Below are 56833 nucleotides of genomic sequence, written 5' to 3' on the forward strand. Positions count from 1 at the left end.
CAAAGCCACCCTACGGGCGGAAGTTTCTCAAAGAAGAAGTGTTCGACAAGCGTGGTCCCCTTTTGAAAGTTCCAACTGGGAACGCGTTGTCAAGGTCTACGAGCCCTGTGCTTTTTCTTCTTACCAGCTTTGTTGGTTTATCGATACCATCTAAACCTTTGGCAAAAAAACACTATCTAGGCATTTTCAAGGGGGGCAGCAGAAAGTTTTCCTGAAACCATGCAAGAAGCAGACGCTGAGGTGCCTTGTTCACACAAAAAAAGTAAGCCCCCAGCTTCACTAACTGACGAGGCTTACCTATACTAGCTTCCCTTATACAAACGGTGGGTCCCACGCTTTTTTTCGCCAACCCAACCGATGATCAACGACGTTCAAATCACGATCCAAGACAACATCTACGCCAAATGGTAGCTTGCGGTTGTACCAAAAGCGCACATCGCTCCACGTGACTTCATAACCATCGGCAATCTCTTTCCATGTGACGTGGATTCGTTGAGCAAATCCGAGAAAAGCACGAACGCCATCCACACCGACAGTAGCCTGAATGATCGCATCACGCTGTTGCTTCGGATATACATCCTCCAGTATCACACGCGCATACTCGATTCTCCCTGTGTAAAACAGTTCCTCCGTCTCAACAACGAATCGCCAGTGAAAAGGATGTATGCTCGGGAACACATGGGATATGCCCCTTGTTTTCAATGCCCTTACTACCCGTTTGACGTTACGGTGATGCTGCCAAGCCCGCACGCCAATATACACGAGCGTCATGGCATATGCAACCGGAAATAACACGCTAGGATCTCCTCTAAAAGCGAGCCACCAGATCGCCGTTGCCAGATGAACCGCGAACACCAGTGGCTCAAAAATCGCGAGCACATCCAAATGCACCCAACGCTTGCTAATAGGACGAATACATTGGACTCCATAGGCGTTTAGCATATCGAGAAAAACATGCAGCATAACAGCCAACAGCGTCCAACCGTACAAAATACCGAACTGCCCCATGAGCCCAAACCCCCAGGCAAGAGAAAGACTAATGATGAGGGGCCACAGAAATAAGGCGGGAATGGAATGCGTAATTCCTCGATGAAAGCGAATGTAAAAAGAAATACCGCGAAGTCTGGCCACAGTGTCGAAATCCGGGGCATGAGAACCCACTACCGTTGCGATCATCAGCGCCTGTGCAAGCGCTGGATCATTCGCCACTGCCGGCGTGATATGAGCTAACCCCGCCAGAGTGACACCCAACAAAAGATGACTGCCAGTGTCCATTACGATGCCTCCCTTTACAAGTACTCCCTTCCCTTTTACTGTACGAGAAAATAGCGAGGATTCTATAAACCGCAGGTAAATGTTATCCGAAGATTTCTTCTGCAATGTTAACAATCTCTCAACGAAAAAAGCAGCCTGCCAGAAAAGTGACAGACTGCTTGGAACTAATTTATTCGTACATTTATGCTTCTTCTGTCAGGCACAGGAATTCGTCGATGTCTGCCACAGCCAGGTCAACAGCTTTTTGCCAGAACTCAACTGTTGTCATATCCTCGCCGAGATGCTTCTTCGCCAAGTCTTCCACCATCAGGCGGCCTGTATCTTGGAGCAGTGCATCGTATTTCGGCGCGAAGCTCTCCCCTTCTTCAAGCGCACGCGCATAGACACTCATGCTGAACAAGTACCCGAATGTGTACGGGAAGTTGTAGAACGGGTACGACGTGATATAGAAATGCAGCTTGGATGCCCAGAAATGCGGCTCGTAATCTGCCAAAGCGCCGTTGTACGCTTGCTTTTGCGCGTCTTCCATGAGTCGGTCGAGATCAGCCGCACTCACGAGACCTTCTTTGCGCTTCTCATAGAAATTTTTCTCGAAAATAAAGCGAGCGTGGATGTTCATGAAAAACGCGACGATGGATTGCAGCTTATCTTCCAAGAGCACCAGTTTTTCATCGTCATTGGCTGCATTTTTCACAGCAGCGTCAGCGAGGATCATCTCTGCGAAGGTCGATGCTGTTTCCGCTACGTTCATCGCGTAGTTTTGGTTAAGGGCTGGCAAATCCCACATGACTTGCTGATGATACGCATGCCCTAGCTCATGTGCCAGTGTGGATACATTACTTGCGCTTCCCGCATACGTCATGAACACGCGAGATTGTTTACTGACTGGGAAGCTCGTGCAGAATCCGCCTGGGCGCTTGCCAGAACGATCCTCTGCCTCGATCCAGCCCTCATCGAATGCCTTTTGGGCAAACTCAGCCATGCTTGGATTGAAGCGATTGAATTGCTCAACGATCAGGGCAGCTGCTTCATCGTAGGACACTTCTTTATGTACCTTACCGACTGGAGCTCCTACATCGTACCAGCTGAGCTTGTCTACACCGAGCAGCTTTGCCTTGCGCTCCAGGTAGGCAACCAGACGATCCTTGCGATTGTCGATGGCCTGCCACATCGCGTCGAGTGTTTTTTCCTGCATCCGTCCAATATCCAGTGGTTCACGCAGAACGGAATCCCAGCCACGATGACGGTACAGAGAGAGACGGAAACCACCCAAGTGATTCAGCGCTTGTGCGCACAGCTCCGTTTCCTTGCCCCAAGCTTCCTTCCACTTTTCAAAAACATGAGAACGCACAGCACGGTCAGGACTGCTCATCAGGTTAGAAGCTTGCCCCACGGACAGCTGCTTCGTCTCTCCATTGACCTCAACCTCAATGCTCATACGTCCCACGACCGCATTGTACAAGTCTTGCCAAGCGTGATAGCCGTCCACAGCTAAATCGTTTGCCAGCACTTCTTGTTCAGGCGACAGCTTTTCCTGTGCACGGCGGCGGCGCTCATCCAGCACAAAAGCAAGCGATTGCAATTCTTCGTCTGCCAATAAATTCTCCCATGCAGCCTCGTCGATAGCCAGCAGCTGTTCTTCCCATCTCGTCAATACTGCACCAAACGCAGCTGAGATGCTCTTTACACGACCACCCATCAGTTTGGCAGGCTCATCCTTTACATTTTGAGCAGTCAGGCAGGAAATGAATGCACCTGCTTGTCTCACTCGCACGGCAATGCTTTGAACTTGAGCGACAACCTCTTTGAAAGCGGCTGTTTCATGCAAACCAGCGCCAGATTGCTCGAAACGCGCTTTCAGGTTCGCAATATCCCCTTCCACTGTCACTAAAAACGCCCGAAAATCCTCTGATTCACTGCCACCAGGAAAAATCACATCCATATCCCAGCGTTGCGGCAATGCTTTTGTCATATGTACCCCTCCTCAAAAAACTCCTTCGATAAAAATATTTCTATAATAAGGTAGCTATTCCCTCCCCATTTATTCATATCGTTAAAAAAGCGACTGCCATGTAAGCAGTCGCTACTTTTCACACCTATTGAACAGGGATCGAAAACGTCTCCCCTTGTTTTTCAACAACGATCCTATCCCTCTCGTCCCCCGCTGCTACCAACAGACGCTCGAACGGCTCATCAACTGGCTCACGCGAGAGCACAAACGTATTCCAATGAATAGGCACCAGCCACTTGGCTTTGGTCTCCTTGAACATTTGCCATGCTTGCTCTGGCGTACAATGCGCTGCCTGATACGAGTCTGGCTTGTAGGCGCCAATCGGCATGAATACCAGATCGATCGGCCCGAATTGCTTCGGCAAATTTTCCATAGAGATATATGCGGTATCGCCGGGATAGAGGATGCGCACACCATTTTTCTCAATCATATAGCCATTGTAGCCATACTCATGATTCCATGGAAAACGGTTGCCCCAATGTCGGACAGGAATCGCCGTAATCGTCAGTCCTTCTTTGGTTGTAACGGCTTCACCTGGCTGCATTTCCTCATACGAACCAAATGGCATATGCTTGAACAGTTTGCTCGTCTGGTGCGCTGTAATGACATGTGTGGATCGATTCGCTATTTTCTGCAAGGTTGGCAGATCGATATGATCCAAATGGGCATGCGATAGCAAAATGATATCTACCTCGCCAAGTTCAGAAAAGTCGAGGGCAGGAGGTGTAAAGCGCTTGGGACCAAAATGGACACCTACTAGCTTAATCCCCAGCTTCTCGCCCAAAACCGGATCCGTCAGTATTTTCGTACCAAACATATTCAACAGAATCGTCGAGTGGCCGATCCATGTAAACGTAACCTCATCGTGACTCCAGTCGGCAGGCTTTGGCTTTTTCGTGTCCAGATGACGAAACTCCGGCTTCGGTAGCTGTCCCATATGGTACCAGTAGCGGTAAGCCACATAGCCAATCAATCCGAGTGTGAGTACCCCCACTATGGAGCCTACCCATGTAAAAAAGTTGAGCATCAGACAACTCCCTTATCTAACTGTGATTTCCTCATTATAGCAAAAGGCATCATTGCTGTAGCAAGCCTAAAAAAGCGGTAAACTGCTTTTTACGCTTGCTTACTTCCTCCTGCCTGACTTGCTATAATTGCTAGAGAAAAACGTAGAGAATCGAGGAGAAACCCATGATCCTGCACAAGGGAGAAGTCCTGTTTCGACAAGGAGAAACTGGACCGCTCTATCATCTGAAGAGCGGTCTGTTAAAAATCGTTCGGGTACATGCAGACGGAGCATTGACGCTGGTCAACATCATCGTGCCAGATGAGATCATTCCGCATCATTCGTTGATGAGCCCGAATCCCTATTACGGGACAGCAATCGCTCTCGTGACCTGTGAGATCGAAGTACTGTCTGCCCCGGATTGGTATCGCCATCTGGATGACCATCCTGAAAAGTGTCGTGATATCGCGCTACAGCTGCAAGGGAAGCTGAGGATGATGCAGCAGCGTATCGACCAATTGACCGAAGTCTCTCCTGCTGAAAAGCTTCGCAAGCTCCAGCTTTGGTTTCAGACATTCATTCCTGTCGCCTCGCTTTCGGAGTTGCTGACTCAGGATGAAATCGGTCAACTCATCGGACTTCGCCGCGAAACGGTAAATCGACTGCTGCGCGCTCAAGCTGCGAATCGCGAGTAAGCATACGCTTTTTTCGTGGTTGCCTTTATGCCAAGTTCGCTGCCGGTCCAAAAAACTCAAAATGAATATCTTCTGCTGGCACTCCCCATTCCAACAGAGCACCGTTGATCGTCTTCATGAATGGAATTGGACCACAGAAATAGTAGCTCGCCTCTTTTGTATCAATGACCTTTTGCAGCCATTGCAAGTCGATATATCCTTCTTTCTGGAAAGCACCGTTCAATCGATCCTGTTCGGTCGGCTGTGTATAGCACCAGTGAACAGAAAGCTGCGGATGTTTTGCGGCCAACTCCTCTACTGCCTGCTTCATGGCATGCACATTTCCGTTTTTGGCTGCGTGAATGAAGGTGATCGGACGGTCTGTTCCCGATTTAATCAGTGTGTTCAGCATGCTGATCATTGGGGTCAATCCAACACCACCACTGAGAAGCACAACCGGACGGCTGTCCTCTTGCTGCAAGGTAAAATCTCCAGCCGGAGCAGACAACTGCAGACTATCTCCTTCCTTCACTTCCTCTGACAAATAAACGGATACTTTTCCTGCTGGCTTATCCTGCATCGCGTCCTCGCGTTTGACAGAAATGCGGTAGTACGCATTCCCTGGCGCATCAGAGAGACTGTACTGGCGAATGTGCGTAAATTGCTCGCCCGGTAATTCTACCTTGATGCTGACATACTGTCCTGGCTCATAGCTGGAGATCGGTTGACCATCCGCCGGAACCAGATAGAAGGAAGTAATTACGTCGCTTTCCTTCACCTTGCGTTGGACGATAAACTCTCTGAAATCAACCCATCCTCCAGGCTGTCCGCTCGCCTCTTTATACATTTCGTGCTCTACACCGATGAAGGCATCCGCAATGACCCCATACGCTTCCGCCCACGCCTGTAAAATCTCGTCCGTAGCCGCATCCCCAAGTACGTCTTTGATTGCAGCTAGGAGATTTTCCCCGACGATCGGGTAGTGTTCGGCCTTCACTCCCAAGCTGCGGTGCTTGTGTCCAATTTGCTTCACAACAGGCAAAATCGTTTCCAGCTTATCAATATATAAAGCCGCAGCATACACCGCATTTGCTAGAGCTGCTTGCTGTCTTCCTTGCTTTTGATTGGCGTGGTTGAAAATATGGAGAAGCTCAGGGTGCTTAGCAAACATCATTTGATAAAAACGTTTTGTAATGGCAGTTCCGTGCACCTCTAGTACAGGAACGGTTGATTTTATGATTTCAATGGTTTTTTGACTTAACATCGTAGAACCTCCTTGAAGTGCTTCGTTCTTTCTATATTTCAAGTGTACGGGAGGTTCACAGATACACATGTGATTCTAGTCACAGGAAATCGAAACCATTTGTGACAATTTCAAAACACCCTAAAAAAGTTATCCTCCAACCGTCTTGTTGCAAAAAAAATGATGGCCATGATAGCATAGCAACCAATGGATTGTTATTAAATTCCACGAAAAACAGTGAAGGTGAATGAATGCTAACCGTAAACCGAGATGACGAACGTCCAATCTGGCAGCAACTGCTGGACCAAGCGATCCATAATATTACCTCAGGAAAATGGCAGCCGGGTGAATTGCTACTACCCTCCCGCGAACTCGCTTCTTTAATTGGCGTTTCCCGTTCAACCATACAAATTGTTTATGAGGAGTTATTCAGCCGCGGCTACACTGTCACCTCTCGCCGCGGTGGAACGCGAGTTAGCGAATGGATTTATGCAACTCGTCCTTCCGAGGATGCTGCGCCCGAAGGACCTGTCCCTCCCGAATTGCCTTTGTTACACGCTACAATCGGTCATTTGCACGGTTGGTTCGGGGACAGAGATCGTCAAAAGGTTGAGGTCGATTTCAGTCCCCATGAGCCATATTTGGACGAGCATTTTCAAAAGATTTGGAGACGTTCGTTTTTACAGGCTTCCACAGAAACGGATCTGGACAGTTGGGCTTATGGCAATGCCTATGGATACCAACCGCTACGAGAACAGATTCAACGTTATTTGTCACTTGAACGGGGCGTTCATGTAAATATCGATCAAATCATGTTAACCTCAGGTGCACAGCATAGCATCGATTTGATCGCCCAAGCTCTTTTACAGGAAGGGAATACCGTTTCTGTAGAAGATCCTGGCTTCCCTGCTGCCTGGATGGCAATGAAGTATCGGCGTATGCAAGTTGTCTCCGTTCCAGTCGACGAGTACGGGTTATGCGTAGACCATATTCATCCGGGGTCCAAGCTTGTCTATGTCACGCCATCACACCAGTGTGCGGTTGGAGTCATTATGTCGGAACCTCGCAGGCAACAATTGTTACACATGGCTGCCGAGCAGCAGTTTTGGATTGTTGAGGATGATTACGACAGCGAATTTCGCTATCGCGGCGACCCACTTCCAACCTTGTTCAGTCAGCGACCTCAGAACACATTGTATATGATGAGTTTTTCCAAAATGATTGCGCCTGGTATACGGATATCGGCAATCGTTGGCCCCAAAGAGGCCATTCGCCAGCTCGCCCAAGTCCATGAATTAACCTATCGGCATCTTCCGATTATGGAGCAATTAACGCTTACTCATTTTATTGAGCATGGTCATTTCATGCGCCATATGAGGCGGGTTCGGAATGTATATCGGCGCAGACATGAAGCCATGACGAAGGCCATCATCACGACAGGACTCGGCGAACACTTCACACTAAGCGGCGTAGAAACGGGATTGCATATCCTTCTTGAAGCTGATCAATCTTTTGATGAAGAAGCCGCGACGATCCTAGCACTCGAAAAAGGAATCCGTGTTTATCCACTTAGCAAGTATTGTTTGAAAAGCGATCGAAAAGGATGGGTGCTGGGTTTTGCTAAAGTAGATGAATCCACCATTGAAGAAGGCATTTTTCGTCTTGCAGAGATTACACGGTTTTACCAGGATTGAACATTTTTTCTTCTTCTATTGGATTTTCTTTCGCAGTGATATGCTGTGGATCTATTCGGTACACCTGAACCGGACCACCGAATACTGCTGAACGGTATTTTTCTACATGCTGCTTGGGCAAAGGGCGATTATAGTAGCCTGGCACATACTTATTCATCATTTCTTGTAACATGTGTGTAGCCTCATCCAGATCAACGATAGGCTCAGCCTTGCCAAAAATCATTACACTCATATACGCTGTGTCCGTCTTAGCTGGCACCGGATCAGTAATCGTTCCATATTCTTCACAAACCGTAAAACAGACCTCTGGATTAGCATCCACAACCTGATTTCTTCTCCCGCCGGTGGCACCATGGAAATAAAGCTTCCCATTTGTCCAAACAAAATTGAGCGGAACAACATACGGCAAATGACCATCGACCATTCCCAGATGTCCGATTCTAGCTTGCTGCAAAAATGTCTCAATCTTGCTCTTATCTAATACTTCTCTCATTTTGTAACGCACTCCATCCATTGTTATCACTCCTATTTTTTTGAAATATGCTGCAAGTTTATCAGCCATTGGAGTGAATATATACGTCCAAAACTACCTGATTGAAGCAATCCATAAGCCATCGTCTAATGCATGAGAAAACGAAAAAGCTGCCGGAACATCCCGGCAGCAGGCATTTTCTTATTACACCGTATGATTGATGAAATGGGCAATTTCTTTCACTCTCTCCATTGTAATTCCTTCTCTTTGCTCAACTGCAAGTGGATGATTCGTTTGTTCTAATTCTATTAAGGGGACCGCACCAACTTTTTGTGTATGTACCCATGTCTTTAAGGATAGGGTGGTCTCTGGATAGATGGAAAGTTCAGTCGATAGCCAGCCAAAATAAGGTTCTTCATTTTCTCTTCCTTCTACGTGTAGCAATTCATTCGATCTCAAAAAGTTTTCTTCACTAAGAGAAACCCAAACACTCCATATAAATTTCTCAGTACTATCTATTATTGGTATTTCAATATGTCCTCTCATAAAGAAATGCTGTTCATCAATGACACAAAAGTCTTTTATTAATTCTGTTCGTTTCTCTTCTGGTACCATATAAAAATAATGTGGCGCTTCTATTCCGTAACAGAAAGGAATTTCATTTAATTCGTTGTGACAGTGAGGGCAGTTCATGTTTTTTGCTCCTTATCATTTCTCGCCGATTTTTTATTTACATTACCATATATTTCATGACATGGATCATCTCCCATGCTACAAAAAAAGATCATCCCCTATCAAGATGGAATGATCTCAATGCTTCTAATCAGTTTTGACAATGCCAAACGGAAACCCGTTCCCTTACAAAATTGGCTATGTTGTCTATGTCATTAATATCAAAAAAGGGTAACCCCGGCTGACGCTTGTCCGTCCAACCTACGATCCCTACTAGATGAGTAACGATCGAGAAAAGTTCCTCATCTTCTGATCTGCGAAGCAGGACGAGCTTGGGATAGCCTTCACGCTTGAAGCCTTCTACCAAAACGAGCTGGGCCCCGGCATCTGCCAAGCGCTGGATCAGGACGGATAACTCCTGCGGCTTTTGCTCCACGATGGCCGTTTTTGTTTTGGATGTGATCGCAACCACCGAGGCTCCGGCTTCACGATAACGCCAAGTGTCCTTCCCTGGCTGATCCCACTCAAAATCGTGTCCGCCATCATGTTTGATGACCCCAACTCTTATCCCTGCTTTTTCGAGAATGGGAATGAGCTTGGTGAGCAGCGTCGTCTTGCCACTGTTCGAATAACCGACAATCTGCAAAACACAAGGTGGCTTGACCATCTGCTATCCCTCTCTTCTCCAGGTTGGGGCGGCATGCGTGAGTACATCAACCAGCTCTCCTGCTTTTTTCCCGCTTCCTCCGGCTGGTATGATCATAAAGCATTCGCTGTCCTTCAACGTCCCCAGATTCCCTGCCTTTTCATTGAAATCAGGGATTGCGTGCAAAACCCCGTCTTTTTCAAGGAGCTTCCCTCGCAGATAACGCGGGTATGGACAAGGCTTCGTATAATCGACGCCGAGTCTCGCCTTAATCACCTGTTGCACGACATGGGCTTCTCCCGAGATGCGACGAATGGCTGCTCGCGCAAATAACTCAAACCCGAGGAAGCAAGCACCCGGATTCCCTGATAGGGCAATCAAAGGCTTGCCCTCCATGAGCATGGCTGTCGTCGGACTTCCCGGACGTATCGCGATCCGGTTGAACAAAAGCTCCACCTCAGGCTCATCTACTAAAGCCGCGATCACATCAAAATCCCCAACGGACACACCACCGCTTGAAATGACCAGATCCACGCCCCGAAAGCATTCACTGATTTTCTCCTTCGCCACCGACAGATCATCCGGCAATCTCGAAAACGAAACAGGGATGCCCCCTGCTTCGGCAATCAAGGCAGTTAGCATCACCGTATTACTGTTGCGAATTTTGCCTGGAGCAAGCGGCTGATCAATCTCCAACAGCTCGCTTCCAGTCGAAATCAGACCGACACGCGGCTTGCAGAACACCTCGACCTGCGAATAGCCAAACGTAGCCAAGCTGGCGAGAGTACCTGCGTTAATCCGTTCACCCGTTTTGGCAATGACCGTTCCTTTGGCCATCTCTTCACCACGACGCGATACATTTTCCCCAGGCTTCATCTCTCGCTTGATCCGTACAGTATCCGCTTCTTCGGCTGGGTTGTGCGTTTGCTCAAACATGATGACCGCATCTGCATCCGCAGGCATCATCGCACCTGTCATGATCCGCGTCGCGTAGCCCTTTTTCAGTTCTCTAGTAGGTACTTGCCCGGCCGCAACTGTCTCTAGCACTGTTAGTGTAATCGGGCGGTCAACGGAGGCCCCAATCGTATCCGCAGCTCTCACGGCAAACCCATCCAGCGGCGAGCGGTCAAAGTGCGGCAAATCGTATGTTGCACGTAGATCAGAGGCCAGTATCCGCCCGTATGCCTCCCCGATCTGCACTTGTTCCGTTCTCCCTGTCACTACTTTTGCCAAAAGCTTGCTCATCGCTTCCTCAACCGAGATTGTTTGTCGCGAAAAACGCATGGCTTGTTCCCCCTAATCTTGACCACCCATTGCTGCAGCTCGTCAGCCGACGTTTACTTCCAAATCTTCCACTTCTCTCTCCACGTATTTCAAATCTTTATTGGCGTGGAAAGTGTCCGCTTTTTCAACCTTCACGGCTGTATTGTATTCGGGAATACCTGCGTATGTCTCGTATACACCCTTCGGAATGAGTACGTTCCCTTCCGGCCAGTGTACTTGAATATTTCCGCGTCTTGTGTCCTCGAATTTGGCACGTCCTTGGAACGTCCCATATTTATTGTAAACGACGATATTTTCGCCTTCTGCAATGCGCAGTTCTTTTGCATCCTCTGCATTGATCAGGATATCATAACGGTCCGCATTGTTGAACGGGTCTTTCTTGCTATAAATCATCGAGTTGAACTGCTTACCGCGACGAGTCGTTACATAGAAGTGTCCCTCTGGCTTGTTCAAATCCGGAATCTCAATCGGAATCAGATTCGCTCGGCCATCCGGTGTCGGGCATACGCCGCCTTCACACAACCATGCACCGCCCCATTGGAAAACATCCCCGCGGTTTTTCAGATGCTGGATACCATCATAGTTCGGATTCGCCAAGGCAATCTCTGCACGAATATCAGCTGCGCTTGAGAAATGCATCAGATGCTTTTTCTCTGGATTGACCCGTGCCGCCAAATCTACGTAAATCTCCCATTCCGAACGAGCTTCTTCAATTCGTGGCCCTTCCACTTCAGCACTAAAGTAAACCATACGCTCTGTACTTGTCGAAGTACCGCCACCCGGCTGCTCGTAGCGAGTCATTGCTGGCAGTACGATGACCTCTTCCTTCGCATCCACCAGCGTAGATGTGTTGAAAATGATGTCCTGATGTACACGAACTTCTATGCTCTCCAAGCATTTTTGCATGAAGTCCGGATCTGGCATCGTCTCCAGGAAGTTGCCGCCACTCGTATAGAACAATCTGGTCTTGCGCTCATGTCCATCTGGCAACACTGCATTTTCCAAAGAAATACCGACGATATCTCCTTGCCATTTCGGGATCGGGAAGTTCCAGAGCTCTTCAATACGGTTCCATGATTTCTCTTCAAAATCTCCACCTGGCAAGCTGAACGGATCGGCACCCATTTCACCAGAGCCTTGTACGCCGGAGTGTCCGCGAATCGGCATGAGACCAGTGTGCTTGCGACCCAAGAATCCACGAAGGACGGCCAGATTGGCTACTTGAGAAATATTGTCCGTACCGAATTTGTGCTGGGTCAGACCCATGCTCCATACGAATACACCGTTTTTAGAGTTAGCGAGCAACTCTGCGAATTCCTTGATACGCTCGCGGCTAAGACCGGAGGATTCTACGATCTTGTCCCACGATTCATTCATCACATGCTTGCGCAGCTCCTCAATTCCGTTCGCATGCTCCTTGATGAATTCATGATTGATCGCAGAACCTGGTTTGGCTTCCTCCATCTCGAACCAAATCTTCATCACGCCGTTCATGAATGCGATGTCGCCGCCAATATTCACTTGATAGAAATCGTCCGCAATCTTCGTTCCGAACAAAGCACTATCTGGTACAGATGGAATCCAGTACTTCTCCATCGCTGGCTCTCTGTACGGGTTGATCAGGATGATTTTCGTTCCTGCTTTTTTCGCAGCATACATGTATTTCGTCGATACAGGCTGGTTGTTACCTGGTACAGAGCCCCAGAATACGAGCACATCGGTACCGATCCAATCCTGATAGTTACAGCTCGACGCACCAATCCCAACCGAACGCTTCAGTGCTGTCTTACTCGGCGAGTGGCAAATACGTGATGCGTTGTCGATGTTGTTGGTTCCGAGGAAACGAGCCATTTTAGCTGCCGTGTAGTATACCTCGTTCGTAATCCCACGAGCGGTCAAGAAAAAGGCCAGTTGTTTCGGGCTGATATTTTTGATTTTTCTCGCGATGCGGTTTAACGCTTCATCCCAACTAATGCGAGTGAACTTGTTTTCGCCTGGCTTTCTTGAAAGCGGATACGGAATTCTTCCCAGCTTGCGTAATTCTTCGCTGGACAGCTTACGTAGTGCATTTACATCTTCAAACCATTTGGCATCCATGGCAGGCATGGTATTGAGACGCAGTACGTTTAGTCTCGTGGTGCACAAATGCGGACCAGTCAACGTCTGATCGTAGAGACCGGATACGCCGAGAGCGCAGCCATCACATACCCCTTGGGTCAAAATGCGATAGGCATAACCCAAATTATCGCGATTGTCATACGCCACCTTCATCGTATCGCGAATGTGATGCGGCTTGATTTTTCCGAGCCCCATCGGCATCAGTGAAGCCCATAAGGAAGGCTTCCACGAAGTATCCAGCTTAATTGGTCCGCCATGCTTGGTCTTGCCCATTTCTTTTATCTCCCCTCTAATAAACTCCATTGAGACGAAAAAACCACCATGAAACCGTCCCTTGTCCTATAGGAAAAGAGCGTGTTCACGGTGGTTGTCTACGGCAGGTTCGCTACCTAGTCTCAACTTCGTGTTTGCTTTCGCGAATTCCGTTACGTCTAAGCCGGTGAACAGGAACGCTGCTTCGTTTAGACTTACGGTTCGTTTTTCATTCTTTTTTCGATGTCTTGATCAAAAACAAAGATCGACATTCCAAAATCCCGTTCAATGTCAATATCGACGAATAGATCAACGAGTTTTGCTCCAAGAAACGCTTCCATGTCAACTGGCTGGTGTTTCCGATAGATCTCTTTGACCATTTCGGTTCGGGCAGCTCGTAATGTCTGCTTTCCGTCTTCCGAAGTGGCGATGAACTTTTCCACCGGAGAAAGGTTGCCTTCCATCTCGCAGATCGCCCAGTTCTTGCAGAACGTGGTGCTGATCTTGCTAGGTCCCTTTCCCATATGGCGCTTTCGGAAAGCCCTGACCAAATTACTGAATTCTGCTTCGAACTTATTCATCGACGAAAATCACCTTTACTTCAAATCATTCTCTTCTTAAACTTTACCATTGATTAACTAGCCAATTCAACAGACTTTTCTCTTTGTTTGGCTTCTTCCTTCAGTTTTTTGATATCCAGACGGACTAATAGCGAGATCACCAGAGCGACAACGAACATTCCTGCGAAAACACTCATTGTTCCTGTATAGCTTTCTGTCGTCTTGCGAACCCATGCTGCAAAGATCGGTCCTGCCAAGCCGGCAGCAGCCCATGCTGTCAAAATATAGCCGTGAATCGCGCCCAATTGCTTCGTTCCAAACAAGTCACCGATGTACGCCGGAATGGATGCAAAGCCACCGCCGTAACAGGTCATAATGATGAACATCGCAACCATGAACAGGATAGGATTGGACATATTCGGCAACAGGAAGAACAGTACCATTTGGATAGCAAAGAAAGCTGTGTACGTATTTGGTCGTCCAATGAAATCAGACAAAGACGCCCATCCGATACGTCCACCACCGTTGAACAAACCGTTTAGCCCTACCATCAGAGCTGCTGTTCCGACAGACATCCCCACCATTTCTTGCGCCATCGGCGATGCTACCGAAATAACGGCGATTCCACAAGTCACATTGATAAACAGCATCAGCCATAGCAAGTAAAAACGGCGTGTCTTGATCGCTTCGTTAGCAGTCAATTGGCACAAATCTTTTTTGATTTGCTTGCTGCCAACTGTTCCCTCAGCGGAAAATCCAGCCGGTACCCAGCCTTTTGGAGGTGGAGCCAAATATTGAGCCGAAGCCAACATCACAACAAAATAAATAATGCCCAAAATATAAAAGGTGTTCGCGATTCCTACATTGGCAATCAAAGCGTTCATAATCGGACTGGCAATCATGGAAGCAAAGCCGAAGCCCATAATGGCAAGACCTGTCGCTAAACCACGGCGATCCGGAAACCATTTGACCAAGGTCGATACTGGCGTAATATAGCCTACACCAAGACCGATACCACCCAGCACTCCATAACATAAGTACAGCAGAGGCAAGCTGCTCAATTGAATCGCCAAGCCAGCCCCGACAGTTCCTATTCCGAAAAAGATAGATGCAAGAATACCAGCTTTACGCGGGCCGTGCTTTTCGACATAATGACCGAGAAAGGCAGCAGACAGTCCCAAGAACAAGATCGCAATGCTGAACGTAAATTGAACGTCTGGCAAGTCCCAGCCAAACTGCTCGGTAATTGGCTTGGTGAATACACTCCAGGCGTATACCGACCCAATCGAGATGTGGATGCCTACCGCAGCCAACGCGATGAGCCAGCGGTTTTTCACTTTTTGTTCCAAATCATTCATCTCCTTTGTAGTGGTCTTTAGCATACTGTGGATCCATCAGCAGCCTTCTCGAAAAAAAGAAAAACTGCTGATTTCACCGACTCACCCAAGTCTCCTATAAATGGAAACAAGGGCTACGATGAAACACAGCAGTTAATCATCAGCAGGAACGCTACATCAGCATCAACAAGCATTGTGTTCACTATGTAATTCGCTGCAAGGCTACAAAATAATCGGTGGCAGGGTCGCTGCTCCGTGTCAATCTGTCCTTACGCTATGAATACATGGAAAGACGAAAATTTTATGACACTTTTCATCTCACATAGTATACTACCATGTAAGCGTTCACTCGACAATATTTTCCTCACAAAATAGCCATGAAAACTTCATAATTTCGACAAAAAGGAGGCCCGTATGTCTGAGCTAACCATCACTACCCGATTGCCCGTGTTGAAAATTTCGACTGACCAACATGGCTGGGAAGACGACGTAATCGTTACAGAGTACCCCCTCACGATTTTCCTCAATGATGAGGAATTCGCTACAATCGTATGCACCCCGGCCGACCTGGAAGAAATGGTCATCGGTTTTCTCGCAGCCGAAGGCGTCATCAAGGGCTACTCGGAAATCAAACAGCTTACGATTAATGAGGCCCAAGGGTTTGCTTACGTTGATTTGCATAAAGAAACGATTTTGTCGCAGAGCTTTTACTCTAAACGCAGAATTACTTCCTGCTGCGGAAAAAGCAGACAATCCTTTTACTTTTTTAGCGATGCGCGCACAGCAAAGCCAGTTGAAAGCACAACAACTGTCACCCCTGCTCAATGCATGCGCCTGATGAAGGAATTGCAAGCGTCGTCTGAGATCCACCGCCAAACAGGTGGCGTTCACAATGCAGCCCTCTGTACACCAGATGAAGTTTTGCTTCAGTTCTCCGATATCGGGCGTCACAATGCTCTCGACAAAATCTATGGGAAATGCTTGCGAGATAACATTTCCACCACGGACAAAATTCTTGTCTTTAGTGGACGCATCTCGTCTGAGGTGCTGCTCAAGGCTGCCAAGATTGGTGCTGGCATCATTTTGTCCAAGTCCGCTCCAACTGACCTCGCCCTGCAATTGGCTGATGAGCTGAAACTCACCGCAGTCGGTTTTATCCGCAATGACAAAATGAACGTGTATACACAAGCAGAGAGAATCCTCCTACCTTAAAGGAGGATTCAAACAAAAGCGGGACAAGCTTAGTGCCTTCCCGCTTTCCTATGTTTTTCTCATCTGTTTGATCCAAAGCCCGAGTTGGCCTCTCGGGCTTTTGTTTTTTGTACGTAGAATTTTTATTTGCAGCAGCAATGTTTCTTTTTGTGATACCTGCAGTGGTCGTCGTCATCATCTTCGTCCTCGTCATCTTCTTCATCTTTGTCTTTGTCTTTGTCGTCGTCCTCTTCTTCGTCATCATCTATGTCATGCTTCTTGCAACAGTGGTGGTCAAGTTTTTCAAAGCATTTGCAATCATGGCGTTTGAAGCAACAGCAGTGATCGTGGCAATGTTCATGCTTTTTGCAACAGCAATGCGCCTCATCGTAATGATTGTGTTTTTTGCAGCAGCATTGAGGCTCGTAGTAATCATCGTGTTTCTTGCAGCAGCAGTGGTCGTCGTAATATTTGTTGTGCTTTTTGCAACAGTGACGCTCGTCATACTTGTCGTGTTTTTTGCCGCAACAGTGGTGGGCGTGTTTGTCGGGTTTTTTGCAACAACAGTGGTGACCGTGGTGTTTGCCTTGTTTTTTGCATTTTCTTGTCATTGCGCTCTCCCTCCTTTCCTCAGCCATCACTACTATTCATACGGTTTGTCCAGAGAAACGCTTGTATGATAGCCCTCTATGAAAAGCCCCTTTTTTCCAAACAAAAAACAGGACACGTCTCAAGCATGTCCTGTCTTTCTGCGTTTTTCTTCACTTTTTGCCTGTTCGTATTCTTCAGGTGTGTTGACATTAAATACAGCCCAAGGGTCCAACCATTCATCAGGCAAGGGCAACACACGCAGTTCATCTAAAGTCCGCATCACTCTTCGCTGTCCATTCAATAGCGCCTGCTCCCAATCACTCTGTGTTCTCCGATGGTACACTGCACATAATGGATGGATTCGTCCCTCTGATTGGGCGACAATCACATCCCAATCGTTACTCTCCCTGGCAAATTCGATAAGTTTGGCTATTTGTACACGATCCATAAAAGGCAGGTCGCAGGACAACACCAGCAAAGCATCCTCTGAACTTACGCGAAAAGCAGTAACCAGCCCACTTACAGGACCGCAGGATGGTACCAGATCAGGTGTGATTGTGACGGGCTGTTCATCAATTTGTTCCTTTTGTGTCACTTGAGTGCCCGAAAAATCGTTCGTTACAATGAAGCAAGACAAGCCAACCGCCTGTACTTCCTTTATCAGTTCTGTTAAAAAGGTTCCGTCCCTCCACTGCAATTTTTGCTTTGGCGAGCCCATTCTGCTGCTTTTTCCGCCCGCTAAAATAACCGCACCAATACGCAGCTGCTGCATAAATTTCCTCCCGGGTGTTGACAATAACCCTTATTAGTTTATAATAAGTTTAAACAAATAATAATTATAAATAAGGAGAGATTCTCATGGAAAACACACTCTACAGCGTTCTAAATAAACAAGTAGCGAACTGGACAGTGCTCTATACGAAACTACACAATTTTCACTGGAATGTAAAAGGACCGCACTTCTTTACGCTCCACGCAAAATTTGAGGAATTGTACAACGAAGCAGCAGCGAATCTTGATACCCTCGCTGAACGAGTCCTCTCCATCGGTGGAAAGCCTGTAGCGACTTTGGCTGCATGTCTGAACACAGCAAGCATCACTGAAGCAGAAGGAAACGAAACAGCTGAGCAAATGGTAGAAACGATCGCGAGAGACTTCTCCATTCTCGTAGATGAACTGAAGCTAGCTATGGAAACGGCAGACCAAGCCGACGATGAAGGGACAGCCGATATGCTGTTGGGAATCCGCAGCAGCCTGGAAAAACACATTTGGATGCTCAAGTCCTTCTTACAATAAGCATGTAAATCAATAGACACCAAAAGGCGATTGTGCATAGGCACATCGCCTCTTTTTGGGTCTTGCCTCCCGTGAAACTGCCTTTTGCCCCCTAGTTACCTAGAGCTAGAGTGAAAAAATCAGTTTCCGCCCGTCCTTTTCTACTTTTACTTGGGGCAAATACTTTAATGACTTCTGTACACCAATGTAGGGACTAGCAAACTCTACCTGGTGCCGTGCTTTCAACACGGAGCAGAGATCAGCCAATGACATTGGAGACATTGCTTCCCGTAACAGGTTTTCGATGTGCTTCGCAACTTCCACATAATCATGACGAATGTGCGCCTTTCTCACTTTCATTCGCTTCATCAAGTCATCTGAAAATTCCTCTGTTGATATAGCTACATCGTCTGGGTTTTCTTCGTCTCCGATCCCGACTTCGTTATCCAGCTCGCGAATGCGGCTCAAAAGCTGCTTGATGTCAGCTCCCAACTGCTTGTCCTGATCGACATACTGTCGACGCAGTGCCATACGCTGCTCTAGCATGGCCTGCAATGTCATTTGTAACGCTTTCCGTTCGTTAAACATTGCGTTATGTATTCCCCTTTTCGCAAAAAGTAGAATGATGGAATTATATCCAATGATAATATAATTCTCACTAATTGGAAACGGGGGAATTTAAGTGGCAAAATCCTCAACGTAAAGACGGGACTATTTTCCCATTCATCTTTCCAGCCGATTTTAAGCTGCCTTTTCCTCGCTCAATCGATCCGTAATCACCGCAATCGCACCGTCACCCGTTACGTTACAAGCGGTACCAAAGCTATCCTGCGCGATGTACAGAGCAATCATCAACGAAGTCAACGTGGTAGTAAATCCAAGCATGGTCTCCATCAATCCGAGTGCTGCCATCACAGCCCCGCCCGGCACACCTGGTGCGGCGATCATTGTTACGCCCAGCATCAAGATGAATGGAAACATCACACTAAAGGATGTCGTCATGTCATTTAGCATCATGACTGCCATGGAACAGCTGACAAGCGTAATCGTGCTTCCGGAAAGATGGATCGTTGCACAGAGTGGAACGACGAAGTCCGCGATTTTTTCGCTCACACCGTTTTTCTTGGTCTGATTGAGTGTCACAGGAATGGTGGCCGCAGATGATTGTGTTCCAATCGCTGTGAAGTAAGCGGGAAGCATATTTTTTATCAGCGTGAATGGTTTTTTGCGTCCCATCTGGCCTGCTATCATGTACTGCACGAACAAATAGAATAGATGCAAGACGATAATCATGACGAAAACTTTCACGAATACGGACAAAATCATGGTGACTTGTCCACCATAGGTCAGATTGGAAAATACAGACAGAATATGTAAGGGAAGCAACGGGATAATGACGGAAGCGATCAGCTTCTCGACGATATCTCTCAAGTCTACCATTACATTTTGCAAGGCATTCCCTTTGATGACAGTCGCTCCAAGACCAAGGGTAAAGGCGAGCAACAATGCTGTCATCACACCTACAATCGGCGCATGTCCACAGTAAAGAATGGCTTCACTAGTGCTTCCTCCGGGTTGGCATACTGATTCACCAGTCCACCTACCTCAAGAATGTGTGGAAAAATACTCGCACTGACCCAATAAGCAAGCGTTCCTGCAAGGATCGTAGACAGGTAAGCAACCCCTGTGGTTACCCCAAGCAACCGCCCTGCCCCTTTGCCCAGCTCACCGATGCCTGGCGCGATAAATCCAATGATAATCAACGGAATCGCAAATCCGAGGAAATTTCCAAACAGGCCACTAAATGTAGCCAATCCTTTCACGACCCAAATCGGCGAAATAGAGCCAATCCCGACCCCAAGGACAATGGCGACCAGAATTTTGGGTAGTAAACCTAGATTTTTCACTAATATTGAACCTCCGTTAAGTATTAATAAATTATGTCCGCACGGAATGGACTCTGTCTCTTTTACGCGGACTAATGAATAACAAGGTAACACATTCGGGATGAGATTGTCATGAATCATAAAAAAGTAATAATATTCAAATGAAAGAAAAACCCCCAATGAGCGTTGCTTACTCACTTGGGGGAACGATTTTATTTGGCGCAAAGCACCTGACGAAATTCTTCTTCGATGTCTGCCAATACGCGCATGGCATTTGCTAGCTCTTGCTCATTCTTTTCCACGATCAGTGTGTGACAACGTCCAAATTGCTTCGCCTGCCTCTCTTTCATTGCCGCCAGTTCTGGCGCATGCTTCGAGAAAAACATAGCGAAATCCATGGCTCGCCTCGCCCCTAATTGGAAAGCAAAATAGGAGAGATGACCAGTTTCTGCTGGGGTGAGCCCGCCCTCCTCTTCGATCCGTCTCACTACCCGCAAGATCGCTTCCTTTCCGTATAAGACCGAAGCGTTTGGTTTAGCCGATGCACTTTCCTGATAAATCCCTTGGAATAAACGAAGGGCATTCGCAGCTTGTTCCTCCTCTGACGGACTGCCTACACGCTTCGGTGCTGTCCAGTAGTGATAAGAAAAAAGGCGATCGAAGATTTTTTCGGCTTTCCATGCCAAAACAAACTGGGACAATGGCAAGCTCACAAAAGGGAATCCTGCCGGATCATGCAAGTAGATTTCTTGCTCATCCATCCTGTACGCGAGAATAAAATGGTCAGCTCCTCCCAAATAAGCAGCATTGGGATTATACGTCAAATAGCCCATATCAAGTGGTCCGAGCAAAACGGGCCCATGCTCCACATCACGCCGTAATTCTTCCAATGGTGGCTCTCCCTCAGCATCCGCTGACTTTTCCGTCCAGCGAAATCCTAGTAGCTCCAACGCATGACTTACACCACGATCTGGAATCTCTTGTCCGAAATAAATGACTTTCTGCTCCTCATGCCACATCGCCCCGATACCTACGCCAGAGAGTACTTCAAGTACAGCAGGCGATACCTTCTCCCCAATTGTCTCCAAAAGCATAGCTGAAGAATTTGCGTAGCAGTACGCGCCACTTCCGATGTACGGTAACATGCTTTTCCCCTCTTTCTCGTCAATGTATGACTTACCTATCATTGACTTCGGGACACATGCTTTTCTGACAACGCTTTGCAAAACGCTTCTAGTTGTGACCTTTTCTCGACTCCGTATGCCGACCGACAATACCGGACCACCTGCTGTTCAATGCGCATGTTTGGAAAAACTCTCTCTTACGCGAAATATTTTTTGAAAAACTCCATCTTCTCACTCACGAAAGCATCATCCGAATCGATGCTCCCCATGATATGAGGATCATGCATGCACAGCCCCATTAGCCACAATTGGCGAATTCCTGTCATGAGCGACGCCGCTGCCTGATCGTTTTCAGATAAGGGATGAACCTCGGTATATCCTTTCAGAAAAGCATTCCATAGCGACTCCACCAGTTCATCATCTTCTTCGATCAATATTCGGCTCAGCTTGAAAGCAGCCAGATCATACGCCCGCCAGCCATATCCGCACAGGTCGAAATCAAAGTGGGTATAGGTGTTGTCCTCACAAAAGTTCGTATTAAAATTCCCTTGGAGGTCTCCGTGGCAAATCCCCCAGTCGAGTCCGGCACGGATGTGCTCGTTTAGCTTGACTTCCAGCTCCATCGCCAGCCTTTGGAGAAATTGAAAATCTTCCTTCCGATGCTGTAGACGTGGCTCAATGATGGCTAACGGACGATGAATCAGCGTCTTGGCGTCCTCTTGGCGTCCCACACCTCGCGAGCTTGCTGTGTGGAAAAGCCTTCTGCTTTGACATGCAGCTCCGCAACGGCTCTGCCGAATCGTTCGCTCAGTTCCTCGGTATCCATTTCTTGCTCCTTGCCCGCAGCAAAAGTGAATAACGCACCAAAGCGATTGCCCTCTGCTGCTTGCAGTCTCAACACATGCTTTCCTGAGCCGTCTGCAATTGGCACAGATACAGGTACTCCTTGTCTATTCAAATGGAGCAACAGCTCCATCTCGAACGCGACTGCTGCTTCCTCTGTTCGCCAATCACTGCGATACAGTCTGAATATTCGTTTTTGATCGCTCGTCTTCACGAGGTACGTATCGTTCATGCCTCGAAGCATGTAGTGAACGGATTGTATTTGTTCGGTTGGATATGCTTCCTGAAGTACTTTCTGTAATGCTTTTTCACAGATGGTTGAGTAGACGACGGGTACATGCATAGTCATACTGCTCCTTTTTTACCAAGTATTGGTGAGTTATTATGGAAGACGTGTGAATCGGGAAAAGGACACAACAAAAAAGGACCTTGAAGGGCTAATGGCCGATCAAGGTCTGGTACAGGCTGCAACGATTTGTCCCTCTTGCTGAATAAGCTCTTCCAGGAATCGGGCAACATAAGTAATGGATTTGTATTCGTCACGCTCATCAGAAGGTTTGATGTCAAAAAGAGTTATTTCCTCACTTTTCCCTTGATCTCTCGCAATTCTTCGAGGATCAGATCGTACTTGTCGCTGTATTTGTCCAGCAAATCCTGTAGTCGCCCCTCGCGCTCGCGATTTGCCTTCATAATATAAAACAACAACCAGACAAACAAAGCAGCAAATGGCCCTTGCTGAAGTAATACGGTTGTTACTTGATCTTCCATGTTTGATCTCCCCTTTTGTCACAGTACAGAACGAGTGTCCCCGCATCGTTCTTATCTGTATTTTGTACAAAGGGCTTGTACATAATTCGTTGGGAGCAAAATTTTTATCCATACTTTTCTTTTTCCCTCTCATTTAGTACAATAAGTTTGTACATCCTCACAGGAAGGACTGGCACGCTCATGCTATCTCAGCGCTTACGCACAGCTCGTAAGACAAAAGGTCTGACCCAGGAAGAGTTGGCAGAGCATGTCTGCACGACCAAGGGGACGATCAGTAACTACGAGAATAACCACAGCACACCACCGAATGACATGCTGCGGCAATTGGCTGATGTGCTGGACGTCACGACCGATTGGTTGTTGGGCCGCACAGATGAAGTCACAGCTTATATTCTCCCAGCAACAGGAGAAACAAATCATCGTTCGTTGGACGAGCTCTTGCAGGAAAAGATCGATGACCCCGACGACTACTATTTCCTAGACGGGTATCTGGACGCCTCAGAAGAGGAGAAAAAAGAAATTCGCCGCTACTGGTACGACTTGAAGAAACAGTGGAAAGTCCGTAAAGTACGCGAGGAACGCCCTCCTTCTTTGTTTGACATCACAGAAGACATCAAAAAAAAATAACCCCAGTACGGGGTTTTCTTTTCAACCCAAAACAGAACGTACGTTCTTTACCATTCATCTAGGAGGTCCTTGATGCTTCACTCCCTTTTGCAAGAAATCTGCGAACCGCAAACATGGCTCGAGAGTCGCGTGTACTTGTTGCTTCAACATCACGGCATCGATTCGCCCGAACAAATCGATCTGCATCTGCTATGCGAGACGTACGGCATCGAGATCCATCACATTTGCGGCAGGAGTCGTACACACGCGCACCCCTTTTCGCCGGGACGTTATGTCATTGCGGTGGACGAGCGACTCGACCTGGCAACCCAGCGGGTAAAAATCGCGCATGAACTGGGACATTTGCTTCTTCATGAAGGCATTCAGCCCCAGAGCAGCGAATGGATGATTGACTGGCAAGAATCGCAGGCAAATCATTTTGCCGAGCATTTGCTGCTTCCCATTTACATGATGAGCACCCTTTTGGCCGATTGCTCGCGATACAACGCACCGGCTGTGTTGGCTCAGCGCTTTCAGGTGCCGATGCCTCTTGCCCGTGCCCGTTTTGAGCGCATACTGAGCCGTATGTATGCCAAAGGTTTTCCTGTCTATGGGTAAATGACGACATTATTTTTATGCAGGAGGCGATACCTGATGAAACGAGTCTTTATTGCTGGTGATGCATACACGACTCATTTTTTTGATCTCGCCTTGGAACAAGACGAGGAGCTGTCGCTGTTACCCTCTTTGCAGGTAGCCAGCTATCACGTGGCCCGCTTTGCTCTCATCATGCGAGATGACGGCCTTAGTGGTCTCGGTATTTTTCCTGGAGACGCCCTCTTGATCTCAGACTTTTCGATGGAGCCTGTAAAAGACAGACCTGTGTTGATCCGACAGGAGGGGCAGTTCCTTGTGCGCATTGCAGCAGACGTCAATCCATTGGAATGTCTGTTTACAACCACACGCGAGCAAGACACGCCCATGCTACTCCCCTCGGAAAATATTCGTATTACAGGTGTTGTATCCGGGATTATTCCACGTTCATCATCGTGACCTCATTAAGCAGCCAATCCTTGATTGCTGCCACCGTTTGCTGCCACTGCTCCTGCGGAGTAATGGCAGCGGGCTTGTCACCCTCCTGCGATCCATAGCTTCCGAACTGGGAGTGGTTTCCCCCTTCTATAGTCATGTACACCGTACGCTCCGGCAAATATTGCTTGCTCTCATCAAACCTTTCCATATTAATCACACCGTCGCGAGACCCGAGCAAAGACAGCACAGGCAAATTCACCTTCTTTAGGTTCCCCTGACTGTTCGGATACGCTCCCAGTAAAAACACGCCGTTGATTCGGTCCGGGTGGTTTGCTGCGAATTGAGCTGCCATAGTACCACCGAGCGAATGTCCTCCGATGACAAACGTTTTATTCGGGTACGCCTTTAATACTTGTGTAGCTCTCGTCATATCACTTACAGCCAAATTCAGCGGCATTCGTGCGAGAAAAACATGGTAGCCGGAGCCTGCCAAGGAACGGGCAATCGGTGCATAGCTCTCCGGTTTGACGAGTGCTCCCGGATATAAGATGAGTCCCGGTTCGCGTGACTCCCCGCCTTGGAAGATAATCCAGTCATTCGTATCCATGACTGTTATCCCTTCACCGCCTTGCATGGCCGTTAGTGCTGCCTGATCGGGCTGATATGGCTGCAAATACCATATAGCCAGACAAATCGCTGCAAGTGTCACCAATACGAGTGCCTGGAACCATTTTTTACGCGCTTGACTCATCCTGCCCACCTCCTTTCCGCCCCTATGTATGATGCTACTTATTATGTCTCAAACACGCTGCACATGTGCATAAATTGTGAATCTCGACATTTCCGTAGTGTTGACGAGCTGATTTTTACGTAGTAGTATTCAAACATACTACCTGATTTTCACCAAAAAGAGAAGGGATGGGAATTGTTATGAACCTACAGGATGTGCAATTTTGCGAGGAACTGGTAAGAAGTGTTGGAATGGAGCTGCTAGTGGAATTTGAAAAAGGCGCGCCCTGCCACAGCAAGGAAGCAATGGCTAAACGCTTCGATGAGGTGAATCCCGTGGTTGAAGCTCGATTAATGCGCTCATTATCCGAGCGGTTCCCCACCTATCAATTCTCTGACGCCGAATTCGATCTGGCTGCACAGGAAAAGCCTGAATTCACAAGTCCTTATTGGGTGATGGATGCAATCGATGGAGCCGTTCACTTTCTACAAAAAATGCCGATGTGGGCTACTTCCCTCTGCCTGATTGACGGTGGACGCACGGTTGTTTCTTTTGTCTATGATCCATGCCGTGATGAACTGTTTACAGCAATTGGCGGGCGTGGAGCTTTTTTAAACGGACAAAAAATCAGTACCTCATCCAAATCGCTGCTGAGTGAGTGCATTCTAGGGACGATCTTTGCTTCCTCCGAGCCGATGAACCTCTTGGTCGGAAAGTATACAGCGAATTCCTTGACGCGAGTGATGCCAGAAGCTTTTGCCATCCGCATGCAAGGCGCGGTATCACTCCATCTGGCCTATGTGGCGTGCGGACGACTCGACGGTTACTGGGAATACGGTGAAGGGGTGTATGATTGGCTGGCTGGTGCTCTTTTGGTCCAGGAAGCCGGAGGCAAAATTACGGATACACAGGGGAATGATTTTTGCTGGAAAAGCACAGGCATCGTAGCAGCTGGCTCGACCATCTACCCTCAGCTGATCCAATTGACCCCAGCTTCATAATGAACAGAAAAAAGGGTGAGCCTATGCGCATCACCCTTTCTCCTTTTTCCGCTCACGAAAACGGCGTACCTTCATCAGGTTTCCGCACATTTTGTCATCGCACCAGCGGCGCACCCGGTTGCGGCTTTCATCATAAAACACCCAGCGGCAATCCTCGTTGTCACATATTTTGATTCGCTCCAGATGCTGCGGGGCAAGCAGCTCCGCGAAAGAAGCCGCAATTTGTGCCATGACGAGGGGCCAGCCCTCTGCTTGACTGGATTGCTTTTGCCTGTAGCCGCCCTCCTCATCTACATACAACACCTGTGTATGAAAAGGGGCGAGAGCCAACACTTTGTTCAATTCCGCAAGGTCCTCCTCTTGAAATCGGTCTCCACGGACAACGGCTTCCAGCATACGTCTCAAACGCTCCCGCAATTGCAAAAGAGACGCGGCATACGCCTCATTCATCGGCAGCGGAGCGGTTAGGTTGTATGTTTGCAAAAAGGATGACAGCCATTCCTGGTTCTCCAGGCGATTTTCCCAACGACCAGAACCGCGCCAATCCCGCCAATCACTATTTAAAAAATCGATACAAAGCCAGTCCATGTCATCCACTCTCCTGACGAAACCCTTCATTTTCTCTCTTGTATGACCATACAGGATATGGTAATCTTTATCCGTAACTACCGTAACCTAATTGACTAGTTACACCCTCATTTCTTATTGCTATTATAGCGTTTCATCAATCTGTTTCACAGACGAGGAGGAAGCGTATGAATCGGAAGGAATTGCTTTTGCACGGATGGGAATGTGCGTATGACAAGGAAGACTGGTATCCACCCCTAAAAGAAGTGCTTTCCGGGATATCAGCTGCGGAGGCTAGCTGGCGCCCTGTGGGAGAAGCTGCCAACACCATCTGGGAAAACGTCAGCCACCTTCTTTATTACAAAGAACGCCTGTTGCATCGTCTTTTGGGCACCGAATTCCCTGGCTCCGCGGAGACGAACGATGATACCTTCACCCCATCCGGTGGTCCCGCTGACGAAGACGCTTGGCAAGCTACCCTCTTGAAAATGGAAAGCGTCCACCGCCACATTCATGAACAGCTTTCCTTGCTGACGGATGAAGAGTTAAACCAGCTGGCTACCTATACACCCATTTACCAAAACGTAATGAGTCTTGTCTTGCATGATGCGTTTCATACGGGACAAATCGTCCAAGTTCGCAAGCTGCAAGGCTCCTGGCCTGCCAAACGCTCATTTGAATAACAAAATTTCACATTGATTAATCCCGAACAATCCTTTATAGTTGTTAAATCACATAATTTCATACATGTTATCCTCATCTTTCACGGTGGGGATAGAGGTCGCGGCTTTTATATCATCCTGTACGAGATTCAGAGAAAATCAATGACTCCAGGTAAGGAAAATCCGCCGAAGCTCATATCGCGTCTCTGTGCGATTGGGTTGGGGCTGTACTCGAAAGGGGCAGAACTGTCACGTTTGCATGCCAAGCAAACGTGGTGAGCTATCTTCAGTGAAGGCTTGGTGGGGATTGGATGATACCGCCCTATGCCATTTTTTTGGCTATGGCGGTTTTTTAATTTCCGACCTTCCTTCTCAAAAATCAAGAAAGGTCGTGCAAGCAGCTTATGTCACAAAATCAATTGCAACGTGGTTTGAAAGCCCGACACCTGACGATGATCGCCATCGGCGGCTCGATTGGGACGGGATTGTTTCTCGCGAGTGGAGGCTCGATTCATTCCGCCGGACCAGGTGGAGCTTTAGTCGCCTATCTCGCTATTAGTATCATGGTTTACTTTTTAATGACCAGCTTGGGGGAAATGGCAGCCTTTATGCCTGTTTCCGGTTCGTTTTCGACGTATGCCACACGGTTCGTCGATCCATCACTCGGCTTTGCTCTCGGTTGGAACTACTGGTACAACTGGGCGATAACCATTGCCGTCGAGCTGTCAGCTTCTGCACTCATTATGAAATATTGGTTCCCGGATACCCCAGCGATAGTGTGGAGCGCTTTGTTCCTCGGATTGCTGTTTGCCTTGAATCTCCTGTCTGTGAAAGCCTATGGAGAATCTGAATATTGGTTCGCCTTGATTAAAGTAGTAACGGTTATCATCTTTATTATTGTCGGTGTGTTGATGATTTTTGGCATTATGGGTGGTCAAGCAGTTGGCTTCCAAAACTTCACCAAAGGCGACGCGCCATTCAATGGCGGCTTCATGGCCCTGCTCGGTGTCTTTATGATTGCCGGATTCTCTTTCCAAGGAACAGAGCTGGTTGGTGTAGCAGCTGGGGAAAGCGAAGACCCTGCCCGCAATATTCCGAAGGCCATCCGTCAAATTTTTTGGCGCATCCTGCTCTTCTACATCCTCGCTATTTTGATCATCGGGTTGCTGGTTCCATACGATAATCCAAATCTGATCAGTGGCGACCTTACGGATATTGCGATCAGTCCGTTTACGATAGTATTTGAAAATGCCGGTTTTGCTTTTGCAGCATCCGTCATGAACGCGGTTATTCTCACGTCTGTATTGTCTGCTGGTAACTCTGGCATGTACGCCTCTACACGCATGCTGTGGAACTTGGCGAAGGAAGGAAAAGCACCAAAATGGTTCGCAAAAGTAACAAGTAACGGTGTACCAATCAATGCCTTGATCTTGACTGCGCTCATCGGCGCCCTTGCTTTTCTGTCCTCGCTGTTTGGGGATGGCGAAGTGTACGTATGGCTTTTGAATGCGTCCGGTATGTCAGGCTTCATCGCTTGGCTGGGAATTGCCATTAGTCACTACCGTTTCCGCAAAGCGTTTATCGCTCAGGGCCGAGACTTAAGCGAATTGCCTTATCGGGCAAAGTGGTTCCCGTTTGGACCGATTTTTGCCTTCATCATTTGCTGTATCGTTATTTTGGGGCAAAACTACTCTTCATTCATCGGGGGAACGGTCGACTGGTATGGCGTCCTGGTCTCTTACATTGGCCTGCCACTCTTCTTACTCATTTGGCTCGCTTATAAAATCAGCCAGAAGACCAAGGTCGTCCCTCTTGAACAAGTAGACTTCAGCATGGATGAGCACACGAAATAATCGAAGAAAAATACGGACTTCCGTTATCTGAACGGGAGTCCTTTTTCATGTTTGCCACCCTATTAAAAACTGCCCGAAAATAGCCGATAGTATAGAAAAGAAGCAATTGAGATCCGTTTCCTTCTGTTCTCACAACTCATACTAGTCATCTGATAAAGGGTAACCATGATCTCCCTGCCTTCACGACTGAACATGAATCCATGTGAGGAGAGTAGAACATGCAAATCCAATCGTATTCCCGCTACCTAACCCCCCAGCTCCAAACTAGCCAAACTGCACCTAAAATGGTGACGGGAACTAGTCTGGGATTGCCCAAGCCCGATACGGTAGACCTTCGTTCACACAAGGCACGCGAGCTACCTGCTGATGCCATCGAACATCACAGCGTCCAATTTTTCTTTAGCACTGAGATTAATGAGCGTTTGGATAAAATTTTCGCAGATAAGCCACCCGAGGCTCGCAAAGCCTTTGACCACATCCTGGAGCAAAACTTTTTCAACTCCCAATCCACCTACACCGATGAAGAAAGAGCTGCTTTGGTAGAAGTCGGTTTAACCCAAGGCAAATATTTGGCAGACCAATACATGGCTGATGAGAAAAATGCTGCTGAATTTTTGGATACCCTCCATCTGCTCGCAGGCGTTGCCAAAACACGAAAGGTTGACCCTGCAACTGGCAGTGTCAGCTACGTAGAGCTTCCGCAAAAACCACATGGGGCGCCGAACGACTATGTTAATCCATCCAAGCTGATGGAGCGGTATGACCCGGAAGCCTACAAAAAAATGCAAGCGACCACAACCAATCCAACAGAGAAAGTAAGCATGCTGATTCAATTCGTCAAAAAGCTGCAACATCGTCCAGACTGGATCACACAATACCGGAACGAACAAGCTACGCTTCTCTCCGATTTAAAAAACACAAAAATCACTAACCGCTTCGAGAATGTAAATACAAAGGATACCACTGAATTTGTTCGTCAAATGAATACGCTCACTGAAAATGCTTCCTTTTCTGCGATCACACCATTGTTACAAACGAATCTTGCTTCTTTTATGAAGAGCCTGGCCAAGAAAACGAGTTAACTGCACAAAGATGATCGGCACAGCCCCTCCCGAACTTTCTGGAACTGGGGCTGTTTTTTCTGGTGTAGTCCGGGTCCCATTGCTTTTCCATTTAAGGAAATGTACAGGCAGGTGGTGGATATACTAACCCGTAAAGGAGGAGACGAACATGGATGACAATCGCGAAAACGACCTGCCTGATTTCAAGCAACTGGATGACAGACTGATCGCTCAACCTCCCACGAGTCCAATACTCGCAATCCGTACCAATCTGGACAAGGAACCAAATGACGTCGACAATCCGTATGTGCAGCAAGACTCTACATCCACTGGACAAAATAAGGGGGAAGCAAATGACTGATCGTACCTCACAGGAAAAGCCCGACATGGGTTATAACGGAAGCAATATGCATGGTTACTCCCTTACGCCAAAGGAAGGGACATTGAACCAAACTGCCAAGTCGGCTACGGAAAACAAAGAAAACAGGGACAAAGAATAGTACTTTTCCCATTATGAAAAACAAATCCCCTTTGGGGAAACAGGCAGATGCTCACTTTGCCTTTTTCCGGAAGGGGATTTCTTTTGGGTTTTGGCCAAGAAAGTGGTGAAAAACATTTTTTTATTGACGAAATTGTATTGGAAATATATACTTTTCATGGATTTGATAATGAGAATCGTTATCAAGTTCTTTTATATATAATCAGGAGGTTGCCCCATGAAATCCAGGCTCTTCAAACACATTTATAGTACAACTTTAGTCACTTCTCTCCTTACAGGTGGTGCCCATTTTGCTCTGGCCGCTCCACTCGTGGCCACTACGGAACAGACGGATGTTTCCCCTTTGTCGCTAAATTTCGCAGTCGAACAGGCAATAAAGAACAGCGTTGATCTGGAGCTGCTTCGAATTGAATTAGATATTACAAAGTACGAAACATCCATCACACTAAGAGAAAAGGAAGAAATCAAAAAATCCGACGTCATAACTCTGGCTGATGCAAAAAAGAAATTCGAAGACGCCGCCAAAGCGATCAAAGAAGTGGTTGTCGATGAAGTCGCCCTGAATACGCAAAAAAACACCGTTCAATTGCAAGTACATAAAGCTTTCTTCGAAGTCCAGTCATTAGACGCCAAAATCAAAGCCCAAAAGAAGAGCTTGCAAAGACAGTACTGGTTGAACTCCCAAGAAACAGAAGCTCATAAAAATCTTGCTGCCCTTGAAGCCAGCTACAAGCAAGCGTTGGCCAAGCTCAACGATTTATTGAATGAAAAAGCAGACAGACAATGGAGAATGATAGCGACTGATCTGTCCCAGCACGAGCTGCTTTCCTTGGAGCAATTGCAAGCAAAAGCTTTTGAAATGCGTCCTGAGATGATCAAAGCGCAAGCAGAAATAGATTTTACCCAAGTAAGAATTGATTACACAGCAGAGTATTCCGCACTAAGCACACATAAAGGAATAATTGCAAAAAATGAGCACAAAAAAGCGGAACTGCAAAAACAAAAAACGCAAAAGAAAATCGGTCAAGAAGTAAGTGACAACTATACGAAGGTACTGGCAGCGAAAAAGGCATTAGAAGAAAGTACAACAAAGAAAGAAACCGCATTGGAGCGCTATCAGGCAACAATCGATCAATATAGATTGGGGAAGGCATCGATGAAAGAATTGATGGAAGACGAAGCAAGCCTGTTTGACTCTGAAACAAAAGCAATTGAATCGGTTTATCAATACAATCTCGCTGCTACCACCTTGAACCAGTCAACTGGCTATTAATATTCCGCATTACGAAGGATCTCATTTATTCATATAAAATAAAGAAGGCTTCATCCCAAAGGGTGAAGCCCTTACTCATTTAACAGTCTCTCAAAAACTCCCGGCATCACCAGACGACCACCGTCTACACCAAAATCCTCTATAAACCACCAAGCCGATAGCACACTATGGCAATACGCCCACGCCAACACTCTCTCTTTTTGCAAAGACAGCGCCTTCGTCAGCCCATCGACCCGCTGCTTCATTACCTCTTCTACTCCATCCTCTGGCAAATGGTTCAGCAAAAACGGAATCACCTCGTATTCCGTCTCCCCGATCAGCCCTTTTGGATCAATTGCCAACCACGGCTCTCTTTCTGCCCGCAAAATGTTTTCATGATGAAGATCACCATGCAGCAGGTACAATTCTTTTTGTGTGGGAAGAAGCTTTTTGTACCATTGCATAGCCCGCTCCACCATTTGCTCAGGAATCGGTCCTGTCTCCCCTTGGAAATGAGGGCGAATATTTTTCAGTCCCACAGCCCAGTCTGCTATCGTTGGAAACGTAGGAGCAAGCTTGCCACCTTTCGAAACGGGTGTATGCATTCTTTTGATCACGTCCGCCAAGCATTGTATTCGCTCATCTTCGCTACTCAGCTTGTCCAGTGTCTCTCCTGGCATGATCCGCTCCAAAAGCATGATCCCTTTTTCCTCGTCAGCATCGAGTAGCTGCACCATTCCCCTGCCTGCAAAAGCCCGAATCACTGCCAGCTCTCTCTGCCAATCCAGTCCAGGCACTCCCAGCTTCAGCACTGCGCTCCTCCCATCCTGCAACACAACTGGTGCTACAAAGTTATAGGAGAGTGGAAACGGCTCGAGCACTTTTAATAACCACCGTGCTTCGCATTCGGCAATCAACTCATGAAAGGAATCCAGCCAGAGACGACCTGCTTCTTTATGTACGCCCATAATGGTTTGGGTAAAATGGGTTGGCAGTGAAATCATTAGGAATCTCCTCCTAAAAAGGCTTGAGACATTAAACCTTCTTGCCCTACCTTCAATTATCCTCTTGCATTAGCTTTCAAGCTGTTTCCTTACCACAGCCGCGTAAGAAGAAGCGCATTTCCAGTCAAGCGCCTCTGGAGCCCAACTCAGCTTCGGAAAAAATGGCGGGGAATTTCAGCTTCACCTATGAAACACTCCATCGAAACTTCTACGTTTGAAGCGCTCCCGCCATTTTTTTCGAAGCGGCCAGTGAATCCCCCCTTGCGGGGCGTAGGCCGAAGCGCAGACTGGAAATGCGCTTCTTCCCCACCACAGCCACTTCACCAAAAAGGGGACAGCTTCGAAGCCGCCCCCCTTTATTTCCCGGAAAATGTTAGGACAGTCGTCCCATCAAGCGCTCCATACGTTCCAGCGCCTTCTTCAACTGCTCCATCGATGTTGCATAAGAACAACGAATATGTCCCTTTCCGCTTTCGCCGAACACATCTCCAGGTACGACTGCTACCTTTTCCTCCATCAGCAACTTCTCAGCAAACTCAGCAGAGCTGAGACCTGTAGAGGCTACAGACGGGAATGCGTAGAATGCTCCGTCCGGCTCATGGCAAGTCAAACCGATATGACGGAATCCATCTACCACATAATTGCGGCGCTGACGGTAGCTCTCGATCATTCGTTCCATATCCGAACGTCCATGGCGTAGTGCTTCCAATGCAGCCATCTGAGCCATTGTCGGTGCACACAGCATGGTGTACTGATGGATTTTCAGCATGCCTGCGAGCAAATCAGGTGACGCGCAGACATATCCCAGACGCCAGCCAGTCATCGCGAATGCTTTGGAAAAACCGGAGATCAGGATCGTCCGATCTTTCATCCCTGGCAGAGCCGCGATACTATCGTGCATGCGACCGTAGGTAAGCTCCGCATAAATCTCATCAGAGATCACCATAAGGTCGTGCTTTTCAATGATCGGCAAAAGTGTTTTCCACTCTTCAGCCGTCATCGTCCCCCCGGTCGGGTTGTTAGGATAGCAGAAAATGATTGCTTTTGTACGCTCGGTGATGTGCGTCTCCAGCTCTTGCGGTGTCAGCTTGAACTGGTTTTCCATCGTCGTTTTCAGGAAAACCGGCACCCCGCCAGCCAAGCGAATGACTGGTTCATAGGAGACATAGCAAGGCTCTACGACCAATACTTCATCACCTGGATCGAGAATGGCACGCAGTGCGATATCAATCGCTTCGCTTGCGCCAACCGTTACGAGAATTTCTGTCTCTGGATGATAGCTGACCGAAAAACGTTCTTCCAAGTATTTCTGAATTTCCACACGCAATGGCAGCATACCTGCATTGGATGTATAAGCTGTATGTCCACGCTCCAGCGAAGAAATCGAAGCTTCTCTCATGCGCCAAGGAGTGACGAAATCAGGCTCCCCTACACCTAAGGAAATGACTCCCTCCATCGATGCTGCCAAATCGAAAAAGCGGCGAATTCCTGATGGCTTCAACGATTGAACTGTACTGGATAAACGGTTTTTGACTTTGACTTGTGTACTCACGGCGTAACCACCATTCTGTGATCTTCGTCACGATCTTCCAGCTCAATGCCATCGTGCTTGTAGCGTTTTAAAATAAAATGTGTAGCTGTTGAGACAACTGAATCGAGAGTGGACAGCTTTTGCGAAACAAAAGTGGCTACCTCTTTCATCGTTTTGCCTTCCAAAATAATCGACAAGTCATAGCTTGCACCAGACATCAAGTAAACAGCCTTCACTTCTGGGAAACGGCAAATTCGCTCTGCCACTTCATCAAAGCCGACATCGCGCTTCGGCGTCACTTTCACATCAATCATCGCGTTCACGTACGGATGATCGTCCACACGCTCCCAGTTGACCAGCGCTGGATATTTGACAATGACCTTCTCGGCTTCCAATGCTGCAATCGTCTGCTCAACGACCTCGGTCGTCTCTCCGATCATTTTTCCGATTTGCTCAGCGCTCATGCGACTGTCTTCTTCCAACAGGTGTAACAGCTCTCTTTGCTTCAAGCGATCCATGCCCCACCACTCCAGTTTTCTCTTTATTTTTTCCATAAGTACGTGTTCAAGTAGTCGACTTTTTGAACGACGTCAGAAAGCAAAAAGCCTCAGCAACCAGACTCATGATTTCCATGAATCCGGTTGCTGAGGCGAAGGTATCGCGGTACCACTCAGCTTTTTTGCCTCTCTCACAAAAGGCAAACTCGTGCTGTCTACGTAGACATGCGCCCCATAACGTGGGCCATCCGCTGCTTTCTACTTGGCATTTTCAAAAGCAGAGCTCCAAGGTGGCTTTCAAAAAGAGTTCGCGGCTGCCCTCTCAGCTAACAGGCAACTCTCTGGACGTCAAAATCCCTTTTTTACTTTCCTTTTCACGGCTGTGTTGGTTGTTTTATTGAATGTCTCAGATTATAAATGACGGTTTCTCTCATTGTCAACCAACAACTTCTGTCTGCTGAACCTCTTTCAAACCGTTAGGCAACCAGACGCGAAACACCGTCCCTTTTCCCAAGCTGCTTTGTACGTCAATTTTTCCACGATGATTTTCTACGATGGATTGCGTGATCGACAGCCCCAGTCCAGCCCCTCCGTTTTTGCGTGCCCGTGAGGATTCAATCCGATAGAAACGGTCGAATACATGCGGGACATGCTCCGGTGCGATTCCAGCTCCATTATCTCTGATCGTCAGTTCAATCCCATTGGCAATCTTGCTTACTATAAGCTCGATCTCACCATTCACAGGGTCAGTATGCTGCACCGCATTTTGAAACAGATTGAGGATAACTTGCTTCATTCCGTCACAGTCGAAAGCAACCGTAACATTCGGTTCTACGCGGAAATGAACGTTTCGGTCACCGGCCAGCACCAAAAGCTGCGACTCCATACTGTGCACGACTGCGTCCAACTGCCCTTCTCGCAAAAGGAAAGCCGGTTCCCGATCCATCCGAGCCAGGTACAGCAAATCGTTGACGAGTTTGTTTAGCCGCTCTGTCTCGCCGTGCATACTTTTCAATGCTTTCTGTAAATGTTCGGGATTTGCCGCCGCACCGCGCAACAGCACCTCCAAAAAACCATGGATGGATGTCAGCGGTGTTCGCAACTCATGCGAAGCGTCCGCTACAAAACGTCTCATCCGCTCCCCAGCTTCCTGCTCAGTTTTAAAGGAGGTTTCCAAGCGTTCCAGCATTCCGTTAAAGACCGCCGATAATTGATCAATCTCCATTTGGCCTTGATCCATTGGCAGTCGCTCATCCAAATTACCCGCATTAATCCGCTCAACGGTAATCTCGATTCGAGAAAGTGGGTTCAGCGTACGGCGAAGAACAGGCACATAAGTTAACAAACCGATAAGCAAGGCGAGTGCAGATGCAGAAAAGAAAATGATCAACTGTGGAAACAGCACTTCTCGCATCGAGCCGACAGGGGTGCTCAGCTGTACAATTCCTTGCAGCTGATCAGGTGAACGGATGGGTGCCAGTACGACCAAATAATCCGTACCAGTACTACCCTCCAAAATTTTGTATTTGAAAGTACATACACCACTAGCCAAGATCTCGCGGTATAGACTCTCCGGAAAGCGCGGGGAATACCCTTCGCTCGGATTCGCAAACAACTCCGTCACGTTAGCGTCGTTGTCAATAAAGGCATACTTGATATCGGGTGTATGCAAGGAAAGCAACGCACTGACATACTGATCGTTCTTTGGGAGCGTTTCCGTGTCCTCCAAGACCTGATACGGAAGAGTGACTGCCAGATTTAACAAGCTTTCCGCTTTGCTGCGATACAAGAATTGCTCCATCAAGAAGTATTGAATCATGCCGATTAGAAGCAGCAACCCGGATAAGATAAATAACGAACGAGACAGCAGTTGATAACGCAAAGAGTTCGGTTCTAGAAAAGGGGCCCATTGATTGTTTCGATTCTTCTTCATACAAAATCAACCCGATAGCCCGCACCGCGCAATGTGCGAATAATCCGATGCTGACGATCGTTCAATTTATCACGCAGGGAGCGAATGTACACCTCGACAATATTCTCCTCCCCACCGAAATCATAGCCCCACACGTTATCCAGAATCATTGGCTTACTCAGCACCAAGCCGTGATTTGTCACCAAATATTTCAGCAAAGAGTATTCCGTTGGCGATAGCTCCAGAAGCGTGTCCTCGTAGGTAATTTCTTTTCGCCTGTCATCGATCTGAAATGGGCCGAGGTGTACCTTAGAGAGCAGATGTGGGTAATGATTACGAATGCGCGCATGGATACGGGCAAGTAGCTCTTCAAAGCTAAACGGCTTGATCATATAATCATCGGCACCGAGCGTCAGCCCTTTTACCCGATCCTCCACGTCTTCTCTGGCTGTCAGCATAATCGTCGCTACATTCTGTATCTTTTTCAGCATACGGCATACCTCGAAGCCATCCATGCCAGGCATCATCACATCAAGAATAACGACATGCGGCTGATGCTCCTTCACCATGGTCACGGCCGTCATCCCATCTTGTGCCGTCAATACTTGGAAGCCTTCATTCTCAAGACCCATCTCCAAAAATTGCAGGATGGTCGGCTCATCATCGACAAGCAATATTTTAATGCCTTTGTTTAGGCTCATTTCTTTCACCTCACTTCTATTTTACCTGAACAGGATAGGCGTAGCTGAATGTTTGCTGAATATCCCCTGAGTACGAGCTGAAAGCTTTTTGTAAAATAATAAACCAGAAAATGTAAATTCAATAGAAAAACGTTGATCATTCTCTAACCAATGCACATTCAACAAACTTTCAGCCAGCTTTCAAGACCCACTCAGCTTCCTCTCTCATAATGATCCCTGCGAAGCCAAATACATACGACCCAAGTCTGAACACTTCAAAAACATGGAGGTTATTCAATAATGAAAAAGAATTCGGTTATCCTGACTGCCTCAGTTGCCACACTCGTGGTTGGTATCGGGGGTTACATGCTCTATGATTATTTTGTGGGAAACCATGTGGAGATCCGGCCTGCAGCTGCGGTAGCCGTAGCCTCATCTACCGCTTCCTCTACGCCTTTGACAGCAGATCAACTGAATAAAAAATGGACGATCAATGACCAGTCCAAAGTCTATTTCTCCGTAACGACGTCGAAAGAAACGGTAAACTTTGAAATGGACGGCATTACTGGCAGTTGGGATGTGAACCTCTCTGCACCCGACCAAATGAAAGCAACAGCTTCCGCTGACTTGAATAAGCTGAACTCCGGTAATGAAAAACGCGACACCCATATCAAATCTCCTGATTACTTTGATACAGCCGTCCATCCAGCTGCTACTTTTGAAGCGAAATCCTTTGAGAACTGGCCATCCACATGGACAGAAGGACAAAAGGCTTCGTTCACCATCAATGGCGTCCTGACCGTAAGAGGAATTGCCAAAGATGTGAAAATGGATGCTGACGCGATTTATTCCCAAGGCAAGCTGCAATTGGAGGGGACTTCCGTCGTAACGTTTGGTGACTTCGGATTGACTAGCCCTCATACGATCGTGGCCAAAACAGAGGAAAACATTACGATTACACTGCGACTCGCGTTGGATGCTGTTTAATCAGTCCTTATCACGCGAACTGCTTACGGGGACGTCTGACCTTCACAGACGTCTTTTTTCACAGTTTTTTACATTGTAATATTGACATTGTTAAAATGATATCATAACATGAAAGTATGAGAACAGATTCAAGCAAACGGAAAGGATGATCTTGTGAATACGTCTCCCCTTCGAGCCAAACGCATCCACTTTCGGACCAAAAAGTACCGCTCGCCGGATGGACTTCCTACAGATATTTGCCTCTTTACGATCCTTTCCATCCCGCGCCAAACGAAAACCAAATCGTTGCCACTCAAGCAATTGGCCGTCCTTCTGATCAAGCGAAAAAGCAATACATTTGGAGAGCAATGGGCTTTGCCTGGCGGTTTTTCCCATGAATCGGAGACACTGGACGAATGCGCCTATCGTGAGTTAAAAGAAGAGACGAACATTGACCGCGATGTACACATCGAACAGCTGAAGACATACTACAAGCCAGGAAGAGATCCTCGTGGTTGGATCCCAAGCGTTGCCTATGTCTCCCTCGTTCATGAAGACTTATTGAAGCACGCACAGGCAAACGACGATGCATCAGACGCGCAGCTGTTTCCAATTGAGGAAGCCTTTGCCCTCAACCTCGCTTTTGATCATCGTGAAATTTTGACTGACGCCTTACAGCGCGTTCGTGAGCAGATGCTGCAAACGACTATTGCCAAAGCATTTTTGCCAGATGAGTTTACCTTGAGTGAATTACTGCAAGTGATCGAGACCGTCGTTCCATCCTTTTCGGCAAAAGATCGCGGCAATTTTGAGCGGCGCTTGCTTGCGACAACCAGACGGCAAGGACTTCTCGAGCCAGTTCTATCGGCTGACGGACAGCCTGTCTACTCGACCGAGTTTTCGAATTCGCCAGCCAAGCTCTATCGCTTTACTGGCTTTACGCCAACTGCCATGATTTACTAGAAAAGTCCACATTCAGGAGGTTTTTTCTATGAAAGCTTTGATTGTGATCGACTACACGAATGATTTTGTTGCGACAGATGGTGCATTGACTTGTGGAGAGCCTGGTCAGGCTATTGAAGGACGCATTGGAGAGCTGATCCGCGACTTCCTCGCAGAATGCGACTTTGTCGTCATGGCAGTCGACGCTCATCGCGAGCAGGACCCGTACCACCCTGAGACTGGACTCTACCCTCCGCACAATATTATCGGTACGGCTGGCCGGAATTTGTATGGCAGCATTCAGGAGATTTACGAGGAATTCGAAGATACGATTCACTGGATGGATAAGACGCGCTACAGTGCTTTTCAAGGCACCGACCTTGCGCTATTGTTGCGCACGAGAGGTATCACTGAGATTCATCTAGTAGGTGTCTGCACAGACATTTGCGTGCTGCATACAGCGATTGAAGGCTTCTATAACGGCTTTTCTGTCGTCATCCACGAGGATGCAGTAGCGAGCTTTCTTCCCGAAGGTCACAAATGGGCTCTCGGTCATTTTCAAAACCAGCTTGGCATGACTGTTCAAAAAAAGTAACTGGCTCATGACGATAGGAGGCAATTTTTATGCGAATCGGTATTTATGGCAGCAGCTTTGACCCCATCACGTACAGCCATTTGTTCACGGCTGCGACCGTCGCTCACCGGAGACGACTGGACAAAGTCATTTTCGTACCCTGCTCTTCAAAGCGTCATGATAAAAAATTGCAGACAGAGGACGCCCATCGCTTGCACATGCTCAAACTGGCTTTGGCTGGCAGTACACACAAAACAAACAAAGATGGCGAACCTCTTTTCGAGATTTCAACAGTCGAAATGGATGCTTTGCCAGGTGAAACCTATACGTACGATACGATGATGCACATGAAAAGGAAGTACCCGAACGACGAGCTCTTTTTCATCATGGGATCGGATTTGTTAGAGGGACTATCGAACTGGGGCAACGCTGAAAAGCTAGTCGCAGGCTTCAACTTCATCGTGATGTCGCGCGAAGGCTATCCGACCGCTGACCTGATTGCGGATGACGCGCTGCTGCGCAATCATGACGAGCATTTTCTCATTATGAGCAAGGGCATCAACATGGGAATCAGCTCTACCTACATCCGGGACGAAATCCGCAAGGGCGGCGATCCCAGCTTCCTGTTGCCCGACGCTTGCCTTCAGTACATTTATGAAAATGGAATCTACAAAGAACCCTCCATATAATCTCCATAAGAAAAACAGCCGAACCTGTGAAGTTTCGGCTGTTTTCTTTGTCGTCTCCATCAACGATTGAGGTGATTAGCAATTGCAGGTTGTCGCATTTTTTTCTGATAGTTCACTAAGCATATACTGCACACGATCAATACCAGACCGGCGATGAGCGAATACGTTACCGGCTCGTCCATGAAAATGGTGCCAGTGATGACTGCGATGAGCGGCACGAGAAACGTAAAGGCGGCCACCTTGCTCGCTTCGCCTGCATTCACAAGCCCAAAGTAAATGACAATGGCAATCGGCACACCAAATGTAGCGCCATAACTGAGACCGATCAGATATGGAGCATTCCAGACAATGTCGGACCAGCTTTCTACGCCTGTCCCCAAAAGAGTTAAGGCCGCGCCACCGATGATGCATTGCATGGCAACCATCCACAGCGAATCTACCTTGGCACTGACTTTTTTCACATAGATCACGCCCATCGCCCAAGTCAGAGCCGTCAACAAGCCTAAAATGACGCCCACGATGGAAACCTGTCCAGTCAGTCCATCTGCACTAACCGCAAGTATCCCAAGGAATCCCATGATCAGCCCAATGATTTTGAGCACTGTCATGCTCTCACCCAGCCACAACCAGGCAAAGAGTCCAATCAAGATTGGCTGGAAGTACACCAACACAGAGAATAATCCACCTGGCAAATACACGAGTCCAACCGTCTGAATACCATAAAAGCACAATGTATTCAGAAAGGCAGATATACAATAGCGCAACCAGTTTTCACGCCAGTTGATCTTTTTCCATTTCGGTAAAATGAATAAAGCAAGCAGAAGTCCACCGATCAGCGAACGCATTCCTGCGAATAAAATCGGTGGCGTATAGGCGAGTGACATTTTGTAGATCGACCAGCTTAATCCCCACATCAACACCAAACTTGCAATAGCGACAACAGTCTTACCCGAAAACTTTCCCACGAGGGGCCTCCCTTTCTAGCTGCACACTTGCACTTATGTTTTTGTCCGCCTCCTATAGTACCACACAAAAGAAACAGCCGGATGTTCTCACCCGGCTTTACTTCCTGCCATATTATTGCAGCTCTTGACGCAATAACTGATCGAAATCATCTGTCGGAAGCGGTTTGCTGAACAAATAGCCTTGACCGTGGTCACAGCCATTTTCCTTCAAAGCCGCTACTTGATCATGGAGCTCAATTCCCTCAGCGATGACATTCATATTGAGACTTTGTGCGATGGTAACAATCGCTTTTACAATCGCCTGACTTTCTTGGTTGTGGTGAATGTCGCGAATAAACGAGGCGTCAATTTTGATCGTATCGACTGGCAAGCTTTTAATATAACTAAACGAGCTATAGCCTGTCCCAAAATCATCAATCGAAATTTGGATTCCAATGTCCCGAATCTGTTGCAGAACTGCCGTCGCCTCTTCCATTTTGACAAAAATGCTCTCCGTAATCTCGAGCTCCAGCCAATGAGGAGACAGCTTTGTTTCCTGAAGAATATCCTTGATCATCTCGACCAGATCTTTTTGATAGATCTGTCTCGCTGACAAATTCACAGAGACCTTTAGCGTATATCCTTGATCGTGCCAGTTTTTGTTTTGTTTGCACGCCTGTTTCAAAATCCATTCCCCAAGCGCCAGGATCATCCCCGTCTCTTCAGCGATTGGAATAAAGCGATTCGGCGGAATGATGCCCAGCTCTGGATGCACCCATCTGACGAGCGCCTCCATGCCCGTCATCGCACTTGTCGCGATATCGATTTTGGGCTGGTAGTAAATTTGGAACTGCTCTTGTTCAATGGCTTTCCGCATCTCATTTTCCATCAAGATACGCTCCAGCGACTTCGACTCCATCGTCGGATCGAAAAAGTCATAGCCATTCTTCCCGCGCGATTTCACGGTATACAATGCTGTATCGGCTCGTTTCAACAAATCTTCGGGATTGTCACCATCCTGCGGGTACAAGGCTATGCCGATGCTGCACGACACGTTGAATACATGACCATCCAATTCAAACGGACGCTGCAGCTGATACATGATCTGCTCTGCCAACGCAGTCGCTTCGTTGCGATCTAGTAGTTGGTTCTGCATAATCGTAAATTCATCTCCACCCAACCTGGCCACAACATCTCCTGGCTTGAGACATGCCTGTAGACGCTTGGATGCTTCGATCAGCAACATATCCCCTACATCATGACCGAATGAATCGTTCACATCCTTGAAGCGGTCCAAATCCAAAAACAGCACAGCCAGACTCGATTGGAAACGCTTAGCCTGCATCATTTCCTTGCTGAGCTGTTGGACATACATTCGTCGATTCGGCAGATCTGTCAACGCATCGTGATAAGCCAAGTGGTGAATCGTCTCTTCGGACTGTTTCCGGTCTGTGACGTCACGGGTAATGAGAAGCAGCTTGGTTACATTTCCTTCTTCGTCCATAATCGGATTTATTTTGCTTTCCGTCCAGATAACATCGTTTCTTTGGGTATTAATTCGGCATTCTACCATGTACTCCTTACGCGTAGAGAAGGCATGCTGAATCGCATAAGCAAAAATATCTCGGTCATCCTCCACAATCCACTCGAACAGGTTATGGATTTCCTCATCAGGAACGGTATGCTCCCACACACGCTTGTGAGACGGAGACAAATAGAGAAACTCCCCATCCAGGTTGATGATGCTGATGATATCCGACGTGTTTTCTGCGATGATGCGATACTTTTCTTCACTCCGTTTGAGCTCGTCTTCCATCTGCTTGCGAGCTGTGATATCACTGCGAATGGAAAGGTATTGATAGATTTCGCCCGCTTGGTTCTTAAATGGGACAATGGTTGTATCGACCCAATAATAGCTGCCATCTTTTGCGCAATTGCGAATTTCTCCCCGCCAGACCTGGCCAGATCGAATACAAGACCACATTTCTTTAAAAAAGCTTTTCGGATGGTAACCCGAATTAAGAATCCGATGGTCATTTCCAATCAGTTCGCTTCGTTCGTATTTCGATATGCGGCAAAATTGCTCATTTGCCCGCAAAATAATCCCCTTATGGTCCGTAATTGCCAAGATCGTGGATTGGTCCAAAGCGTATTTGACATCTGCCAGCTCATTCACAACCATGTTCAGCTCACCATCTTTTTCACGTAATAGCCCCGCCCAATCTTGGGGTGTCAGTGAAGATATCATTTGGTTTTTCATTTCAATCTCCTGTTTATACTTTCGGATATAGTCAAAAAAAATAATCCTTACAGAAGGATCGTAACGTTCTGAATACAAGATCGCTCCATTTTACCATGTTTTTCCGAAAGTTCAACGAGAACAACTTTGGTAGAAATAACTTTTTTGATAAAAAAAAAGAACCAGTGCATGTAGACTGGCTCATTTCTTTCAACAATGGGTATGAACGGGCTGCTTCCCCTTACAATCGTGCAAGAATGCTGCGATTAAGGTCTGCGATAGAATTGCTGCCAGACAGCGCCATCGCAACGTCAAATTCATGGATAAGTGTATCTAACACACTCGCTACGCCTTGCTCGCCGGCAACAGCCAGTCCATACAAGAATGGGCGACCAATCAGGATGGCATTCGCCCCTAAAGCAATCGCTTTAACGACATCTGCTCCTGTACGCACGCCACTGTCGAGCAAGACCGGTATTTTACCAGCTACCACCTCGGCAATCGCCGGCAACGCATCCAGCGTAGAAATAGCCCCATCCATCTGCCTCCCACCGTGATTGGAGACGATGATTCCATCTACACCATGCTCTAGGGCAAGGCGCGCATCATCCGGATGCAAAATGCCTTTTACCAAAATCGGCAGACGGGTATGCTCACGCAAAAAGGCGATATCGTTCCAATTCAGCGCTGGATGATAAATGTTTTTCAACACTTCCTCCACTGCATTCTCCGGCGTTACCTCAGGGAGTCGCGAGCAAAATACAGGGTCTGTCAAGTAATTCGCCAGTCCTTTTCCTTCGCGCAGTGGCGAATACCCGTTGCGGAAGTCTCTGCGCTTCCACCCTAGCATGACGGTATCTACCGTGAGGACAATAGCAGAATAGCCTGACTTTTCCGCTCGTCTGACCATGCTCGCAGAAACCTCTCGATCGTTCGACCAATAGAGCTGGAACCAGCGATAGGCATCGCCCATCACTTCAGCAATCTGCTCGAGTGAGTGAGCGGAAACTGTACTGGCTACGAACGGCACTCCAGCTGCTGCTGCCGCCCTGGCAGACGCCAGCTCTCCATCGGGATGTGAAATCGTCTGCATGCCTACAGGTGCCAAAAAGATCGGTGTGCGCAACGCTTGATTGTACATCGAAATACCAAGCGTACGATTCGTCACATCCCGCATCATCCGTGGAATGATTGCCCAACGGGAAAAAGCTGTCCGGTTTTCTACCAGCGTTTCCTCTGCCCCAGATCCCCCGGCAACATAATCAAATGGCCCATCCGGCAAAACCTCTCGCGCCTGTTTCTCCCAATCCTCAATAGAAATCGGCAATGCCTGCGTGTCCTTGTTCACACGGGTAAATAGGAGTGATTCCTCATTTGTTTTCGTCATTTGGTTTGCTTCCTTTCTACGACGTCTTTCATCTTTTTTATCTCAATTCACATAAATTCGCAATAGTCTTAATCTAAACGCTATTATCGAGCTTGTCCACTTTCACACGCGGCCTTTTTCAAGGCTACTTTTTCTTTTTGCCTTTTCGGGCTGTGCGACGGACCCGTTTCTTTTCCTTCACTGTCTTCATTCCAGCAGCCCCTAAACCCACCCATGTATTGGTTTGGCTATTTTCATTGATGACCTTCACTACATTGCCGCTATTGTTGCCACCCGAACCGGAAAACGATTTGATTACGCTTTTCGGAGAGTTGTTTGCCGTATCGCCAAAGTTGATATTCCCGACATTATTGGTAATGGTCACCTTGCCTATAAAAGTTGGCAAAACTCCTCCCTCCCCGTTGCGTAATCGCTTATTCCCATCCTATTCGAACGGTTTTACGCCCGCTTGGACGATAGTGTAGGGCATTTGTCCGATGGAGTCTTACCAAAAAAAAATCTCCCCGAGCAGACAAAATCTACGCGAGGAGAAAGAACATCTTATTGCGCTGTATATCCGCCATCGACCAGCAGGCTTGTCCCTGTGACGAAGGAGGCATCATCGCTGGCAAGGAACAGAACGGCCTTAGCGACTTCTTCTGGTTTACCCAAACGTCCCATCGGATGTAACCCGATCAGGTGCTCATTCAAAGACTCATTGCGCCCAGCAATCAGTGGTGTATCAATGTAGCCCGGGCAGACCGCATTTACGCGAATCCCTTGCTTGGCATACGTAAGTCCCAGTGTCTGGGTCAGGAGCTTCACGCCACCTTTGGCGGAAGAGTAGGCTGTCACACCTGCTTTTCCGGCATGGCTATGGATCGAGCCGCAGTTGACAATCGCGCCGCCAGTCCCTTGCGCCAGCATTTGCTCGATGACATATTTATCGCACAAGAATACGCCAGTCAGATTGATATCAATTGTTCTTTGCCAGTCATCCAAGCTCAACAGATGACCAGGTGCGTCTTTCGCGATACCCGCATTGGCAAACAAAATGTCTACCTTTCCGTACTTTACTACAGTGGCGCTCACCATATTTTTTACTGCATCTTCTTTCGTTACGTCCGTTTTCACGAACAACGCATCGAAGCCCGCTAGATTCAGCTCTTCCGCCAATTCATTTCCACGTGGAGAAAAGTCAGCAATCACGACTTTCGCCCCTTCTTTTGCGAAGAGACGGACGGTCGTTTCTCCGATTCCACTTGCTCCACCTGTTACGATCGCTACTTTCCCTTCCAGTCTCGCCATGGTAAACGCCTCCATCTATTATGTCTCTTGTAACTGATCTCTTGCCTTGCTTTCATTATAGGACTCTTTTATATTTAAAAATATGTAAACATACTTACCCTTCCTTAAGTACGACTAAAGGATGTGATCTTACCAAATGCATCTGGAACAACTGGAATATATCGTAGAAATAGCGAAGGCAGGCTCCTTGACCAAAGCCGCTCAGAACAAGCATATCACCCTCTCCGCCATCAGCCAGTCGCTCTCCAGTTTGGAAGCTGAGCTGGGCGTTACTCTTTTTTCACGTTCGCGTCTCGGAGCTGTACCGACCTCTGAAGGACGCATCATCATCAAAAAAGCGTTTGAAGCATTGGGAACGATCCAGGAGATTTGGGAGGAAGCACAAAACTATACGAACACGTTGAGCGGAGAACTGAGACTGGCGACGATTCCCGGTCCCATGAATCTTCTGGTCGATGCCGTCGCGAGCTTTAAAAAAGATTATCCTTACATCCGTACCGAAATTGCCGAAAAAGGCACACAGGAAATATTAGAGGACATTCTCCAGGACAAGCTGGACATTGGTCTGGTCATTATCCATGAGAACCTTCTCAAAAAGAGCGAAGGCCTCGGCTTGGTGTTCGAACAGTTGCTAGAGGGAAAAATGGTCGTTGGCGTAGGCAAAAACTCGCCACTTGCCTACCAGAATTCCGTCACACCTGAAGAGCTTCGCAAGCAATCCTTCGTCCTGTACAACGACGACTACGTCAAATGGTTCGTAGAGGATTTTGCCGCGACTTACGGTCCCGTCGACATTTTGTTTACGTCGAACAACACAGAAGCGCTCCGCAATGCAATCCGGCAAAATCTCGCGGTAACCATCGGACTGGACTACTCTTTTGTTCATGATCCTCATTTGCAAGACTCCGATTCAATTACGCTTGATTTGGATATTCCTTATCAACAACCCGTCTATTATGGGTGGGTACGCTCGGAGGAACGGCATTATTCCCGTATTTCCATGAACTTCATTAATCGACTCCAATACGATTTGAAAAGCAAGAAATACCCACCCACTCCTTAGCATAAAAAAAGCTGCCGCTTCATTTTCGCGGACAGCCTTTTTCAAATCGTTCTTACTGCGCTGGAGCAAAGAAGGTTTGTTTATCGTTCCTGTTCATAATCAGAGCTGATCTGGCCTTCACCACTTGCCCCTCGTACGTGAAATCTTGCTCAGAGAAGTTGGCGATCACTTGCAGATCCTCCCCATAAACCGACTTCTGCACGAGCCTGTCCTCGGACAAGACGCGATAATCGGTCATTTCTTGCTGCACCGCTTTTTTATGGAAAGGAGACCATACCTTCAAATAGTTCGTGATTAATGGTTGGTTTTCATCCCACATCTTTTTATCCAAATGATAAAGCGGCGGTACATTGTAAAGCAGCTCCTTGAGCATACGGGTGCCGACTTCATCCTTTACCTTCAGACTGCCCCACTCCCAGTGATGACTCGTGATCACTGCATTGTTGTACACGAGCTTGTACAGTGGCAAAGAATAGGCAGGATCAATGTATACATGACGATACTCTCCCTTGATCGGAACCTGTTTGGCGTATCGTTCTGGGACCTCTCCCGCCGGGGACCAGTAGCCTCCTACATAATACGGGCTTTGCTTGTTTTTTCGCATGTCCGGATCGGCCCATTTGATGACAGGCGTCTCAATGCCATGGGCAAAGGCGATACTCTGACTGGCGAAATCATTTCCAGTTTCAGACCCGATAACCAACTTCTTTTCATCGCGAATGTAGTCCATACGCGCAAGCTTTGCCTTCATATCCTCGGCCTCAGTCGTCGTGTGCTGTGGCGAATAATCATCGTTGAAATCTCCTGCTGCATCCACATCAATAAACCACGAATTAAAGGCAACATCGTTACTCATGATTTCATCCATGCGCTGTTTGACACTCGGCAGTGATAGAGTCGGATTCAGCAATCTCCCCTGTTGGAGAAAACCAGCTTTCTTCTCTCCATTTTTCTTTGAAATCGTTGCGTTCTCGTACAAGCTCTTATCCTTGAAAATAGCTGTGTTCCAATCGGGATTTTCCTCCCGATGAATCGAATGGTAGGAATCGTAGCTGGCGATCAAATAGCCTGTCTCATTCGCCTTTTGAATGAACGCTGGCTTCATGTAGGCTGCTGTCCAATCTGGCAAACCGATCCATGCCCGATCAATCCCCGCCGCTTTCATTTCTTTCAAGAGATCAGTAGAGTCGGCATTCCCCCACTGTTCCACAGGTGGAACGACATCTTGGAGCACACTTTTCAGCACCTTTTTGTTCATGTCGTACAGCTGTGATTCTGTCAACGTGTCGATCCCTTTTCCAAACGATCTTTTTACCTCTTCTTCGACATGTGGAAATCGCTGCGGAGTGTAAAACTCACGGGAACGCAAAGCATAATTCAACCCGCTAAGGAGTGCTTTTTTTTGATAATCCGCGACGTAATCCTGCTTCTGAATCTCGCGGAATTGCTGGATGCTCTCTTTTCCGTCCACTTCATTGGAAGCCAAGATTTCCTCAAGTGCCCCGATGAAGCTCGCGTTCAGTTTCGTTTTCAGTGCATTCCATTTCACGTCGTTGACAGATAAGAAGCTCTTGTTCCACAAGTAAAAATGAGGAGCGCCGTAAAGCTTTTCAATATTCGGATTGGCTTTTGCTTTTTCAGCCAGGGTCAGCAGGCCTCCCTGCTCCTTGACATATTGCTTGTAAACACCTGCTACACTAACCGGATCGTTGTCTGTGACATACAAGCGGAACCCGTAGGTCTTGTCCGGATTAATCGTGGGGAACTCGTGCGAAAACGTAAACCCAATCGTCGGATCAATGACAAAATCAACGGTGTTGTTAAACAAATTGTCCACGACGTACATCAGCGTATAGTTGCTCTTGTTCACAGCAAAAAAGCGCATGGAAAAAGACTCAGCAAAGCTAAGACTCTCTTCTTTTAAAAAGGACTGCCATTTGCTGTCATTCGCAGGAATCCATTTCCCTTCTCCCAAGGGCACCATGTAGCTTGCTCCTTTTACTGTCGGCCAGGAAAAGCTCTCTGTTCCTTTAGAGGTCAGGGTGATTTGCAAATGATCCTCTTTCTTTTTGATCGAGACATCCAACTGATCGTCTGGGTAGCTCCAAGCAATCTCTTGTTCACCTTTTTGTACATTCGTTACCTTGCGCGCAGGCATCGGCTCCGAAGCGCTTTCCTTCACTCCGTCTCTCTCGACGAATAATTCGAAGGTATCTGGCTTCACATCAAAAGTAAAATCTGAGTGCTGCTTCGACTGCACCTGTTCGGTAGCCTTGTTGCTCTCACAGCCAACTACGACTTGGATCAGGAGCACAAATGCTATAAGGAAAATCGGTGATCGTTTCATAAAAACCCTCCTAAATCGATTCACTATGTATATCGCATTACGATGTACATATGCAAAAAAAATGGCTAAAGCCTTTGCCAAGGCCGCCTTACAATTGTGCGACCCCGGTCACTCAAAAAGCTTTTACAACTTTTGTCCTGCTAAAAAGAGGAGGCAGACAGATCGTCATCAAATTTGTTATTGCTCCGTCGCTTGCGGATCATCGACGCCCCTACTCGAAACATCCCATAGCCAATTAAACCACCGAGTACGTTTAGCAGCAAATCATCGACATCAAAGCTGCCTAACGAAAACAATAGCTGCAAGGTTTCGATGATGAGACTGGCCGAAAGCGCGACAAAAAACACGCGATGCACGCTTTGAAAGGACATAAATATCAACGGCAGCAACAACCCGAGCGGAACAAACAACATGACATTGCCAATCAGGTTATACATGACAGTGCCAAAGTTGTAATTGTCATAATGAAAAACGTAATCCACCAAGGTATGAAATGGTTTCGTATTTTGGAACAGATGCGTATATTGCGGGACGCCGTATTCCAGCATCCTTTGCTTCCATTCCACGGTAAAAGCTCTGCGTCGGAAGCGATCCAGTGACAATAACAAGAGATAACTAGAGATAGCTACATACAAGAAAAACAAGGTCATGACCCATTTACGGATGTATTTATCAATGAGCGGCATGGACTCAGACAGTTGCCGACTGATTGCTTTCGTCGAACCAAATCGTTGAATGGTCAGTAAAACGGCTTCCTGTTCTTCATAGCCTTCTTCGATCAGCTCACTTTTCATGCTGTTCAAATGATCCATCAGCTCATCTTTGACATCCTGCTTTTCCCATTTCGAGCATGGCAAGCGACTGACAACCTGTTCTGCATATTGTTCGAGCTTCATTCGTTACTCACTTCCCTCATTGCAAAGCAAAATGAGTCTACTCAAGCTCTGCCAATCCTTCATCTTGTCTTGCAGAAGCCCTTGGCCCGTCTTGGTAATCCGATAATATTTGCGGCGTCCGCCTTCGTTGGCTTCCCCCCAGTAAGACTCCACTGCCTTTTGCGTCTCCAGTCTCTTAAGAGCAGGATATAATGTGCCTTCACCGATTTCATACAGCTCATCGCTTTTATCGCGAATCTTCTTGGCCAACTCATAGCCGTACTGATCTTTTTGTGCGATCAGCGAGAGAAGCAATAGATCAATGCTTCCTTTCAACAACTCCTTGTTCATAAAAGCATCTCCTCCCCGTGATATGCCTAGAGATTATCACACTATACCTCGTGATACAAGGTAGTTTATCAAGGGAATTTCGAATTACACTTTTGGTGCTATGTAATTATTGACAATAATAAAATAGGTAATATAGACTATATTCGACAACGTTTTTCATGAGTCTACATACTTTCGGATGATCATTCCTTTCTACACTCAACCAGATGATAGGCCCATAGAACGAAGCAAAAAGAAGATTTTCACTTTTTTGGAGCAGGTTACTTTTCATTCGTGACTTCATTCTCTCTAACAGGAGGCACTTACATGCTTGCCCACTTTCCAATGATTGTTCTGAATACGGTTCTCTTAGCCTATTTTGCAATCGGTGTGCTATTTTTGTATTCCGAATCCAAATTTTTGCGTAAAATGAAGACTCGTAGAAATAGATAAGCCGATTTTTAGATAAAGGAGTTTTCACGTACATTGAGATCTTTTTTCCGCCAATTTCTGCCACGTCAGAATCAACCTCAAGAAATTACCTACAAGGAACTGGATTCGAAATTGATCAAAGCTGCACGCTACGATCTGGCCACAAGCCACCTCTACATCCGTTTTCACGATGGACGCGAGCTCGTTTACTGTCGGGTCACTCCTTACGCTTACAATGCGTTTTTAAATGCTGACTCGTTCAGCGATCATTTTCATTCGTTCATCAGCCAACGGTACTTGAACTATCAGGTGATGTAGCCTGTCTATACAAAATGCCCTCAGTCTGTCTTCTCGACACTGAGGGCATTTGTTGTTGATCTTCTCTATTTTAACGCGCGATGCAAAAAAGATTTCGTCCGCTCAAATTTAGCGTTTGTAAACAATTGCTCCGGTGTCCCCGACTCTACGAATTCCCCTTTGTCCATAAACATGATTTGGTTCGCCACCTCGCGTGCGAATCCCATCTCATGCGTCACTACCATCATCGTCATATGCTCCTGGGCAAGCTGCTTGATGACTTGCAGGACCTCACCCGTCAGTTCGGGATCGAGTGCAGACGTAGGCTCGTCAAACAACAAGATTTGCGGGTTCATCATCAGTGCTCTGGCGATCGCTACACGCTGCTTCTGTCCGCCTGAGAGCTTCGCTGGATACGCGTCTGCCTTATCAGACAGACCGACCTTTTCCAAGAGCTCTGCACTCATTTTCCGGATGTCTGAAGACGCCACACCTTTGACTACACGTGGTGCGATCTCCAGATTTTCCTTCACCGTTAGATGAGGGAACAGATTAAAATGCTGGAAGACCATGCCCATTCTCGACGTGATCTGCTTGATTTCCTGGTTACCGGCATAGACGCCGTCCTTCACCAAATAATCATCCTGCACACGAATGCTACCACCATTCACCTGCTCGAGGTTGACCAAGCTGCGCAGCATCGTGCTTTTACCGGAGCCAGAAGGCCCGATTACTGCCACGACTTCGTTCTTTTTCACCGAAAACGAGACATCTCGCAAAACTTCCTGATTGCCAAACGATTTTTTTAGATTTGATACTTGAATGATATCCATATTATGCCAGCCCTTTATTCGAATTTGAACCTTTTTTCCAGCCACTTAAAGAACAACGTCAACAATAGCGTCATCAACAAATAAATGATTCCGGCAATAAAAAACGGAACGATGGTAAAGTCACGATTCACAGCCGTTTGTGCAAAGTGAAGCAATTCTGGGACGGCAACTGCATAGAGCAGCGCTGTGTCTTTTACAAGGGTAATTGATTCATTTGCGACGGCAGGTAAAGCCACGCGAAACATTTGAGGCAAAATAATCTTGTTGGTTGTCTGCCATTTGCTAAAGCCGAGTACCTGCGCCGCTTCGTACTGTCCTTTGTCGATCGACAGCAGTCCTCCACGAAAAATCTCCGCGAAATACGCTGCGTAATTCAGCACGAAACCGACACATGCAGCGACGAACCGATCCATCACCAAATAATCTCCCACTACGGGCAAGAGAGGCAGCCCGAAGCAAATAAACAACAGCTGCAATAAGAGAGGCGTCCCACGCATCACATACACATACGTATGCGCGAGCCAGGCCAGCGCCTTATTACTGCTCTTTGCCAGTAAGGTGATCAGAAAACCTAATGGAATGGAAAGCAGAATGGCGATGAGAAACAACAGCACCGTCATCTGCGCTCCTTCTAGCATGGGCTTCGTAATGGAGAGAATGTAGTCTACGCTCATCTGGGTATGCTCCTAATCCTGAAAATAAAAGCGTGGCTTCGCCAATCATGCGGCGAAGCCATCGCTGTTCTCTTATTTCAATACACGATTTTCGCCGAACCATTTTTCCGATATTTTTGCAGCTGTACCATCCTGATTCATTGCATCCAGTGCTTTTTGCAGCTCTTTTTGCAATGCCTCGTTGCCTTTTTTGACGCCAATTCCATATTCCTCAGGAGACAGCGATTCTTCTAACTGCTTAAATGCTCCCGGCTCTTTTGCCATATAGTAATCGGCCACAATCTGGTCGATGACGACTGCTTCTACGCGACCGATCTTCAAATCACTCAGTGCCAGTACGTTATCAGGGAACTCGGTAATCGATTGGACCTGATTTTTGATATCACTCGCATTAATCGCGTCAGCTGCGGAAGACAGCTTTTGCAAACCAATTGCTTTACCGGCCAAGTCTGACAGCTTGGCCAAGTTGCTATTTGCCTTCGTGACCACTACTTGTGCGTTTTTCAGATAAGGCTTGGTAAAGAGAACCTTCCCTTTTCTCTCATCTGTAATCGTATATCCATTCCAGATCAAGTCAATACGACCACTGTTTAGTTCAGACTCTTTTGCACTCCAGTCGATTGTTTGAAACTCAACTTGTTTTCCCATTTTTTCGCCAGCTGCACGTGCATAATCAATATCAAAACCGACTAGCTCATTTTTCTCATCCCGGAAACCCATCGGTGCAAACTTATCATCAATTCCGATAATCAACTTATTCGCGTCAGCGCCAGTTTTTGCGCTGGAACAGCCCACTACCAACGAAACCACCGCACCCAACAACAATGACATCCATGCTATTTTCTTCATCGTGATGATCCCCCTCGTTTCCCTACTCTATATTTTACTCTGATAAAGTGGTAATACGTTAACAAGGTATCATGATAGCACATTAGCAAGGAATAGTCGATACTTTAGTAAACAAAAGCACCTTAGAAATATACGCCAAATAATTGGGGAAAATGCCTGGCTACCTCCATCACGAAAAAGCCCTCCACATTCAATGGAGAGCTTTTTTGTGTTGGAGCTATACACCCGTTTCCTATCCTTACGCCTGATTGCACACTTTGATATATGAAACATTTCTCACGTTGATGACAACATCATCATACTGGAGCCATCCGTCGTTTTGATTAGCGACCATTTGAATGATCTCTTCCGGTTCCGTGGATTCGATGCTAATCGTTTCACCGCCTCCGGAAAAGTAGAATTGAATCACTTTTGCTTCCTTCATAATATCCCCTCCTATTCCTTCTAGTTATCGGATGGTTGGAAAATTTTTGTTACGGGTGATTTATATGTATTCCATTCAACTCCTGAGCGGCTACGTGCATTCAAACACCAAAAACTTTTTCAGAAGGTTTCTCTTTCATCAAACAGGGGAAAGTACGTTTATATAAAGTAAATTTGGATGGATGGTCAGCAGTTCACATTCGATATCACTGGGGAAGACATTCTGCGTACCCTAACCTAACGCCTATGAATGAAGGACTAGTTGATATCACAAATGGTTTTTTGTTCGTCTATACTTTATGAACAATTAGTTTCTTTACCCTACCAAAACTTGACAAAGTATATCTTTTGTCTTATATTTTGCATGATTATGTCCAGCAAAATTCGACACACTTTTACAAGTTTTGCTAATAAATGCAAAAGGCAAAGTCATCGAAAGGTGGCGACGCAAAACCACGGGTCTACAGTCTTTGACCATGATAGCCGGGTTGCCATCATCTTGGAACAATTTTTTTGATGTTGGTAGCTTCGGTTGTTCCATTCCGATGGAACGGCCTTTTTTTGTGTTTCGTTTTTTGAAAGGGGGATGAAAGCACTCTCATTTTTGCAACAGAATGGAAAAACATAACTTTTGGGACGTCAAACATACACAACACGGTAATCAGAAAACGATGGAGTGGAGAAGTTATGTACAAACAAGTAGAAACCGTACAAGAGTTAGCTAAATTTCATGAAATCAAAGAAACAGTATGGACAAGCATGGGCTTCGAGATGGAGTACGCGAAAGAAGGCTCCGCACAATTCCTCCTACTTGCCGATGATGGTGAAGCAGGTGGAACATTTGAAATGACGCCCTTTTCCAAATCAAGTGCTTATATGAAATCACTATTTCAGGATGTTGTTACAGAAGATATGAAAGTAATGGAGGTAGACAGTCTTGCTGTTTTGCCGAAATACCGTGGACAACTAGGGCAAAAAGGAATTTGCTTGATGATAGATTACGCTGAAAAGCATGGCTATACCCACGCAATCGGGGTAGCAGATCCAACTTTTTTTAAATTTATTAACACGAAGTATCAAGTAAAGGCGACTCAGACCAAAGATATCGTCTTTTACAAAGGGGCCGATGCCATTCCGACCCTCTTTCATCTAAAAGATGTCTATGACAATAAGCACGATCCGAAATATTCCTGGTACAATTCGTCGTCGTCCAATCAAGTAAAAGTCGAGGTAGGTGGGTAACATGGATAACATTGATCTATTGAGAAGAAGAAACAATTGGGTCGTAATCGTATTCGCAAGTATTATTACGGTTGTTCAGGTCTTAAACCTCTTTCTAGGCGTCTCGTACACATTCGTTTTCACAATACTGGGTATTTTGTATGGCGTACTGGCACCTTTTACTTACATCTCCAATCGCCCGAGCTTCCGTGAAAAAGCAGCGCCCTTCATGAAGTTCTTCAACTTAGTCGTAATCGGGATCTTCATGTTCATTGTAGTTGGACTGGACCCGCATATGATCAATATCATGACCATTATGTTCTTTGTAGCCGTCATGGGGATTTATCAAGACCGACTCATCAATATTTTGACCATTGTATCGACATTAGGCATTGTCTCTTACTACTTCCTGACACAGAGAGAATTGATTTTCCATTCGACAAGCAATCTTGACCTGATGTACTTCCTGCTCACCTTCTGCTTCGTCTCTATCACGAGCATGATGCATGCTGTATTCAATAACAAACTGCAAGAGGAAAGTGAGCAACAAAAGCAAGAAGCGATTGCCTCGAAGGAATCGTTGCAACGTGTTCTCGATCAGATCAACGAGTCTCTCACCTCTATGCAAGACTATCAAGAGAATTTGAACAAG

Annotated in this window: 59 protein-coding genes, 1 pseudogene, 2 riboswitches and 1 other annotated feature (1 of these 63 cut by a window edge); of the genes and pseudogenes, 23 read left to right on the forward strand and 37 right to left on the reverse strand. The window is 47.1% G+C overall.

The features are described 5' to 3' along the window. Positions 1 to 312: 312 nt before the first annotated feature. From HP401_RS32135 to HP401_RS32145, 3 genes are all read right to left on the reverse strand, one after another. Positions 313 to 1275 (reverse strand): metal-dependent hydrolase, encoded by a 963-nt coding sequence (locus tag HP401_RS32135; protein ID WP_173606428.1) that lies wholly within the window; start codon positions 1273 to 1275, stop codon positions 313 to 315. A 181-nt stretch (positions 1276 to 1456) separates the two neighbouring features. Then, positions 1457 to 3247: a M3 family oligoendopeptidase gene (locus tag HP401_RS32140; protein ID WP_173606429.1), complete on the reverse strand. Its 1791-nt coding sequence runs from the start codon at positions 3245 to 3247 to the stop codon at positions 1457 to 1459. Between the two features lie 124 nt (positions 3248 to 3371). Beyond that, on the reverse strand, positions 3372 to 4313 hold the full coding sequence (locus tag HP401_RS32145) for an MBL fold metallo-hydrolase (protein WP_173606430.1): 942 nt from the start codon (positions 4311 to 4313) through the stop codon (positions 3372 to 3374). 164 nt (positions 4314 to 4477) lie between these two features. Between HP401_RS32145 and HP401_RS32150 the strand changes: the two genes are divergently transcribed. Continuing rightward, positions 4478 to 4987: a Crp/Fnr family transcriptional regulator gene (locus tag HP401_RS32150; protein WP_007722490.1), complete on the forward strand. Its 510-nt coding sequence runs from the start codon at positions 4478 to 4480 to the stop codon at positions 4985 to 4987. A 25-nt stretch (positions 4988 to 5012) separates the two neighbouring features. Here HP401_RS32150 and hmpA read toward each other — a convergent pair whose 3' ends face one another. After that, entirely contained in the window at positions 5013 to 6230 is a 1218-nt protein-coding gene (hmpA, locus tag HP401_RS32155; protein WP_173606431.1) for an NO-inducible flavohemoprotein, read from the reverse strand. Between the two features lie 230 nt (positions 6231 to 6460). Between hmpA and pdxR the strand changes: the two genes are divergently transcribed. Further along, entirely contained in the window at positions 6461 to 7903 is a 1443-nt protein-coding gene (pdxR, locus tag HP401_RS32160; protein WP_173606432.1) for a MocR-like pyridoxine biosynthesis transcription factor PdxR, read from the forward strand. Here pdxR and HP401_RS32165 read toward each other — a convergent pair. The 7 genes from HP401_RS32165 to HP401_RS32195 form a co-directional block, all read right to left on the reverse strand. After that, positions 7881 to 8417: a pyridoxamine 5'-phosphate oxidase family protein gene (locus HP401_RS32165; RefSeq protein WP_012684869.1), complete on the reverse strand. Its 537-nt coding sequence runs from the start codon at positions 8415 to 8417 to the stop codon at positions 7881 to 7883. The two genes, pdxR and HP401_RS32165, sit on opposite strands and share 23 nt — an antisense overlap. Positions 8418 to 8579: 162 nt before the next feature. Beyond that, positions 8580 to 9068, reverse strand: coding sequence for a DUF2199 domain-containing protein (locus HP401_RS32170; protein WP_173606433.1), 489 nt, complete (start codon positions 9066 to 9068; stop codon positions 8580 to 8582). Between the two features lie 130 nt (positions 9069 to 9198). Continuing rightward, entirely contained in the window at positions 9199 to 9714 is a 516-nt protein-coding gene (mobB, locus tag HP401_RS32175) for a molybdopterin-guanine dinucleotide biosynthesis protein B (RefSeq protein ID WP_173606434.1), read from the reverse strand. A 3-nt stretch (positions 9715 to 9717) separates the two neighbouring features. Next, complete coding sequence (locus tag HP401_RS32180) at positions 9718 to 10977, reverse strand: molybdopterin molybdotransferase MoeA (RefSeq protein ID WP_173606435.1); 1260 nt, start codon at positions 10975 to 10977, stop codon at positions 9718 to 9720. 42 nt (positions 10978 to 11019) lie between these two features. After that, positions 11020 to 13368, reverse strand: coding sequence for an FdhF/YdeP family oxidoreductase (locus HP401_RS32185; protein WP_173606436.1), 2349 nt, complete (start codon positions 13366 to 13368; stop codon positions 11020 to 11022). A gap of 194 nt (positions 13369 to 13562) precedes the next feature. Further along, positions 13563 to 13928, reverse strand: a complete 366-nt coding sequence (locus HP401_RS32190) for a Na-translocating system protein MpsC family protein (RefSeq protein ID WP_007722503.1) — start codon at positions 13926 to 13928, stop codon at positions 13563 to 13565. A gap of 53 nt (positions 13929 to 13981) precedes the next feature. Continuing rightward, complete coding sequence (locus tag HP401_RS32195; RefSeq protein WP_286176784.1) at positions 13982 to 15256, reverse strand: L-lactate MFS transporter; 1275 nt, start codon at positions 15254 to 15256, stop codon at positions 13982 to 13984. Positions 15257 to 15658: 402 nt separating this feature from the next. Here HP401_RS32195 and fdhD point away from each other — a divergent pair, with 402 nt between their 5' ends. Next, on the forward strand, positions 15659 to 16456 hold the full coding sequence (gene fdhD / locus HP401_RS32200) for a formate dehydrogenase accessory sulfurtransferase FdhD (protein WP_173606437.1): 798 nt from the start codon (positions 15659 to 15661) through the stop codon (positions 16454 to 16456). 149 nt (positions 16457 to 16605) lie between these two features. After that, positions 16606 to 17115, forward strand: a complete 510-nt coding sequence (locus HP401_RS32205) for a hypothetical protein (protein WP_173606438.1) — start codon at positions 16606 to 16608, stop codon at positions 17113 to 17115. 50 nt (positions 17116 to 17165) lie between these two features. Here the strand turns inward: HP401_RS32205 and HP401_RS32210 are convergent, their stop codons facing one another. Then, positions 17166 to 17798: a molybdenum cofactor guanylyltransferase gene (locus HP401_RS32210; RefSeq protein ID WP_173606439.1), complete on the reverse strand. Its 633-nt coding sequence runs from the start codon at positions 17796 to 17798 to the stop codon at positions 17166 to 17168. 86 nt (positions 17799 to 17884) lie between these two features. On the opposite strand from HP401_RS32210, the gene HP401_RS32215 reads away from it, so the two are divergent. Further along, a complete protein-coding gene (locus HP401_RS32215; protein ID WP_016741658.1) occupies positions 17885 to 18322 on the forward strand; it encodes a Dps family protein in 438 nt (145 codons plus the stop codon). Between the two features lie 105 nt (positions 18323 to 18427). Here HP401_RS32215 and HP401_RS32220 read toward each other — a convergent pair whose 3' ends face one another. The 6 genes and pseudogenes from HP401_RS32220 to HP401_RS32245 form a co-directional block, all read right to left on the reverse strand. After that, positions 18428 to 18889 carry a hypothetical protein gene (locus tag HP401_RS32220; protein WP_012684859.1) on the reverse strand — a complete coding sequence of 154 codons (462 nt, stop codon included), beginning with the start codon at positions 18887 to 18889 and terminating at the stop codon, positions 18428 to 18430. A 153-nt stretch (positions 18890 to 19042) separates the two neighbouring features. Next, positions 19043 to 20208 (reverse strand): annotated as a pseudogene (locus HP401_RS32225) (dicarboxylate/amino acid:cation symporter). 191 nt (positions 20209 to 20399) lie between these two features. Continuing rightward, positions 20400 to 21332 (reverse strand): hypothetical protein, encoded by a 933-nt coding sequence (locus tag HP401_RS32230; RefSeq protein WP_173606440.1) that lies wholly within the window; start codon positions 21330 to 21332, stop codon positions 20400 to 20402. A gap of 176 nt (positions 21333 to 21508) precedes the next feature. Further along, entirely contained in the window at positions 21509 to 22042 is a 534-nt protein-coding gene (locus HP401_RS32235) for a phosphotransferase (protein WP_375140437.1), read from the reverse strand. After that, positions 22012 to 22497, reverse strand: coding sequence for a phosphotransferase (locus HP401_RS32240; RefSeq protein WP_309145147.1), 486 nt, complete (start codon positions 22495 to 22497; stop codon positions 22012 to 22014). The genes HP401_RS32235 and HP401_RS32240 overlap by 31 nt, the downstream gene beginning before the upstream one ends. Positions 22498 to 22727: 230 nt before the next feature. After that, positions 22728 to 22922: a BhlA/UviB family holin-like peptide gene (locus tag HP401_RS32245; RefSeq protein WP_012684855.1), complete on the reverse strand. Its 195-nt coding sequence runs from the start codon at positions 22920 to 22922 to the stop codon at positions 22728 to 22730. A gap of 180 nt (positions 22923 to 23102) precedes the next feature. Between HP401_RS32245 and HP401_RS32250 the strand changes: the two genes are divergently transcribed. The 3 genes from HP401_RS32250 to HP401_RS32260 all read left to right on the forward strand — a co-directional run bounded on the left by HP401_RS32250 (position 23103) and on the right by HP401_RS32260 (position 24581). Then, the gene (locus HP401_RS32250) at positions 23103 to 23549 is read left to right on the forward strand and encodes a helix-turn-helix domain-containing protein (protein ID WP_041749275.1); all 447 of its coding nucleotides are present in this window, start codon (positions 23103 to 23105) and stop codon (positions 23547 to 23549) included. Between the two features lie 72 nt (positions 23550 to 23621). Then, positions 23622 to 24146, forward strand: a complete 525-nt coding sequence (locus HP401_RS32255) for an ImmA/IrrE family metallo-endopeptidase (RefSeq protein WP_173606441.1) — start codon at positions 23622 to 23624, stop codon at positions 24144 to 24146. Positions 24147 to 24182: 36 nt separating this feature from the next. Further along, complete coding sequence (locus HP401_RS32260) at positions 24183 to 24581, forward strand: hypothetical protein (protein WP_026134137.1); 399 nt, start codon at positions 24183 to 24185, stop codon at positions 24579 to 24581. On the opposite strand, the gene HP401_RS32265 is transcribed toward HP401_RS32260, so the two are convergent. Continuing rightward, positions 24559 to 25311 carry an alpha/beta fold hydrolase gene (locus tag HP401_RS32265; protein WP_173606442.1) on the reverse strand — a complete coding sequence of 251 codons (753 nt, stop codon included), beginning with the start codon at positions 25309 to 25311 and terminating at the stop codon, positions 24559 to 24561. The two genes, HP401_RS32260 and HP401_RS32265, sit on opposite strands and share 23 nt — an antisense overlap. A gap of 179 nt (positions 25312 to 25490) precedes the next feature. Between HP401_RS32265 and HP401_RS32270 the strand changes: the two genes are divergently transcribed. Further along, entirely contained in the window at positions 25491 to 26291 is an 801-nt protein-coding gene (locus HP401_RS32270) for an inositol monophosphatase family protein (protein ID WP_173606443.1), read from the forward strand. Between the two features lie 30 nt (positions 26292 to 26321). On the opposite strand, the gene HP401_RS32275 is transcribed toward HP401_RS32270, so the two are convergent. Continuing rightward, positions 26322 to 26879 carry a CGNR zinc finger domain-containing protein gene (locus HP401_RS32275; RefSeq protein ID WP_173606444.1) on the reverse strand — a complete coding sequence of 186 codons (558 nt, stop codon included), beginning with the start codon at positions 26877 to 26879 and terminating at the stop codon, positions 26322 to 26324. Between the two features lie 167 nt (positions 26880 to 27046). Between HP401_RS32275 and HP401_RS32280 the strand changes: the two genes are divergently transcribed. From HP401_RS32280 to HP401_RS32305, 6 genes are all read left to right on the forward strand, one after another. After that, a complete protein-coding gene (locus tag HP401_RS32280; protein ID WP_173606445.1) occupies positions 27047 to 27541 on the forward strand; it encodes a DinB family protein in 495 nt (164 codons plus the stop codon). A gap of 84 nt (positions 27542 to 27625) precedes the next feature. Then, a riboswitch (Lysine riboswitch) is annotated at positions 27626 to 27811 on the forward strand. A gap of 113 nt (positions 27812 to 27924) precedes the next feature. After that, on the forward strand, positions 27925 to 29373 hold the full coding sequence (locus tag HP401_RS32285; protein WP_173606446.1) for an amino acid permease: 1449 nt from the start codon (positions 27925 to 27927) through the stop codon (positions 29371 to 29373). Between the two features lie 218 nt (positions 29374 to 29591). Next, positions 29592 to 30455, forward strand: coding sequence for a hypothetical protein (locus HP401_RS32290; RefSeq protein ID WP_173606447.1), 864 nt, complete (start codon positions 29592 to 29594; stop codon positions 30453 to 30455). 148 nt (positions 30456 to 30603) lie between these two features. Further along, the gene (locus HP401_RS32295; protein ID WP_016741646.1) at positions 30604 to 30795 is read left to right on the forward strand and encodes a hypothetical protein; all 192 of its coding nucleotides are present in this window, start codon (positions 30604 to 30606) and stop codon (positions 30793 to 30795) included. Next, the gene (locus HP401_RS32300) at positions 30788 to 30934 is read left to right on the forward strand and encodes a hypothetical protein (protein ID WP_012684844.1); all 147 of its coding nucleotides are present in this window, start codon (positions 30788 to 30790) and stop codon (positions 30932 to 30934) included. Before HP401_RS32295 ends, HP401_RS32300 begins: the two co-directional genes overlap by 8 nt. A gap of 216 nt (positions 30935 to 31150) precedes the next feature. Next, on the forward strand, positions 31151 to 32206 hold the full coding sequence (locus tag HP401_RS32305; RefSeq protein ID WP_173606448.1) for a TolC family protein: 1056 nt from the start codon (positions 31151 to 31153) through the stop codon (positions 32204 to 32206). A 71-nt stretch (positions 32207 to 32277) separates the two neighbouring features. Here HP401_RS32305 and HP401_RS32310 read toward each other — a convergent pair whose 3' ends face one another. From HP401_RS32310 to HP401_RS32330, 5 genes are all read right to left on the reverse strand, one after another. Then, positions 32278 to 33189: an aminoglycoside phosphotransferase family protein gene (locus HP401_RS32310; protein WP_173606449.1), complete on the reverse strand. Its 912-nt coding sequence runs from the start codon at positions 33187 to 33189 to the stop codon at positions 32278 to 32280. 373 nt (positions 33190 to 33562) lie between these two features. After that, positions 33563 to 34741: an aminotransferase gene (locus HP401_RS32315; RefSeq protein WP_012684839.1), complete on the reverse strand. Its 1179-nt coding sequence runs from the start codon at positions 34739 to 34741 to the stop codon at positions 33563 to 33565. Continuing rightward, entirely contained in the window at positions 34738 to 35238 is a 501-nt protein-coding gene (locus tag HP401_RS32320; RefSeq protein WP_173606450.1) for an Lrp/AsnC family transcriptional regulator, read from the reverse strand. Before HP401_RS32320 ends, HP401_RS32315 begins: the two co-directional genes overlap by 4 nt. Positions 35239 to 35362: 124 nt before the next feature. Then, positions 35363 to 35604, reverse strand: a binding site (T-box leader). A gap of 49 nt (positions 35605 to 35653) precedes the next feature. After that, a complete protein-coding gene (locus HP401_RS32325; RefSeq protein ID WP_173606451.1) occupies positions 35654 to 37150 on the reverse strand; it encodes a sensor histidine kinase in 1497 nt (498 codons plus the stop codon). Next, positions 37147 to 37830 (reverse strand): response regulator transcription factor, encoded by a 684-nt coding sequence (locus HP401_RS32330; RefSeq protein ID WP_173606452.1) that lies wholly within the window; start codon positions 37828 to 37830, stop codon positions 37147 to 37149. Before HP401_RS32330 ends, HP401_RS32325 begins: the two co-directional genes overlap by 4 nt. A gap of 279 nt (positions 37831 to 38109) precedes the next feature. Between HP401_RS32330 and HP401_RS32335 the strand changes: the two genes are divergently transcribed. From HP401_RS32335 to nadD, 4 genes are all read left to right on the forward strand, one after another. Beyond that, a complete protein-coding gene (locus tag HP401_RS32335; protein WP_173606453.1) occupies positions 38110 to 38796 on the forward strand; it encodes a YceI family protein in 687 nt (228 codons plus the stop codon). Between the two features lie 153 nt (positions 38797 to 38949). Next, a complete protein-coding gene (locus tag HP401_RS32340) occupies positions 38950 to 39738 on the forward strand; it encodes an NUDIX hydrolase (protein WP_016741638.1) in 789 nt (262 codons plus the stop codon). Between the two features lie 28 nt (positions 39739 to 39766). Next, positions 39767 to 40312, forward strand: coding sequence for a cysteine hydrolase family protein (locus HP401_RS32345; RefSeq protein ID WP_173606454.1), 546 nt, complete (start codon positions 39767 to 39769; stop codon positions 40310 to 40312). A 29-nt stretch (positions 40313 to 40341) separates the two neighbouring features. Next, positions 40342 to 40980 (forward strand): nicotinate-nucleotide adenylyltransferase, encoded by a 639-nt coding sequence (nadD, locus tag HP401_RS32350; protein ID WP_064201671.1) that lies wholly within the window; start codon positions 40342 to 40344, stop codon positions 40978 to 40980. 59 nt (positions 40981 to 41039) lie between these two features. Here nadD and HP401_RS32355 read toward each other — a convergent pair whose 3' ends face one another. The 5 genes from HP401_RS32355 to HP401_RS32375 form a co-directional block, all read right to left on the reverse strand. After that, positions 41040 to 41945 (reverse strand): DMT family transporter, encoded by a 906-nt coding sequence (locus tag HP401_RS32355; RefSeq protein ID WP_173606455.1) that lies wholly within the window; start codon positions 41943 to 41945, stop codon positions 41040 to 41042. A gap of 112 nt (positions 41946 to 42057) precedes the next feature. After that, positions 42058 to 44184 carry a bifunctional diguanylate cyclase/phosphodiesterase gene (locus HP401_RS32360; protein ID WP_173606456.1) on the reverse strand — a complete coding sequence of 709 codons (2127 nt, stop codon included), beginning with the start codon at positions 44182 to 44184 and terminating at the stop codon, positions 42058 to 42060. Positions 44185 to 44404: 220 nt separating this feature from the next. Next, a complete protein-coding gene (locus tag HP401_RS32365; protein ID WP_173606457.1) occupies positions 44405 to 45550 on the reverse strand; it encodes an alpha-hydroxy-acid oxidizing protein in 1146 nt (381 codons plus the stop codon). A gap of 124 nt (positions 45551 to 45674) precedes the next feature. Then, positions 45675 to 45935 (reverse strand): spore germination protein, encoded by a 261-nt coding sequence (locus HP401_RS32370; RefSeq protein WP_173606458.1) that lies wholly within the window; start codon positions 45933 to 45935, stop codon positions 45675 to 45677. Positions 45936 to 46090: 155 nt separating this feature from the next. After that, positions 46091 to 46837: an SDR family NAD(P)-dependent oxidoreductase gene (locus HP401_RS32375; RefSeq protein ID WP_173606459.1), complete on the reverse strand. Its 747-nt coding sequence runs from the start codon at positions 46835 to 46837 to the stop codon at positions 46091 to 46093. A gap of 136 nt (positions 46838 to 46973) precedes the next feature. Here HP401_RS32375 and HP401_RS32380 point away from each other — a divergent pair, with 136 nt between their 5' ends. Continuing rightward, positions 46974 to 47900: a LysR family transcriptional regulator gene (locus tag HP401_RS32380; RefSeq protein WP_173606460.1), complete on the forward strand. Its 927-nt coding sequence runs from the start codon at positions 46974 to 46976 to the stop codon at positions 47898 to 47900. Between the two features lie 52 nt (positions 47901 to 47952). Here HP401_RS32380 and HP401_RS32385 read toward each other — a convergent pair whose 3' ends face one another. From HP401_RS32385 to HP401_RS32395, 3 genes are all read right to left on the reverse strand, one after another. Next, positions 47953 to 50247 (reverse strand): glycoside hydrolase, encoded by a 2295-nt coding sequence (locus HP401_RS32385; RefSeq protein WP_173606461.1) that lies wholly within the window; start codon positions 50245 to 50247, stop codon positions 47953 to 47955. 140 nt (positions 50248 to 50387) lie between these two features. Continuing rightward, entirely contained in the window at positions 50388 to 51143 is a 756-nt protein-coding gene (locus HP401_RS32390) for a VanZ family protein (protein ID WP_173606462.1), read from the reverse strand. Positions 51144 to 51146: 3 nt separating this feature from the next. Further along, positions 51147 to 51473: a PadR family transcriptional regulator gene (locus HP401_RS32395; RefSeq protein WP_012684822.1), complete on the reverse strand. Its 327-nt coding sequence runs from the start codon at positions 51471 to 51473 to the stop codon at positions 51147 to 51149. Between the two features lie 465 nt (positions 51474 to 51938). Between HP401_RS32395 and HP401_RS32400 the strand changes: the two genes are divergently transcribed. After that, a complete protein-coding gene (locus HP401_RS32400) occupies positions 51939 to 52202 on the forward strand; it encodes a KTSC domain-containing protein (protein WP_012684821.1) in 264 nt (87 codons plus the stop codon). 65 nt (positions 52203 to 52267) lie between these two features. Here the strand turns inward: HP401_RS32400 and HP401_RS32405 are convergent, their stop codons facing one another. The 4 genes from HP401_RS32405 to HP401_RS32420 form a co-directional block, all read right to left on the reverse strand. Next, positions 52268 to 53014, reverse strand: coding sequence for an amino acid ABC transporter ATP-binding protein (locus tag HP401_RS32405; protein WP_217366175.1), 747 nt, complete (start codon positions 53012 to 53014; stop codon positions 52268 to 52270). A 14-nt stretch (positions 53015 to 53028) separates the two neighbouring features. Further along, on the reverse strand, positions 53029 to 53688 hold the full coding sequence (locus HP401_RS32410) for an amino acid ABC transporter permease (RefSeq protein ID WP_064201660.1): 660 nt from the start codon (positions 53686 to 53688) through the stop codon (positions 53029 to 53031). 72 nt (positions 53689 to 53760) lie between these two features. Continuing rightward, positions 53761 to 54537: an amino acid ABC transporter substrate-binding protein gene (locus HP401_RS32415; protein ID WP_173606463.1), complete on the reverse strand. Its 777-nt coding sequence runs from the start codon at positions 54535 to 54537 to the stop codon at positions 53761 to 53763. Between the two features lie 238 nt (positions 54538 to 54775). Then, a complete protein-coding gene (locus HP401_RS32420; RefSeq protein ID WP_012684817.1) occupies positions 54776 to 54961 on the reverse strand; it encodes a hypothetical protein in 186 nt (61 codons plus the stop codon). A 411-nt stretch (positions 54962 to 55372) separates the two neighbouring features. Further along, positions 55373 to 55456, forward strand: a riboswitch (cyclic di-GMP riboswitch). Positions 55457 to 55647: 191 nt separating this feature from the next. Between HP401_RS32420 and HP401_RS32425 the strand changes: the two genes are divergently transcribed. Both HP401_RS32425 and HP401_RS32430 read left to right on the forward strand, forming a co-directional pair. Further along, the gene (locus tag HP401_RS32425; protein ID WP_012684816.1) at positions 55648 to 56202 is read left to right on the forward strand and encodes a GNAT family N-acetyltransferase; all 555 of its coding nucleotides are present in this window, start codon (positions 55648 to 55650) and stop codon (positions 56200 to 56202) included. A gap of 1 nt (position 56203) precedes the next feature. Further along, on the forward strand, positions 56204 to 56833 hold the 5' end (the start) of the coding sequence (locus HP401_RS32430) for a methyl-accepting chemotaxis protein (RefSeq protein ID WP_087344134.1). It continues 843 nt past the right edge of the window; 630 of the gene's 1473 nt are visible here — the first part of the coding sequence; it begins with the start codon at positions 56204 to 56206; its stop codon lies off the right edge, out of view.

It is taken from the genome of Brevibacillus sp. HB2.2 (genome assembly GCF_013284275.1).
In the GTDB taxonomy this organism is placed as follows: Bacteria; Bacillota; Bacilli; order Brevibacillales; family Brevibacillaceae; genus Brevibacillus; species Brevibacillus brevis_D.

Excerpts from the sequence above, each read along its gene's own strand:
- HP401_RS32215 (WP_016741658.1), top strand. The coding sequence starts at position 17,885 with ATGGAAAACACACTCTACAGCGTTCTAAATAAACAAGTAGCGAACTGG.
- HP401_RS32260 (WP_026134137.1), top strand. The coding sequence starts at position 24,183 with ATGAAACGAGTCTTTATTGCTGGTGATGCATACACGACTCATTTTTTT.
- HP401_RS32285 (WP_173606446.1), top strand. The coding sequence starts at position 27,925 with ATGTCACAAAATCAATTGCAACGTGGTTTGAAAGCCCGACACCTGACG.
- mobB (WP_173606434.1), bottom strand. The coding sequence starts at position 9,714 with ATGGTCAAGCCACCTTGTGTTTTGCAGATTGTCGGTTATTCGAACAGT.
- HP401_RS32395 (WP_012684822.1), bottom strand. The coding sequence starts at position 51,473 with ATGAACAAGGAGTTGTTGAAAGGAAGCATTGATCTATTGCTTCTCTCG.
- HP401_RS32335 (WP_173606453.1), top strand. The coding sequence starts at position 38,110 with ATGAAAAAGAATTCGGTTATCCTGACTGCCTCAGTTGCCACACTCGTG.
- HP401_RS32140 (WP_173606429.1), bottom strand. The coding sequence starts at position 3,247 with ATGACAAAAGCATTGCCGCAACGCTGGGATATGGATGTGATTTTTCCT.
- HP401_RS32240 (WP_309145147.1), bottom strand. The coding sequence starts at position 22,497 with ATGCATGTACCCGTCGTCTACTCAACCATCTGTGAAAAAGCATTACAG.
- HP401_RS32325 (WP_173606451.1), bottom strand. The coding sequence starts at position 37,150 with ATGAAGAAGAATCGAAACAATCAATGGGCCCCTTTTCTAGAACCGAAC.
- fdhD (WP_173606437.1), top strand. The coding sequence starts at position 15,659 with ATGTCTGAGCTAACCATCACTACCCGATTGCCCGTGTTGAAAATTTCG.
- HP401_RS32425 (WP_012684816.1), top strand. The coding sequence starts at position 55,648 with ATGTACAAACAAGTAGAAACCGTACAAGAGTTAGCTAAATTTCATGAA.
- HP401_RS32310 (WP_173606449.1), bottom strand. The coding sequence starts at position 33,189 with ATGATTTCACTGCCAACCCATTTTACCCAAACCATTATGGGCGTACAT.
- HP401_RS32170 (WP_173606433.1), bottom strand. The coding sequence starts at position 9,068 with ATGAACTGCCCTCACTGTCACAACGAATTAAATGAAATTCCTTTCTGT.
- HP401_RS32135 (WP_173606428.1), bottom strand. The coding sequence starts at position 1,275 with ATGGACACTGGCAGTCATCTTTTGTTGGGTGTCACTCTGGCGGGGTTA.
- HP401_RS32375 (WP_173606459.1), bottom strand. The coding sequence starts at position 46,837 with ATGGCGAGACTGGAAGGGAAAGTAGCGATCGTAACAGGTGGAGCAAGT.
- HP401_RS32360 (WP_173606456.1), bottom strand. The coding sequence starts at position 44,184 with ATGAAAAACCAAATGATATCTTCACTGACACCCCAAGATTGGGCGGGG.
- nadD (WP_064201671.1), top strand. The coding sequence starts at position 40,342 with ATGCGAATCGGTATTTATGGCAGCAGCTTTGACCCCATCACGTACAGC.
- hmpA (WP_173606431.1), bottom strand. The coding sequence starts at position 6,230 with ATGTTAAGTCAAAAAACCATTGAAATCATAAAATCAACCGTTCCTGTA.
- HP401_RS32150 (WP_007722490.1), top strand. The coding sequence starts at position 4,478 with ATGATCCTGCACAAGGGAGAAGTCCTGTTTCGACAAGGAGAAACTGGA.
- HP401_RS32220 (WP_012684859.1), bottom strand. The coding sequence starts at position 18,889 with ATGTTTAACGAACGGAAAGCGTTACAAATGACATTGCAGGCCATGCTA.
- HP401_RS32385 (WP_173606461.1), bottom strand. The coding sequence starts at position 50,247 with ATGAAACGATCACCGATTTTCCTTATAGCATTTGTGCTCCTGATCCAA.
- HP401_RS32210 (WP_173606439.1), bottom strand. The coding sequence starts at position 17,798 with ATGCAGCAGCTGCGTATTGGTGCGGTTATTTTAGCGGGCGGAAAAAGC.
- HP401_RS32420 (WP_012684817.1), bottom strand. The coding sequence starts at position 54,961 with ATGAAGGAAGCAAAAGTGATTCAATTCTACTTTTCCGGAGGCGGTGAA.
- HP401_RS32290 (WP_173606447.1), top strand. The coding sequence starts at position 29,592 with ATGCAAATCCAATCGTATTCCCGCTACCTAACCCCCCAGCTCCAAACT.
- HP401_RS32190 (WP_007722503.1), bottom strand. The coding sequence starts at position 13,928 with ATGAATAAGTTCGAAGCAGAATTCAGTAATTTGGTCAGGGCTTTCCGA.
- HP401_RS32405 (WP_217366175.1), bottom strand. The coding sequence starts at position 53,014 with ATGGATATCATTCAAGTATCAAATCTAAAAAAATCGTTTGGCAATCAG.
- HP401_RS32345 (WP_173606454.1), top strand. The coding sequence starts at position 39,767 with ATGAAAGCTTTGATTGTGATCGACTACACGAATGATTTTGTTGCGACA.
- HP401_RS32295 (WP_016741646.1), top strand. The coding sequence starts at position 30,604 with ATGGATGACAATCGCGAAAACGACCTGCCTGATTTCAAGCAACTGGAT.
- HP401_RS32270 (WP_173606443.1), top strand. The coding sequence starts at position 25,491 with ATGAACCTACAGGATGTGCAATTTTGCGAGGAACTGGTAAGAAGTGTT.
- HP401_RS32365 (WP_173606457.1), bottom strand. The coding sequence starts at position 45,550 with ATGACGAAAACAAATGAGGAATCACTCCTATTTACCCGTGTGAACAAG.
- HP401_RS32280 (WP_173606445.1), top strand. The coding sequence starts at position 27,047 with ATGAATCGGAAGGAATTGCTTTTGCACGGATGGGAATGTGCGTATGAC.
- HP401_RS32410 (WP_064201660.1), bottom strand. The coding sequence starts at position 53,688 with ATGAGCGTAGACTACATTCTCTCCATTACGAAGCCCATGCTAGAAGGA.
- HP401_RS32305 (WP_173606448.1), top strand. The coding sequence starts at position 31,151 with ATGAAATCCAGGCTCTTCAAACACATTTATAGTACAACTTTAGTCACT.
- HP401_RS32380 (WP_173606460.1), top strand. The coding sequence starts at position 46,974 with ATGCATCTGGAACAACTGGAATATATCGTAGAAATAGCGAAGGCAGGC.
- HP401_RS32255 (WP_173606441.1), top strand. The coding sequence starts at position 23,622 with ATGCTTCACTCCCTTTTGCAAGAAATCTGCGAACCGCAAACATGGCTC.
- HP401_RS32330 (WP_173606452.1), bottom strand. The coding sequence starts at position 37,830 with ATGAGCCTAAACAAAGGCATTAAAATATTGCTTGTCGATGATGAGCCG.
- pdxR (WP_173606432.1), top strand. The coding sequence starts at position 6,461 with ATGCTAACCGTAAACCGAGATGACGAACGTCCAATCTGGCAGCAACTG.
- HP401_RS32230 (WP_173606440.1), bottom strand. The coding sequence starts at position 21,332 with ATGTTACCGTACATCGGAAGTGGCGCGTACTGCTACGCAAATTCTTCA.
- HP401_RS32300 (WP_012684844.1), top strand. The coding sequence starts at position 30,788 with ATGACTGATCGTACCTCACAGGAAAAGCCCGACATGGGTTATAACGGA.
- HP401_RS32250 (WP_041749275.1), top strand. The coding sequence starts at position 23,103 with ATGCTATCTCAGCGCTTACGCACAGCTCGTAAGACAAAAGGTCTGACC.
- HP401_RS32185 (WP_173606436.1), bottom strand. The coding sequence starts at position 13,368 with ATGGGCAAGACCAAGCATGGCGGACCAATTAAGCTGGATACTTCGTGG.
- HP401_RS32320 (WP_173606450.1), bottom strand. The coding sequence starts at position 35,238 with ATGGATCGCTTGAAGCAAAGAGAGCTGTTACACCTGTTGGAAGAAGAC.
- HP401_RS32245 (WP_012684855.1), bottom strand. The coding sequence starts at position 22,922 with ATGGAAGATCAAGTAACAACCGTATTACTTCAGCAAGGGCCATTTGCT.
- HP401_RS32145 (WP_173606430.1), bottom strand. The coding sequence starts at position 4,313 with ATGCTCAACTTTTTTACATGGGTAGGCTCCATAGTGGGGGTACTCACA.
- HP401_RS32165 (WP_012684869.1), bottom strand. The coding sequence starts at position 8,417 with ATGGATGGAGTGCGTTACAAAATGAGAGAAGTATTAGATAAGAGCAAG.
- HP401_RS32180 (WP_173606435.1), bottom strand. The coding sequence starts at position 10,977 with ATGCGTTTTTCGCGACAAACAATCTCGGTTGAGGAAGCGATGAGCAAG.
- HP401_RS32390 (WP_173606462.1), bottom strand. The coding sequence starts at position 51,143 with ATGAAGCTCGAACAATATGCAGAACAGGTTGTCAGTCGCTTGCCATGC.
- HP401_RS32265 (WP_173606442.1), bottom strand. The coding sequence starts at position 25,311 with ATGAGTCAAGCGCGTAAAAAATGGTTCCAGGCACTCGTATTGGTGACA.
- HP401_RS32415 (WP_173606463.1), bottom strand. The coding sequence starts at position 54,537 with ATGAAGAAAATAGCATGGATGTCATTGTTGTTGGGTGCGGTGGTTTCG.
- HP401_RS32275 (WP_173606444.1), bottom strand. The coding sequence starts at position 26,879 with ATGGACTGGCTTTGTATCGATTTTTTAAATAGTGATTGGCGGGATTGG.